This is a genomic window from Sphingomicrobium sediminis (genome assembly GCF_023805295.1).
GTDB classification, from domain to species: Bacteria; Pseudomonadota; Alphaproteobacteria; order Sphingomonadales; family Sphingomonadaceae; genus Sphingomicrobium; species Sphingomicrobium sediminis.
The window spans coordinates 1-57,096 of sequence record NZ_JAMSHT010000001.1 but is presented as its reverse complement, the minus strand read 5'-3'; the positions used below and the strand labels follow the sequence as shown (position 1 = coordinate 57,096).

Below are 57,096 nucleotides of genomic sequence, written 5' to 3'. Positions count from 1 at the left end.
ATGGCGAGGCGCTCGCCAAGGCGACCCGCAAGCGGGCTACCGACCATTGGAAGGATACCGGGTTCGAGCGGATGCTGACGCGCATGCTGTTCAATGCTGCCGATCCGCCGCAGCGCTGGCGTGTGATGCAGCGCTTCTACAGCCTTCCTGCTGGGTTGATTGAGCGCTTCTATGCGGGCAAGTCCACCTTTCGAGACAAATTCCGCACGCTTGCGGGCGTCCCGCCCGTTCGCATCAGCCGCGCCATCAAGGCGATCATGGAGTAATTTCCCTTGAAAACTGCAATCGTCATCGGCTCGGGTTTCGGGGGGCTCGCGCTTGCCATCCGGCTGCAATCGGCAGGCATCCAGACTACCATCGTGGAAGCACGGGACAAGCCCGGCGGCCGCGCTTATTATTGGGAGCGTGACGGGCATGTCTTCGACGGCGGCCCGACGGTCATCACCGATCCCGATTGCCTCAAGGCCCTGTGGAAACTGTCGAACCAGAAGCTGTCCGACGATGTCGACCTGGTGCCGGTCGATCCCTTCTACGCGCTCGATTGGCCCGATGGCGTACGGTTCGACTACACCAATGACGACCAGCGCCTGTTCACGCAGATCAACAAGCTCAACCCCGACGATGTCGAGGGCTACAAGAAGTTTCTCGATTATAGCGCGGGCGTCTTCCACGAAGGCTATGAAAAGCTCGGCACCAAGGCATTCCTGAGCCTTGGCGATATGCTCAAGGCTGCGCCGAGCCTCGCCAAATACCAGGCCTGGCGCAGCGTCTACTCTATTGTGGCGCAATATGTGAAGGAGCCGCACCTTCGCCAGGCGCTGAGCTTCCACACCTTGCTGGTTGGCGGCAATCCGATGACCTGTTCCTCGGTCTATGCGCTGATCCACAAGCTGGAGCGCGATGGCGGCGTCTGGTTCGCCATGGGCGGCACCAATCGCCTGATCGCCGGCATGGTTGCCCTGTTCGAGCGACTGGGTGGGACGATCCGGCTCGGCGATGCGGTGACCAAGATCGAGACGGCGGGCGACAAGGTCACCGGCGTCACCACCGCCAGCGGCTGGACCGGCACTGCCGATGCCATCGCGTCGAATGGCGACGTCGTCGCGACCTACGGCCTTATCGACCACCCACGCGGGCCCAAGATGCACAAAAAGATGGCGAAGAAGCGCTTCAGCCCTTCGCTCTTCGTGCTGCATTTCGGCCTCGAGGGCACCTGCCCCGATGTGCCGCATCACATGATCATGTTCGGGCCGCGCTACAAAGGCCTGCTCAAGGACATTTACAACAAGGGCAACCTGGCGACCGATCCGTCGCTCTACCTGCACCACCCGACCAAGACCGACCCGTCGATGGCGCCCGAGGGCTGCTCGACCTTCTACGCGCTCGCGCCGGTGCCGCACATGGGCAAGGCGGACGTCGATTGGGACAAGTTCGGGGCGGAATATGCCGAGGTGGTCTACGACACGCTCGAAGAGCGGCTGATCCCCGACATCCGCAAGCGGATCCGGACGCAGTTCCACTATACGCCCAAGGATTTCCAGACCGACCTGTTCGCGCACTTGGGCAGCGCCTTCAGCCTTGAGCCGGTCCTCACCCAGTCGGCCTATTTCCGCACCCACAATCGCGACGACAAGTTGTCCAACCTCTATTTCGTCGGCGCGGGAACCCATCCGGGCGCGGGCATTCCCGGCGTCGTCGGCTCGGCCGAAGCAACCGCGGAGCTGATGCTGGGATGAGCGATCGCGCTGCCCTCGTCGCCGCGGCGAGCGCCATGATTTCCGAGGGCTCCAAGAGCTTTCGCTTCGCCAGCCAATTGTTCGACGAAACGACACGCGAGCGTTCCTGGCTGCTCTACAGCTGGTGCCGCGCCTGCGACGACATTACCGACGGCCAGACGCTCGGCCATGACGCCGAAACGCCCGAGGACCCCGAAGTCCGCCTCGCCTTCGTCAAGGAACAGACCGCCAAGGCGCTGGCGGGCGAGGAAACCGGCCTCGTGCCGTTCGACGCGTTGGGCCTCGTCGCGCGCGAATGCGACATCGCCCATGCCGCGACCGAGCATCACTTGGCAGGCTTTGCACGCGACGCCGCAGGCTGGCGTCCCGAGACCGAGGAAGACCTGCTCTCCTATTGCTATCAGGTTGCGGGCGCGGTCGGCGTGATGATGGCGCAGGTCATGGGCGTCTCGCGCGACGACGGCGATACGCTGGACCGCGCCAGCGATCTCGGTCTCGCTTTCCAACTAGCAAACATTGCGCGCGACATTGTCGACGATGCGCGGGTCGACCGCAGCTACATTCCCAAAAGCTGGCTCGCCGAGGAAGGCATTGCCGCAATCGATCCCGACGATCCGGGTCATGCTCCCATCGTCGCGCGCTATCGCAAGCGGCTCGCCGACATGGCGGACCAATATCGCGAAAGTGCACGTGTCGGCGCGGCGCGGCTGCCGCTGCGGTCACGCTGGGCAATCCTGGCGGCCGCCAACATTTACGGCCGCATTGCCGAGGTTGCGCGCGAAGCCGGCGAAGCCCGCTGGAACGAGCGCATTTCAATCGGAAAGCGTGAGAAATTGCGGCAGGTCCGCCGCGCGCTCATGCAATCGGCGGGTCGTCCCGCTGACTTTAACCGCGACGGGCTCTGGACCCGCCCCGCCCTCGACTAGTCCTGCTGGTCGGAGAGATAGCGCATCAGCTGCGCGAGCGTGCTCTCCATCTGGTCCTGCATCTGGCTGATCAATTCATTCTCGCGCATACCTTCATGGTCGAGCGGCTTGGAATAGCTGTCCGAAAAGGCCTGCAGATCGTCCTGGTCGAACACGCCGCGCGCCACCAGCCGGGCTAGGATCACGAGCAGCCCGTTCGTATTGGCGATCGAGCCCGCGACCAACGCTTCGTCGACCATCGTTAGCCGCTGGTTCTCGGCGTCGGTATCGGAAAGTTCGTCGGTCTCTAGATCGGTCTGGTCGGTCATGTCTTGCAGCATGCATGCTCACGCCTGATTCGGCAAAGCCTCATTCGCCTTGCCGTCGCGACCCCGCAACCGCTAAAGCGGGCGAATGAAGCCGCAAGAGATCCGCGTTGCCCTGTTTTCCGGCAACTATAATTACGTACGCGACGGCGCGAACCAAGCCCTCAATCGCCTCGCCGAATATCTGCTGCGCCAGGGCGTCAACCTGCGCGTCTATTCGCCGACGGTGGACGAGCCCGCCTTCGAGCCGACCGGCGATCTCGTTTCGGTGCCAAGCTTTCCGATTCCCGGGCGCGGCGAGTATCGCTTCGCCTTCAACCTGTCCAAGGGCGTGCGCGACGATCTTGAGGCCTTCAAACCCAACATCGTCCATATCTCCTCGCCCGACTTCGTCGCCGCCAAGGCGGTGAGCTGGGCGCGCGATCACGACATTCCGGCGATCGCCTCGGTGCACACGCGCTTCGAGACCTACCTCCAATATTACCACATGGATTTCCTCGAGCCGGTGCTCCAGTCGTGGCTGCGGCGCCTTTACGGGCGCTGCGAGGCGCTTCTCGTGCCCGCCCCCAGCACTGCCGACGTGCTGCGCGAGCAGGGCATGAACGACAAGATTCAGATCTGGGCGCGCGGTGTCGACCGTGGCCAGTTCAATCCCGAACGCCGCGACATGGAATGGCGCCGCGGCCTCGGCATCGGCGATGATGAAATGGCCATCGCCTTCCTTGGCCGCATCGTCATGGAAAAGGGTCTCGACGTCTTTTCGGAGACGATCGAAGTGCTCGAAAAGAAGGGCGTGGCGCACCGCGTTCTCGTCATCGGCGAGGGCCCGGCGCGCGGCTGGTTCGAGGAGCATCTGCCCGACAATGCCGTCTTTGTCGGTCATCAGGAGGGACCGGATCTCGCGCGGGCACTGGCCAGCGCCGACGTCTTCCTCAATCCCTCCATAACCGAGACGTTCGGCAATGTGACGCTGGAGGCCATGGCCTGCGAATTGCCTGTCGTCGCCATTGCTGCGACCGGCACCAACAGCCTCGTGACGCCTGGCCAGACCGGGCTCGTCGCCCCGCCGGGCGAGATCGAGCAGCTCGCCGGCCATCTCATCGCCTATCAGAACGATCCTGCCATGCGCGCGGCCCACGGCGCTGCGGGCCTGGCCAAGGCCAAGACGATGGACTGGGATTCGATCAACAGCGTCGTGCTCGACGCCTATGCCAACGCAATCCGCGCCCGCGAAAAGGTCAATGCCTGACCTGTTCGGCGAGGCGCCGGCTTCTCCCGATGTCCCCAGCGACAATGCCCCGCTCGCGGATCGCCTGCGTCCGCGCGCGCTCGACCAGGTCGTCGGACAGGAGCATCTGACCGGCGCGGACGGCGCCATCGGCCGCATGGTCGCGGCGGGCAAATTATCCTCGATGATCCTGTGGGGACCTCCGGGCACCGGCAAGACCAGCATCGCGCGCCTGCTCGCCGATGCGGTCGGCCTGCGCTTCGTCATGCTGAGCGCGGTCTTTTCGGGCGTCGCCGATCTCAAGAAGGCCTTCGCCGAGGCCAAGAAGATGGCCGGCGCTGGACAGCGCACCTTGCTGTTCGTCGACGAGATCCACCGCTTCAATCGCGCCCAGCAGGACGGCTTCCTGCCGTTCGTCGAGGACGGCACCGTCACCTTGGTCGGCGCGACTACGGAAAATCCGAGTTTCGAACTCAACGCGGCACTGTTGAGCCGCGCGCAAGTACTGATCCTGCACCGTCTCGACGAGGCGGCATTGTCGAGGCTGCTCGACAAGGCAGAGGCGCTCATCGAGGCCGACCTGCCGCTCGATGAGGATGCGCGGGCCGCGCTGATCGCCAGCGCCGATGGCGACGGTCGCTTCCTGCTCAACCAGGCCGAAACCCTGTTCGACCTGAAGCTCGACGAGAAGCTCGATCCGAAGGGCCTCGCCGACCTCCTGCAGCGCCGCGTCGCGGTCTACGACAAGGATCGCGAGGGGCATTACAATCTCATCAGCGCACTGCACAAAGCGGTCCGCGGCTCCGACCCGCAGGCTGCGCTCTACTATTTGGCGCGGATGCTGACGGCGGGCGAGGACCCGCTCTTCCTGTGTCGCCGCATGGTGCGCATGGCGAGCGAGGATATCGGCCTTGCCGACCCGAACGCGCTGACACAGTGCCTTGCGGCCAAGGATGCCTATGATTTCTTGGGCTCGCCCGAGGGCGAACTGGCGCTGGTGCAGGCCTGCCTCTACCTCGCCAGCGCGCCCAAATCGAACGCGACCTACAAGGCGCAAAAGGCAGCCTTCAGAAACGCCAAGGAAACCGGCAGCCTGATGCCGCCGCAGAATATCCTGAACGCCCCGACCAAGCTCATGAAGGAGTTCGGCTACGGCAAGGGCTATACCTACGACCATGATGTCGAGGGCGGATTTTCAGGCGATAATTACTGGCCTGAGGAAATGGACCCGCAAGACTATTACCAACCGACCGGACGCGGCTTCGAAAAGCGGCTCAAGCAGCGGCTGGACTGGTGGGCGGCGCGGCGCGCGGAAATCCAGAAGGAACGTTAGGACGTCGAGCCGTTGGCTTCCATGACCTCGCGCAAGTCGCGCTTGATCTGGGCACCTGACAAATGCGCGTCCACGTTGAAATGACCTTCTTGTTTCAGTTGCTTGCGGATGTCTTCGATATCGGTGGCTGTCTTGGCCAGCACGAAGGCGCGGCCGACGGTTCCCATTCCATGTTGCATCAATTGACCTACTTTCTGATCGTTATGCTAGCACAACAATTGAAAAGGCTCAAAAATCAGCCATTCTGACGCCATGCACGCCTTTCAATCCTGCATCGCGATAGATTGGTCGGGCGCCAAGGGAAGGCGCCACAAGGGGATCGCCGTGGCCGAAGCGCGCGGCGATGAGGCACCGCAGCTCGTACGTCCCGATCATGTCTGGTCGCGCAGCGAAGTGCTCGAATGGCTATTCGAACGCGCCGCGCAGGAGCGTTGCATCTTCGGCTTCGATTTCAGCTTCGCGCCGCCACTCGTCGAGCGCGGAAGCTACCTTCCCGGTGACGATGTTCCACAAGAAGGCAAGCCCTTCTGGGCCTATGTCGACCAAGTGTCGGAGGACGACGATCTCGGCGCCGCTTCCTTTCTCGAGCAGGTCCATCGCGACCATTTTTATTTCGGCAAAGCCGACGGCGAGAAAGCCCGCTACATGTGGTTTCGCGAGGTCGAGAAGAAGCTGAATGCGCAAGGCGGCGGCAAGGCGGCGACCGTGTATGACGCGATCGGCGCTGCGCAGGTGGCCAAGGCGAGCTTCGCCGGAATGCGGCTGCTCCACCGCGCCAACGATCAGGTCGCCGTCTGGCCATTCGATGCCGTTCCGCACGACGGCAGCCTGATTGTCGAGATTTACGGGCGTCTCTACCTGCGCCGCGCTGGCGGCAGCGGGCGAAAACTACGCGACCTCACATCGCTCAACGACGCGCTGGCGAGGCTCGACAGTCCGCCGGTCCGGCTCCCCGGCGACCCCACCGATCACGAGACCGATGCGCTGGTCACTGCGGCGGGCATGCGGCACGTGTTGCGCCACGAAACACCGTTTGATCCCGATGGCCTCACCCCGCGCATCGCGCGCACTGAGGGCTGGACCTTCGGCGTCGTTTAGGACAAAGAGCCGCGCACGCGGATCGCCGGATTAGCTCAGCTGGTAGAGCAGCGGTTTTGTAAACCGAAGGTCGCGGGTTCGACTCCTGCATCCGGCACCGCCGCCTCCCCGCAAAAAAGAAGGGCCCGCCATCTTCACGATGACGAGCCCATCCCCTGTTAGCTTTGAGAGCCTTAAAAGCTCGTGCGCACCGTCGCGCGGATGTCGCGGCCCGCCAGGGGCACGAAATCCTTGGTGAAGCTGGCATGGCGCCGCGCTTCGACATCGAACAGGTTGTTGGCCTGCAGGATGAAGACGGTTTCGCTATCCTCGCCGCCCGGACGCCAGGTGGCGACGGCGTTGACGAGGGTGAAGCTTTCGGTCGGCAGTTCGAACTGCGCGACATCGTCCTGCTCGGCGAAATATTCGACTTCGCCTCGGAGCTCGACATTGCTGTAGCCAACGCTGACACCGCCAAGCAGGCGAAGCGGCGGGATGCGCGGGACGTTCGACCCGTCGCTGAGCTCCGCCTTCACATAGTCGCCGACGAAATCCACGCCGACGCGAACGTCGTTCCCACGGTAGACAATGGCCGAGGCTTCGACTTCGAGGCCCCAGAAATCGGCATCCTGCTGCATGTACTGGAAGACCGGCAGCTCATCCTCTTCCTCGCCCGTTTCCATCTCGTAGATGAAATCGTCGAACCAGCTAGCCCATGCGGTCGCCGAGACGGCAACATCCTGGCCTTCGTAGCGGGCAAACAATTCGCCGCCGAGGCTGCTTTCGATTTCGAGGTCGGGATCACCGATCTCGAACGCCTGCGTGGCGATGTGCGGACCGTTGGAGAAAAGCTCCTCGGCGCTCGGCGCACGCTGCGTGTAGCTGCCGTTGATGCCGACCGTCAGGTCCGGTGTCGCTTCATAATTGGCACCCAGCGCGCCGCTCCAGGCGGTGAAATCGCGGGTCGTACCAAGCGATTCATGCTCGGTAACGTCGACGCGGATCGCGCCTTCGACGCCGAGGCGGTCAGGCTGATATTCCTGCAGCGCGAAGAAGCCGTAGGCATCCGTCTTGTTGGGCGGCAGGAAGGCCTCGGGGCCGATCGCTTCGAAGTCGCGATAATAATATTGCGCGCCGAAGGCACCATGCAGGCCGTCGCGGTCGCGCTGCTTGAGAACCACGCGGCCTTCAATGCCTTCGGAATTGAAGACGGTGCCGACTTCGTCACCTTCAAACTCGATATGATTGTAATCGGCAAAGGCGCCGCGGAAGGTCACGCTTTCGAAAAAGCCGTCGAGATTGAGCTTGAGGCGCGCATCCCAACGCTCCTGGCGAAGGTCGATCGAGACGAGCTCCTCGCCTTCCTCTTCACCCTCTTCCTCGCCTTCTTCCTCACCCTCTTCGCCATGGTGATGACCGGCACCCGGGCGACCCGGAATGCCATAATCGCTGTCGAAAATGCTGTAGCTGAAGCCGACTTCCAAATCGTCGCCGACATAGCCGATGCCGGCCGAGGCCGACCATTGCTGGTAGCCGCTATTGGGCAGTTCGCCGCGCAGGTTGGCGGCTTCTTCCAGCTCTTCGGCTTCCTCGAATTCGCCTTCTTCAAATTCCTCGGCCGCCTCTTCGAGCAACTCGGCCCGCAGCGCCGGGCTGACCAGGAAGCCACCGGTCTGGAGATCGTCGCCGCGCGTCCAGCTGGCGTCGCCATGAAGGACCCAATTGCCGCCGAGATTGAGATCGAGCGCGCCGCCGAGCATGGCGCCTTCATCGGCACTGCGCACACCGGCAAGCGCGTCGAAGTGAACGGGTTCGTCACCTACCGTGCGCGGGATGCGGCGATCGATCACGTTGACCGCGCCGCCGATCGCCTGGCCGCCGAATAGCAGCGAGGCCGGACCGCGGATGATCTCGACACGTTCGGCCGAGAGCGGATCGATCGTGGTCGCGTGGTCGACCGAGGTGTTGGCGACGTCGATCGAACCGATGCCGTCATTGAGCACGCGCACGCGCTCTCCCGAAAAGCCGCGAAGCACAGGACGCGACGCGCCCGGCGCGAAACCGGTTGCCGACACGCCGGCCTGGCGGGTCAGCACGTCACCGATTTGCGGTTCGGCATTGCGCGTGAGTTCGGCGCCTTCGACGACGGTCGAGCCTGCGAGCAGGTCGAGATCCTCGATGACATGGCCGGTGACGAAGATGCGTTCGGCTTCTTCGTCCTGCGACGGAACCGGTTGGACTTCGGCCCCGTCCGTCGTGACGGCGGGTTCGGTGGTGGGCGCCTGGGGCTGCATGGCAGCGGCAAGCGCGGTGCTCGCGAGCAGAAAATGTGTCATGCCGGGCGAAATAGATGTAACTTTGTATCGTATCAAGCACAGCTTCGACGAATTGTTGCGATTCACGACGAATTGACGGCGTGGGGCGACGAAAAAGGGCCCCGGCGCGATGCCGAGGCCCTCTTCTTGCGCGAATAGGGAAGTCAGGTCCGGGGCTTAGGGGTCGATCCCCGCAGCAATGGCTTCCAGCTTACGCACCCGCTCACGCAAATCGGCAATCTCGATCATGCCGCCCGCAGGGGCCAGATCGGCGTCGATCTTGTTGTCGAGTTCTGCGCGCTTATACTCCATCCAGTTGGTGAAGGCGCGCAGCCCTGCATGAGCGGCCAGAGCGGTGACGGCGAGTACCGACAGGCCGGTCAGGGCAATGCTCATCGGATCGGTCATCAGGCATCTCCCTTCTGGTCGGCGCTGCCATTTTCCTCCTTGGCAGCCGCTTTCTTGGCATCGACCTTGGCACGCAATTCTTCGATCTCGCGGGCCAGTTTGTCGCTGTCATGGCTGTTGAGGTGGTGGTCGATCGCCATCATCCGGCGGTCATTGTCATCGAGCTTGGTCCGCATGTCGTGGACCGAACCGCGCACCGGCTTGTACTGGTCGCGGTCGCGCGAGGCGCCGCCTTCCAGCTCCTTGCGACGCATCAGCGTGTAGTAGATGCCGCCGATGATATAGGCGCCGACCGCCAGTTCCCATTCGATGAAAAGGAAGGTGAAGAGGAAGGCGATGCGCAGGAAGGTGGGATCGACCTTCAGCTGTTCGCCGAGCTTGGCGCAGACGCCGGCCAGTTTCCGGTCCTCGCGCGCGAAGCTGTATTTGTAGATCTTCTTCTTGTTGCTCATCCCTGTTCCCCTTTGCCCGACTTGCGGGCCTTCTTCATTTCTTCGAGCGCTTCGAGGGCGCGTTCCTCGGCCTTCAGTTCGGCAAATTCGTCCTCGAGGCTCTTGATGCCCATGCCCATCGCGTCGGCATGACCCTCGGCGACGTCGGCGCGGCGCTCGAGCTGGTCGAAGCGCGCGAAGGCCTCTTCGGTGCGCTCACCATAAAGCAATTCGCGGGCGCGGGCACGGCTCATCGCACTCTCGATGCGGTTGGCAATGCTGGCCTGGCGCGAACGCGCTTCACCGAGCTTGTTCTGCAGCCGCTGGATATCGGCCTCATAGCCCTTGAGCAGTTCCTCGATGCCCGACATTTCTTCGGCAATGCCGCCGATCATGTCGTTCACCTTGGCGCGCTCCATGAGCGCCTGCTTGGCAAGGTCCTCGCGGCCTTTCTCAAGCGCCAGCCCGGCACGCTCTTCCCATTCATTGGAAAGGCGTTCGAGGCGGTGATGCGCCGAGCGCATTTCCTTGAGATCGGCAATGGCGCGGGCAGCAGTGGCGCGGGTCTCGGCCAGCACTTCTTCCATTTCCAGGATGATCATGCGGATCATCTTGGCCGGATCGTCGGCACGCTCGAGCAGGTCGTTCACATTGGCGGCGATGATATCGCGTGCCCGGGTGAAGATCGGCCCGTTGAGCATGGCGCCCACCGGGGCGAGCGGGTTCATCCGCTTGGCCTTGGGCGCGCTGGTCACGCCGACAATCGGCTCCAGCTTGCGCACCCGCTTCTTGGGTTTGGCTTCGATGGGGGTCAGATCAGGCATAGACGCTGGCCTGGATCGGGCTCGCCACCGCATCGGTCGGCGCGACGGTGGCACCGATGGTGATGACGCTCATCGCGATCGCGGCAAAGCCGGCAATCAGATGGCGGTGGAAATTCGTACCGAACATTTTCTGTCTCCCTTTATTCGCATCGTCCATCGCGTTGGACGTGATGCAAAGACAGATGCACAGGGTGTGCCAAATGAAAAAATCCAGTAAAATCAATGTTGCTCTAAGCTTTCGACCCGCCGATGGTGGAAAATCCCACTGGCTGTTGGGAGATTTTCCCACGACGAAATGCGGAGCCGGACGGCGGATCATGCGTTGGTAGGGCAAGACACATATTTAGGAGTACCGACATGCTTGCACGTTCGATTATCACTGCCGTCGCCGGCAAACGCCTTGCTGCCACGCTGGGTGGCGGCGCGCTGGGCGCAGCGGCAACCGCCGCCCTGCCCTTCATCGCCAAGCGCGGTTTCGCCCCGCTCGGCGCCGCGCTCACCGCCGCATGGGCCGCGCGCAAGGGATACGACTATTATCGCGCCCGCAAGGCCAAGCAGACCTATCCGCAGGACGAGGCTGCGGTGGCGACGCCCGCCTAGGCTCTAATATCTATTGAGTAACGAGCGGCGCTCAGTCCCTAGGACTGGGCGTCGTTTTCGTCTTCGAGGTAAGGCTCAACCTTGCCCTTCAGCTTGATCGTCATCGGATTGCCGAAGCGATCGCGGCTCTTGCCCGCAGCGATGCGGATCCAGCCTTCGGACAGGCAATATTCCTCGACGCCGATCTTCTCGACGCCGTTGAACTTGATGCCGACACCGCGGGCCAGCAATTCGCCGTCGAAATACTCGCTCTTGGGGTCCATCGACAGGCGGTCGGGAAGTTCGCTCTTTTTCTCTTCGCTCATGGGCCCTGCCTTTGCCGAGCCGAGCGCCCGGCGTCAATCATGCCGTTTGTCGAAGCGGCAATTGCCGTTCCCAGCCAAGCGGGCCATAACCGCGCGCGAAACACCTATTATCTGGGGGACAAATCCATGAAACTCGCATTCTCGCTGCTCGCCAGCGCAGCCCTTATCGCCACGCCTGCTTATGCCCAGCAGGAGCGCGAGGAAGGCGCTGAACCGATCATCACCGAAGATACGGGCGCGCCCACCGTCGACGAGATTGCCGAGAATGAGGATTGGGACGTCACCGCGACCGAAGGCCCCGGCCGCAATGTGACGATCAACACGTCGAAGGGCACGTGGATGAGCCTCGACGTCTCGCCCGACGGCCGCACCATCGTCTTCGACATGCTCGGCGACATCTACACCATGCCGATCAGCGGCGGCACTGCGCGCAACATTTCGAGCGGCCACCAGTGGGACATGCAGCCCGTCTTCTCCCCCGACGGCAGCGAAATCGCCTTCACCTCCGACCGCGCCGGCGGCGACAATCTGTGGGTCATGAAGGCCGACGGCTCCGAACCGCGCCAGGTTTCTGACGAAAGCTTCCGCCTGCTCAATCAGCCTGAATGGACGCCCGACGGCGAATATGTCGTCGGCCGCAAGCATTTCACCTCGTCGCGTTCGCTGGGCGCGGGCGAAATGTGGCTCTACCACGCCTCGGGCGAAGGCAGCGGGCTGCAGATGACCAAGCGCCGCACCGACCAGAAGGATACGGGCGAACCCGCATTCTCGCCGGATGGCCGCTACCTCTATTATTCGGACGATGCCACGCCCGGCGAAGTGTTCGAATATTCCAAGGACGTGAATGGCCAGATCTACGTGATCCGCCGCCTCGATCGCCAGACCGGCGAGATCGAGACGCTCGTCTCGGGCGCCGGCGGTGCGATCAGCCCGACGCCCTCGCCCGACGGCAAGAGCCTTGCTTTCATCCGCCGCATCCGCGCCAAGTCGGTCATCATGATCATGGACCTCGACAGCGGCGCGATCCGTCCCGTCACCGACGTCCTCGACCGTGACATGCAGGAAACCTGGGCCGTGCACGGCGTCTATCCCAACATGGAATGGACCCCCGACGGCGACAGCATCGTCTTCTGGGCCAAGGGCGGCATCCACCGCGTCGATGTGGGCAGCGGCGCGGTCTCCGAAATCCCCTTCACCGTCAATGATACGCGCTGGGTCGCCGATGCGGTGCGTCACCAGAAGCGCGTAGGCGAACCGACCTTTGAGACCAAGGCACTGCGCTTCGTGAGCGTCAGCCCCGATGGCGACCGCGTCGCCTTCGAAGCGCTCGGCAAGATCCATGTGCGCGACCTCTTGTCGGGCCGCACCCGCGCGATCACCGGTGACACCGACTGGCGCCAGAGCCACCCGACCTGGAGTGCCGACGGCCGCCAGATCGCCTGGGTCGAATGGGACGATACCGAACTCGGCCGTATTCGCGTCGCCCGCGCCGACGGCAGCCGCGCCCGCACCGTCACCACCGTGCCCGGCCACTATTTCGACCCTGCTTTCTCGCCTGACGGCAACCGCATCGTCTATCGCAAGGGCTCGGGCGGCTACATCACCAGCCCGCTCTACAGCCGCGATACCGGCCTCTATGTCGCCAACCTGTCGGGCGGCGATGCGATGAAGGTCGCCGAGTTCGGCGCCTCGCCGAGCTTCAGCGCCGACGGGTCGCGCCTGCTCTACCTGAGCCGCGAAGGCGACAAGACGGCATTGAATTCGATGGACATCATGACGCGCGAGGAGCAGACGCACCTCACCAGCACCAATGCCGGTGACTTCCAGCTATCTCGCGACGGCAAGTTCGTCGCCTGGACCGAGCGCTTCCAGACCTATGTCGTGCCCTTCGTCCAGACCGGCCGCACGCTCGACCTGTCGCCCTCGGGCGGCGGTGTTCCGCAGGTCAAGGTCACGACCGATGTCGGCGAATGGGTGCAATGGGGCAATGACGGCGCGCTCTACTGGACCGAGGGCCCGAACCTCTACAAGCGCTCGATCAATTCTGTCGGCGACGTCACCGAAGCCGATGCCATTGAGGTCGCCAACCTCGCCGTGACCGCCAATGCGGTCGAGGGCGACGAGCGCTACGTCCTCTCGGGCGCCAAGATCATCACCATGAATGGCGACGAAGTGATCGAGAATGGCGCGATCATGATCGAGAATAACCGCATCGCCGCGGTCGGCCCGCTCGCCGCGATTAGCTGGGAAGCCGGCACCCGCGTCATCGATGTCAGCGGCAAAACCATCATCCCCGGCCTCATCGACGCGCATTGGCACGGCCCGATGGCGACCGGCGGGGTCATCCCGCAACAGAATTGGGCGCATGCAGCCAGCCTCGCGCATGGCGTCACGGCGGTGCACGATCCGTCCAACGACACGACCAGCGTGTTTGCAGCGGCCGAGCATCAGAAAGCGGGCCTGATCCTCGCCCCGCGTATCTTCTCGACCGGCACCATCCTCTATGGCGCGACCACGGCCTTCACCGCCGAGATCGACAGCGTCGAGGATGCCCGCTCGCACCTGCGTCGCTTGAAGGCCAAGGGCGCGTGGAGCGTGAAGAGCTATAACCAGCCGCGCCGCGACCAGCGCCAGATGGTGATCCAGGCCGCGCGTGAGCTCGAGATGGACGTGATGCCCGAAGGTGGCAGCCTGTTCATGCACAACATGACCATGGTCGCCGACGGCCACACTACGATCGAGCACGCGCTGCCGGTGCAGAACATCTATGATGACGTCCTGCAGATGTGGGGCGGCCAGGGTGTGAAGACGGCCTACACGCCGACGCTCAACGTCGCTTACGGCGGTCCGTGGGGCGAGATGTGGTGGTACCAGACGACCGACGTCTGGGCCGACCCGATCCTCAACAAGTGGGTCCCGCGCGGCATTCTTGACAGCGCTGCGCGCCGCGGCACCTTCTTCCCTGAAGAGGAAAACAATCTCGAACAGGTCGCCGAAGGCGCGCGCCAGCTCAACGAGCGCGGCGTGATGGCCAATATCGGCCCGCACGGCCAGCGTGAGGGACTGGGCGCGCATTGGGAAATCTGGACCTATGCGGAGCTTGGCGACATGAGCAATCTCGACGCCATCCGCACCGCCACGATGAACCCGGCGATCAGCCTCGGCCTTGCCACCGATCTGGGTTCGATCGAGCCCGGCAAGCTGGCCGACCTCGTCATCCTCGACAGCGATCCGCTCGAGAATATCCGCAACTCGGCCGATGTCGGCATGGTGATGCAGGGCGGCATCCTCTACGACAGCAACCTGCAGGTCGTGGCCGGCGGCCAAGGCGGTCTCGAGCCCTTCTGGTTCCAGGATGGTGCGGGCGAGGGCTATACGGCCAATGCCGAAGTCGTTGGCGCCCACGAGCACTAAGCCTTCATTTTTGCCTGCATTGACGTTACGGGGGCGGCGACAGGATCGCCGCCGCCCGTTCGGGCGTTAGCGGCAGGAGAGGTAAAGAATGGCCCGAGACGAAAAGCGCCCCAATCGGCCGGCGCTGAAATTGCACGTTCCCGAACCGCCTTATCGACCGGGCGACACCCCCGATTATTCCAATATCGAGGTGCCCGCGGCCGGTGAGGCCCCGCGCCCCGACAGTGCGTGCGACGACAAGGAAACGATTCCGCTGACGACCCACCTCGTCCGCGTGCTTGACGACGACCACAAAGCGGTCGGCCCATGGGACCCCAAGCTGAGCGTCGATGTGCTCAAGAAGATTTACCGCGACATGGTCACGGTCCGCGTCTTCGATGACCGCATGTATCGCGCCCAGCGCCAGGGGAAGACCAGCTTCTACATGAAGTGCACCGGCGAAGAGGCGATCGCGATCAGCGCGGCCGCAGCGATGGATAGCGAGGACATCCACTTCCCGACCTATCGCCAGCAGGGCCTGCTCGTGTATCGCGGCTATCCGCTGGTGAAGATGATGTGCCAGATCTATTCGAATGCCGGCGACCACATGAAAGGCCGCCAGCTACCGATCATGTATTCGGACAAGGAGAAGGGTTTCTTCTCCATTTCGGGTAACCTCGCGACGCAATATCCGCAGGCGGTCGGCTGGGCGATGGCCAGCGCGATCAAGGGCGACAGCCGCATCGCGATGGGCTGGATCGGCGACGGCGCGACGGCGGAAGGCGACTTCCACGCGGCCATGACCTTTGCCTCGGTCTACCAGGCCCCGGTCATCCTCGCCTGCGTCAACAATCAGTGGGCGATCTCGAGCTTCTCGGGCATTGCCGGCGCCGAACAGGCGACCTTTGCCAGCCGCGCCGTCGGCTACGGCATGGCGGGGCTGCGCGTCGACGGAAACGACGTGCTCGCCGTTTATGCCGCGACCCGCTGGGCCGCCGAGCGCGCGCGGTCGAACAACGGACCGACCTTCATCGAATTCTTCACCTACCGCGCCGAGGGACATTCGACCTCCGACGATCCGACCGGCTACCGCCCCAAGGAAGAAAGCGAAGCCTGGCCGCTGGGCGATCCGGTCCTGCGGCTCAAGAACCACCTCATCGCGCTCGGCGAATGGGACGAGGATCAGGACAAGGGACAGGAAGAGGAACTCACCGCCATGGTCCGCGCCGCGCAGAAGGAAGCCGAGAAGCTCGGTGTCCTTTCCGACCAGGGCGACGAGGGCAAGGAGACCATGTTCGAAGACGTCTATGCCGATATGCCCTGGCACATTGCAGAACAGCGCGACGCCGCGCTGAAGGAGGGCGAATAATGCCCGCAATGAACATGATCCAGGCGCTGAACGACGCCCACAAGGTCGCGATGCGCGCCGACGAGGATATCGTCGTTTTCGGCGAGGATGCTGGCTATTTCGGCGGCGTCTTCCGCGTGACCGAGGGCCTGCAACAGGAATTTGGCAAGCAACGCGCGTTCGATGCGCCGATTTCGGAAAACGGGATCGCCGCCACCGCGGTCGGCATGGCCGCCTATGGCCTCAAGCCCGTCATCGAAATCCAGTTCGCCGACTATATCTACCCGGCCTACGACCAGATCGTCAGCGAAGTCGCCAAGATGCGCTATCGCACCGCGGGCGAATGGACGATGCCGATGGTCATCCGCTCGCCCTATGGTGGCGGCATTTACGGCGGCCAGACCCATTCGCAGTCGCCCGAAAGCCTGTTCACGCATATTGCGGGCCTGAAGGTCGTCGTGCCCTCGACGCCCTACGACGCCAAGGGCCTGCTGCTCGCCGCGATCGAGGATCCCGATCCCGTCATCTTCTTCGAGCCCAAGCGCATCTATAACGGCCCCTTCGGCGGCCATCATGACCAGCCGGTCGAGGCTTGGGCCAAGCGCCCCGAGGCCGAAGTGCCCGAGGGCCACTATACCGTGCCGCTGGGCAAGGCGAATGTCGTCCGCGAGGGCGAAGCGCTGACCGTGCTCGCCTATGGCACCATGGTCCATGTCGCCAAGACGGCGATGGAAGAGGCCGGCATCGACGCCGAAATCCTCGACCTGCGCACGCTCGTGCCGCTCGACATCGAAGCGATCGAGGCTTCGGTGAAGAAGACCGGCCGCTGCCTCATCGTTCATGAAGCACCGCGCACTTCGGGCTTCGGCGCCGAGCTAAGCGCGCTGGTCACCGAACGCTGCTTTTATCATCTTGAAGCGCCCGTCGAGCGCGTGACGGGTTGGGACACGCCCTACCCGCACAGCTACGAATGGACCTATTTCCCCGGCCCTGCCCGGATCAAGAAAGCTCTTGAGAAAGTGATGGCTCAATAATGGCTATTTTCAACTTCAAGCTCCCCGACATTGGCGAAGGCATTGCCGAGGCCGAGATCGTCGACTGGCACGTCAAGGTCGGCGACATGATCGAGGAAGATGCGCACCTTGCCGACATGATGACCGACAAGGCCACCGTCGAGATGGAAAGCCCGGTCGCGGGCAAGGTCGTGAAGCTGGCCGGTGAAGTCGGCGATATGATCCCCATCGGATCGGTGCTGGTCGAAATCGAGGTCGAGGGCCAAGCGCCCGCGCAGGAAGATGTCGCGCCGGTCGAGAGCCAGGACGAAGCCCCAATGGCCGACGGCGCCGAAGAACCAACCGAAGCGCAGGAAGAAGAAATCCCGACCGTCGACGTCGAGGAAAAGGCCCCCGCGCCCGCGCCGGAGCCCGAACCCGAGCCCGCCCATAGCGGCGAGAAGGTGCTCGCTTCGCCGACCGTGCGTCAGCGTGCGCGCGATCTCGGTATCGACCTGTCGGAGGTGAAAACCACTTCCGACCGCGTCCGTCACGCCGATCTCGACGCCTATCTCCTCTACAATGGCGGCAGCGTCAGCCATGGCGGCGGCGCGCCGCGCAAGGACGAGACCATCAAGGTCGTCGGCATGCGCCGCAAAATTGCCGAGAATATGCAGGCAGCCAAGCGCAAGATCCCGCATTTCACGCTGGTCGACGATTTCGACATGACCGCGCTCGAGGAAACGCGCGCCATGATGAATGCCGATCGCGGCAATCGTCCCAAGCTGACCGTCCTGCCCTTCATCATCACCGCGATGGCCAAGGCGCTGCCCGATTTCCCGATGCTCAATGCGACCTATGACGATGATGCCAATGTCATCACCCGCCACGGCCCGATGCATCTCGGCATGGCCGCGCAGACCGACGCCGGCCTGATGGTGCCGGTCATCAAGGATGCGCACGGAAAGTCCGTGTGGCAGCTCGCAAGCGACATCAACCGCCTCGCCGAGGAAGCGCGTTCGGGCAAGATCGCCCGCGACGACCTTCAGGGCGCGACGATTTCGCTGTCTTCGCTCGGCCCGATGGGCGGCATCACCTCGACCCCTGTCATCACCCCGCCGCAGGTCGCGATCATCGCCGTCAACAAGATGCAGGAACTGCCCGTCATCGAGGATGACGAGCTGGTGGCGAAGAAGAAGATGAACCTGTCGCTGTCGTGCGACCACCGGGTGGTCGACGGCTGGGATGCGGCAAGCTTCCTCCAGCACCTGCGTACCTTCATCGAGAACCCGATCCGGTTGCTTTCGGCCTAGGGCTTGCCAGCCGCCTCCCCGCGGCGCATGCTTAATCCTTGTTAAGTTGCGTATCGCATTGCGACTCAACTGGCAGGGGGACAGCCATATGAAGACTATGCTTTCGCGCCGCCGCATGATTGCGGGCGGCCTCGGCATTGCCGTGGGCGCGCCGCTCTTGGCGCAGGACCAGCAGATCGACGAGATTATCGAATCCATGATGGGCTCGACACCGGCGCAGCAATTGGGACCATTCTATCCGGTGGTCCGCCCGCTCGACCAAGATGCCGACCTCACAATGATCGAAGGTCATAGCGAACGTGCGGCAGGCGACCTGCTAGATATTTTCGGTCGCGTGGTCGATACCAATGGCGATCCGATCGTCGGTGCAAAGCTCGACCTGTGGCAAGCCAATGCGGCGGGTCGCTATGATCATGCCGGCGATACGCGCGAGGACATTCCGCTCGATCCGCACTTCCAGGGATCGGCGGTGCTGATGACCGATGATGAAGGGCGCTACCGCTTCCGCACGATCAAGCCTGCAATCTATGGCATTGGCACATTCCTGCGACCTCGCCACATTCATTTCACGATCGATGGCCAGCAAAGCCGCCTGACGACGCAGATGTACTTCCCAGGCGAAAAGGAAAATGCGCTCGAGGATATTGCCGAAGACTCGCTGCTCGTCGCGAAACGCTCCGACCCGCTCGAGGGCGCGGTCGAAGCGTTGCGCTGGGACGTCGTGCTGCCCTTCGGCTAGACTTTAGGCGTCGACTGGCTCGTCGGCGGCGGCGAGCTGGTCGATGCCGGTCTTGGCCTTGCTGATCGCCTGCAGCTTGCTGTCTGCGCTGATAGCCACGCCATTGGCGACGACGAATTCCGCCTCGAGCCCAAGGAATTGGAAGAAGGCGCGGACATAGCTCTGGTTATGTTCGAAGCTGTGACCTTCCTCGTAGACACCGCCCGAAGCGATAGCGACGATCACGCGCTTGTCCTTGAGGAGGCCTTCCGGGCCATTCTCGGTGTAGCGGAAGGTCTCGCCGGCAATGGCAAGGCGGTCGAACCAGGCCTTGAGCTGCGTCGGAATGGTAAAATTGTACGTGGGCGCGCCGATAATGATGGTGTCGGCAGCCTTCAGCTGGTTGGCAAAACTCTGGTCCTCGGGACGACCCATGAGGTGCGGGATCGGGTCGGCGACGAGATCGAGGCGCTCGACCTTGGCATTGGGATGGTGCGCCTTGAAACGCTCGACCGCATAAGCGGTCAATTCGCGGGTGACGCTGCCTTCACCGAGGGTGGAGCTGTCGACATGAAGAATGGTGGTCATCGGGGGACTCGCTTTCTTGGTTCCTGTTTGATACCAAGACGCATATTGTAACTATAAGTTCCGCCGCAAGACGGCACAAATATGGGGATGAGGCACATGGCTGATACCGATGTGATGGACGAAACGGTCGAGCACCTGCACCTTGCGGGCTGCAAGAATGTCGCGCCGGTGCTCAATCGCGTGGGCGACAAATGGTCGATGCTGATTGTCATGGTGCTGGCGACCGGATCGCGCCGCTTCAACGAACTGAAGCGCGAGATCGATGGCATTTCGCAGCGCATGCTGACGCGGTCCCTGCGCGGGCTCGAGCGCGACGGGCTCGTCAACCGTACGGTGACGCCCTCCATCCCGCCAAGGGTCGATTACAAACTCACCGAACTGGGCGAGAGCATTCGCGAACCGGTCAAGGCGCTGGGCGACTGGGCGATCGAACATATAGACTGCATCCGCGCCGCGCAGGAGCGCTACGACGCGCGCGAAGAGGATTAGGCTGGTCATCGTAACAACGCCGCGCTAGCCCCGCTGCATGACCCTTTGGCTCGCCATTCTCGCCGGGTTCGTGCTGTTGAGCGCGGGCGGCGAATTCCTCGTCCGCGGCACGGTCGGCATCGCCCGCCGTGCTGGCGTATCGCCGCTGCTGGCGGGCCTCGTCATCGTCGGTTTCGGCACGTCGGCGCCCGAATTGGTCACCGGCCTTTCCGCCGCCTTCAAGGGGGCGCCCGACATTGCGGTCGGCAATGTCATCGGCTCCAACATCGCCAATATCCTGCTGATCCTCGGCGTCAGCGCGATCATCATCAACATCCCCATCGACCGCCGCGCCTTCTTCCGCGACGGCTTTTTCATGTCGGTCGGGGCGCTCGTCGTGATGGCAGGCGTGCTGCTGGGCGGCTTCGACCGCCTGTCGGGAATCCTGCTGTTCGTGCTGCTGATCGTTTACATGATCGGTGCCTGGTACACCGACACGCGCAGCCCCGATGCCGAGGCCAAACGCCACGAAAGCGCCGAGACCCAAAAGCCCGACGCCAAGCGTGCGATTCCCTTCCTCGTGCTCGAGACGGTCGGCGGGATAGCGGCAGTAATATATGGCGCGGACCTGCTGGTTGGCGGCGCAATCGAGCTTGCCCGCGGCTGGGGCGTCTCCGAGGCTGTCATCGGCCTCACGATCGTCGCGGTCGGCACCAGCCTGCCCGAACTGGTGGCCTGCGCTGCCGCCGCGCTCAAGAAACAGCCCGACATTGCGCTCGGCAACGTCGTCGGCAGCTGCATTTACAACATTTTCGGAATCCTCGGGCTGACTGCATGGGTCTACCCGCTCGGCATCGCGCCACAGATCGCCAACTTCGACATCTGGGTGCTGGTCGGCACGACGGCCTTCCTGATGGCCTTCCTGCGCACCGGCTGGACGATCCACCGGCACGAGGGCATCGCGCTCGTCTTTGGCTATTGCGCTTACATCGCAGTCTTGGTGTTCCAGAGCATTTGACGCGCATCAATGCGGGGCCAGCGGACAGGCGCCAATGATCTTCACGTCCACCATGAACTGGAGAACGAAATGAAAAAGAATGTCGGATCGCTTGATCGCACGCTTCGCATCATCGTCGGGCTGGTGCTCGTCGCGATGGTTTTCGTAGGCCCTCAGACGCCTTGGGGCTGGCTTGGCCTCATCCTTATCGGCACGGCGCTGGTGAGCTTCTGCCCCGCCTATCGCCTGCTCGGGATCAATAGCTGCCGGGCGAGCTGACGCGACCCTGCTTGGCGGGGGCGGTTCAAGCGACTAGGGCTGCTATCCATGAGCAAGCCCGATATCGACGCCCTCGCCGCCTTGGACGAACGCCTGCGCTGGCTGGCAAGCTGGACCATCCACAATGCCAACCACATCCGACCCAAGGTGGACGGGGTAAAGGTCGGCGGGCACCAGGCGAGCTCGGCCTCGATCAGCGCCATCATGGCAGCGCTCTATTTCCACGCGCTGGGCCCCGAGGACCGCGTCGCGGTGAAGCCGCATGCCGGTCCAATCCTGCATGCAATCCATTATTTGCTGGGCTCGCAAAGCCGCGAGATGCTCGAAAACTTCCGCGGCCTTGGCGGGATGCAAAGCTATCCCAGCCGCACCAAGGACGCGATACCCGTCGACTTCTCGACCGGCAGCGTCGGCCTTGGGGTCGCCATCACCCTCTTCTCGTCGCTCATGCAGGATTATCTCACCGCCAAGGGCAAGATTGGCGCGGACGAACGCGGCCGGTTCGTCGCCCTGATCGGCGATGCGGAACTGGACGAAGGAAACATCTACGAAGCCATCATCGAGGGTGCCAAGCATGACGTGCGCAACCTCTGGTGGATCGTCGATTACAACCGCCAAAGTCTCGATGCGACTAGCGCCGACCGCATGTTCGAGCGCTTCGACGACATTTTCACCGCCTGTGGCTGGAAGACGGTCGAACTGCGCTATGGAAAGAAACTCGAAAATGCGCTGAAGGCGAAGGGCGGCAAGGTCGTGCGCGAATGGCTCGACACGCTCCCCAACGCCGATTTCTCCGCGCTGCATTATCAGGGTGGCGCGGCATGGCGCGAGCGCATGACCGCCGACCTCGGAAAGAAAGCGGATGCCTTCCTCTCAGGCCATGACGACGAACGCCTCGGCGACATCATGACCGACCTTGGCGGCCATTGCATGGAGACGCTGGTCGAAGCATTCGAAGAGGCCAAGAAGGACGACACCCCGACCTTCTTCATCGCCTGGACGGTCAAGGGCTATGGCCTGCCTTTTGCGGGGCACAAGGACAATCATGCCGGCCTCATGAACCCGACGCAGATCGAGGCGTGGCGCGACGATCTCGGTATCGCCAAGGGCGATGAATGGACGGGCCTCGCGGGCCTGTCCGACAATATGGTGCCCAAGGTCGAGGCGGTGCTGGAGGAAACCCGCATCCGCCGCGAGAAGCGCGACCGCAGCTTCGGCAGCGTGCCCATCCCGGCGCTTCCGGCCCCTGAGGGGGAAGAGCAATCGACGCAGGCTGCTTTCGGCCGCATCCTGATGGACCTGTCGAAGGCCGGCGGCGAATTGGCCGACCGCATCGTCACCACCTCGCCCGACGTCACCGTCTCGACCAACCTTGGCGGCTGGGTGAACCAGCGCGGCCTGTTCAAGCGGGCGGCGATGGAAGACGTCTTTGCCAAGGCCAAGATTCCCAGCGCGCAAAAATGGGGCGCCACAGACCAGGGCCAGCATATCGAGCTCGGCATCGCCGAATCCAACCTGTTCCTGATGCTTGCCGCCGCGGGCCTCACCGGCGATCATTGGCAGGAACGGCTCTTCCCCATCGGGACGCTCTACGACCCCTTCATCGCGCGTGGTTTAGATAGCCTCAACTATGGCTGTTATCAGGATGCGCGCTTCCTGCTGGTCGCCACGCCCTCGGGACTGACACTGGGCCCGGAAGGCGGCGCGCACCAGTCGATCAACCCGCCGCTCATCGCGCTCGGCCAGCCGGGGCTGCGCCATTACGAGCCCGCATATGCCGATGAACTGGCGGCGATGATGGAGCATGCCTTCCGCCTGATCGACGACCCCGACGGCGAAAGCACCTATTTGCGCCTCTCGACCCGCCCGGTCGACCAGCCGGTGCGCGAGGATGACGACTGGCAGCAAGCCGCGCTTGAAGGTGGGTACTGGCTCAGGAAGCCCGCCGACGGCGCCGAAGCCGCCATCGTCGCAATGGGCGCACTCATGCCCGAAGCCATCGCCGCGCATGAGGAACTGAGCGCTGATATTCCGGGTCTCGGATTGCTTGCCGTCACGTCGCCCGATCTGCTGCATCGCGGCTGGACTGCGGCGCAGGCTGCCCGTTGGGACGGCAATCGCCAGCCGAGCCATATCGAGAGCCTGCTGGCTCCACTCAGCCCGCGCGCCGGCCTCGTCACCCTGTGCGACGCCGCGCCCGCCTCTCTGTCATGGATTGGCGGCGTCTCCGGCCACCGCGTTGCGCCGCTCGGCGTCGAGCGGTTCGGCCAGACCGGCAACCTTGCCGACCTCTACGCCACCTACCGCCTCGACGGCGCGGCGATCACCGAGGCGATGGCCGAGATATTGCTCACCTGATCTTAACCCTCTCGGCTTACTCCCGATTCTCATGTCCCGGACACCTGACATGCTCGATGCGAGCCTGGCCCACGAAATCGAGGAAGCGCGCAAGCTTCTCGAAGTGATGGGCGATGAGCTTTCGGGCGATATCGACGTTATCACCAAGCATTGCACCAGCCTGCAGACGATCGACATCGTCATGCAGATCCTCGGCCATATCGCCAATGTGGTGCGCGCCGACGACCGCCAGGACGCCGTCGACGGCATCGGCATGCACGACCTCAAGATGAAGCTGCTGCCCGCCGCCATCGAGGCCACACGCGAGAGCAACGCCGCTTGTGACAAGGCCGCCTGAACGCTAAGCCAAGCCCCATGTCAGGACGATTTTTCGATCAATGGTCGATGGGCGATGTCATCGCGCACCCGATCACGCGCACGGTGACCGAGACGGACAATCTCCTCATCACCACCCTCACCCACAATCCGCAGCCCTTGCACCTCGATCATGAGGCCGCTGCCGATACCGAATTCGGCAAGCCGCTGGTCAATAGCTGCTTCACCTTCAGCCTTGCGGTCGGAATCTCGGTCGCCGAAACCACGCTCGGCACGCTCGTCGCCAATCTCGGCTATGACGAAGTGAAGTTTCCCAAGCCCGTTTTCGTCGGCGACACGCTGCGCATCGAGAGCGAGGTCGTTGCCTTACGCGAAAGCAAATCCCGCCCCACGGCCGGCATCGTCACCTGGGAACATCGCGCCATCAACCAGCGCGATGAGACCGTCCTCACCTTCAAGCGCTCGGCGCTGCTCAAAAAGTCCTCCTAAATGTCCGACCTCCCCCCGCCGCGTAGCTGGCTGTTCGTCCCTGCCGACAGCGAGAAGAAGATCGACAAGGCGCTGCAAGGCGATGCCGATGCGATCATTTTCGATCTCGAGGACAGCGTTGCGCCGGCGAACAAGAAATTCGCCCGCGACATCCTCAAAGGCCTGGGCGCGCGCGATGGCGGCCCTCGCTGGTGGGTGCGGGTCAATCCGATGTTTGAGCCCGAGCATCGCGAGGACTTGAAGCTGTTCGGCAATGCCGAATTCGAAGGCATCGTCCTACCCAAGGCAGAGAGCGCGGAGGACCTCGTCCACCTGTCGCACTCGACCGGCTCGATCCCTATCCACGCCATCGTCACCGAGACGCCGGCCAGCCTGTTCAACCTCGGCACCTATGCCGGGACGCAGGCCCCGCTCGCCGCGATGAGCTGGGGCGCCGAAGACCTGTCCTCGGCGCTCGGTGCACGCTCCAAGTATGATCGCGACGGACGCCTCGCTTTCACCTACCAGATGGCGCGCTCGCTCTGCCTTGCTGGCGCGGTCGCCGCCGGGGCCCAGCCGATCGACGGCGTGCATACTGACATCCGCAATCTGGACGGTCTCAAGGAAGAGGCCCGCGCTGCCGCCAGCGAAGGCTTTACCGGCAAACTCGCCATCCATCCGGCGCAAGTCCCGATCATCAACGACGCCTTCACGCCGTCCGACACCGAAGTGGCGCGCGCCAAGGCGATCGTCGACGCTTTCGCCGCTGATCCTGGTGCCGGCGTCCTTGATGTTGGCGGCAAGATGGTCGACCGGCCTCACCTCACTCAGGCCCAGAATTTGCTCGCGCGCGCAAAGCGATAGCTATCGCCTCAATGATCCCCTATGTCGGAGGTCTGACATAGCGGGAGACAAGGCATGCCGAGCAAGGCCCATGGTTGGGGCGTCGAGAACGCCGAAGACACGATCCACGCCCTCCAGTTCGAACGCCGCGACCCGCGTGCGAATGACGTCACTGTTGAAATCAGTCATTGCGGCATCTGCCACAGCGATCTGCATTTCGCCCATAACGACTGGGGCATGAGCCACTATCCCATGGTGCCGGGCCACGAAATCGTCGGCACGGTCACTGCGGTCGGTCCCGATGTGCAGAACTTCAAGGTTGGCGACCGTGTCGGCGTCGGCTGCATGGTCGACAGCTGCCAGAAATGCGAATTCTGCAAGGGCAACCAAGAGCAGTTCTGCGTCGAGGGCGCGACCTTCACTTATGGCGTACCCGATCGGCATGGCGAACTCACGCAGGGCGGCTATTCCGACCATGTCCTCGTGCGCGAGGAATTTGTCTGCAAGATCCCCGACGGCATGGAGATGTCTAAGGCCGCGCCGCTCCTTTGCGCCGGCATCACGACCTATTCGCCGCTGAAACGCTGGGGCGTGAAGCCCGGCACCAAGGTCGCCGTCGCAGGCCTTGGCGGATTGGGCCACATGGCCGTGAAGATTGCCGCGGCAATGGGCGGCGAGGTCACCGTACTGACGACCTCGCCCGAAAAGGCCGAGGCCGCCAAGAAGGTCGGCGCGAGCCACGTGCTCGTCTCCACCGACGAAGCCGCTATGGGCGCTGCTACGGCCTCGTTCGACCTCATCGTCGACACGATCCCCGTCACCCACCCCATCGATCCCTATGCCGCCCTGCTGCGGCCCAACGGGACATTGGTCATTGTCGGTGCGCTCGAGCCGTTGCCCGGCGTGTCCGGCTTCAACCTCATCTTCGGCAACCGTGCCGTTGCCGGCTCCGCAATCGGCGGTGTTGCCGAAACGCAGGAAATGCTGGATTTCTGCGCCGAACACGGCATCGAGCCCGAAATCGAGCTCATCAAGGGCGAACAGATCCCCGATGCCTGGGAGACGCTTACCAAGGGCGACATTCCGCACCGCTTCGTGATCGACGTGGAAAATAGCGCCCGAGGCTAGGGCTTGCCTCCCCCAGACGAGGCGCTAAGCCTGTCCACCAATTGACTATTGGGGGGATTTTCCGTGTCGCAAGCCAAGCCTTGGTCCATGGCGAAAGTGGTCACCGCATCGTCGGCGGGGACTGCGTTCGAATGGTATGACTTTTTCATCTTCGGCGCGCTGGCGAGCGTCATCGGGCAAGTTTTCTTCTCGGGGCTTTCGGATACGGCAGGCGTGATTGCAGCGCTCGGCCTGTTCGCCGCCGGATTCGCCTTCCGACCGCTTGGCGCCATCGTCTTCGGCGCTATGGGCGACCGGATCGGTCGCAAGGCGACCTTCCTCATCACCGTCAGCCTGATGGGCGGCGCGACCTTCGCCATCGGCCTGCTGCCGACCTATGCCAGCGCAGGGCTGATCGCGCCCATCCTGCTCATCATCCTGCGCATCTGCCAGGGTATGGCGATCGGCGGCGAATATGGCGGCGCGGCCATCTATGTCGCCGAGCATGCCGACGACGACAAGCGTGGCGCCGCGACCGGCTGGATCCAGGCTTCGGCGGCTTTCGGCCTCATCGCTGCATTGCTTGTCATCTATTTCACCCGCACCACCATCGGCGAGGAAGCCTTCCTCGACTGGGGCTGGCGCGTGCCCTTCCTCGTCTCGATCTTCCTGCTCGGTATTTCGGTCTGGATGCGCTTCAAATTGAATGAGAGCCCTGCCTACCAGAAGCTGAAGGATGAAGGAGCGGTCACCTCGACCCCGCTGCGCGAAGCCTTTGCCGAGAAAAAGAGCGCCAAGCAGGTGCTCACTGCCTTCTTCGCCTTCATGGCTGCTCAGGGTGCGCTCTGGTATTGCGCCTTCTTCTACACGCAGGTCTTTCTCGAGAAGAATCTCGGCATGCCGGGGGCCGAGGTGAACTGGCTGATCCTCATCGTCACCGTCATCTCCGCGCCGCTCTACGTCTTCTTCGGCTGGCTGTCGGACAAGGTCGGGCGCAAGCCCGTCATGGTCGGCGGCATGCTGATCGGCCTTGTCGCCTTCATGCCCGGCTTTGCCGGTATCGCCGATGCCGTGAACCCGCAGTTGGCGCGCGCGCAAGCCGAAAGCCCGGTCGTCATCGCGACCAATCTCGACAGCTGCACCAGCCAGTTCAACCCGACCGGCACCGCCGAATTCACCGCCGCCTGCGACATCGCCTCAAAGGCCGTGATCGACAGCGGCGTGGGCTATACCCGCGTTGCCAGCGAAGATGGCACGACGATGATCGGGATCGGCAATCGCGTCATCGCAGTCGCCGAAGCCGGGACCGTCGACATGGCCGAGTTGGACACGGCCTTGCGCGAAGCGGGCTACCCGCTCGCCGCCAACATGGACGAGGTCGATTGGACCACGCTCTATTTTTGGATGATCGTCTTCACCATCGCCGCGACCGCGCTGTACGGCCCGATGGCCGCTGCGTTGGTCGAGATGTTCCCGACGCGCATCCGCTATACAGCGATGAGCCTGCCCTACCATGTCGGTACCGGCTGGGTCGGCGGATTCCTCCCCGTCACAGCCTTCACCATCGTGGCAGCGACCGGCGATATCTATGCGGGCCTCTGGTACCCGATCTTCTTCATCGGTCTATCGGTCGTCTGCGCGCTGATTTTCTGGAAGGAAAAGCACGGCCAGCCCCTCCACTAGGAGGGGCAAAGAGCGCCAGGCTTTCAGGGCCAGCCCCTTTACTAGGAGAGGACGTAAACGAGACTCGACCAGGCCGGCACGTGGAGCGTCGCGCCCTTCTCGATGGGTCGCGGGGCCACGCCGCCGAAGACGCTGCGTGACGGATCGGCCATGGGGTCGGCCGTCCAGCGCACCGACCAGCGCCCGGTATGCGGCACATCGCCCAGCTCGATCTCGGCATCCTCGCCCGAATAATTCTGCGCGACGAGTACGCCGTCTTCTTCGGCCAGGCGGGCGAAGGAAAATACCTTGGCCTCGTCGCTATTCTTCACATGCACCATGCGCCCGCCCCAGGGCCGGTTGTGGAGCGCGGGATGCGCCTTGCGAAAGACGAGCCAGTTGCGGATGAAATCACCATCCTCATGCTCGCACCACGCAATCGGATCGCGCTCGAAAAACGCAAGCTGCTTGTCTAGCCCTGCCTCCTGGCCGTTATAGACGAGCGGAATACCCTCGCTCGCAAACATCAGCACCAGCGCATTGCGATAGGCCGGACCCAGCAGCTCCTGCGCCAAGCCATCCCATGTATTCTGGTCGTGGTTGGTGGTGAACAACATGCGCTGCGCATCGGCGGGCCACATCGAGGCATTTTCCGAATAATATTCGTAGAGCGCCGTGGCGTCTGCCTTGCCCGCACCGATACGGCGCAGCGGCTTCTGCCACTCCCACGCATAAGTGGCGTCGAATGCCTCTTCATGCAGGTCGCGCGCATTGCCCTCGGCGAGCATCCAGACGGGCTTCACCGCCTCCAGCGCCTCGCGCACATCCTCCCAGAAATCGCGCGGAACATAATGGGCGACGTCGCAGCGATAGCCGTCAATATCGGCCTCGCGCACCCAATAGAGCATCGCCTCCTTCATCGTCGCTCGAAGCCCCGGCGCCGAATAGTCGAGGTCGATAATATCGGTCCAATCCCAGAAGGGCGTCGAGACGAAGTCGCCCTTCCAGTCCTTCTTGTACCAGTCGGGATGCGCGCTCGCCCACGGATGGTCCCACGCCGTATGGTTGGCGACCCAGTCGATGATAAGTTTGAGGCCAAGGCCGTGGGCCGAATCGACGAAGCGCGTGAGATCGTCGAGCGTCCCCAACTCCTCGCGCACTGCCATGTAATCGGTAATGGCATAGGGGCTACCAAGGCTCCCCTTGCGGTTCTTCTCGCCGATCGGGTGGATCGGCATCAGCCAGACGATATCGACCCCGAGCGAGGCCAGCCGCGGCAAGTGCTCCGCAGCGGCTGCAATCGTGCCTTCGTCGGTGAACTGGCGGGTATTGAGCTGGTAGACGACCGCATCGCGCGACCAATCGACATGGGCGCGCGAGGGATGGGCCATGGATCAGGCGCCCAGGGCAGCGGCGGCGCGGGCCCGTTCGGCGACCTTCTCGAGATCGTTTTCGCCCTTGGGCAGGATCCAGCTGCCGCCGACGCAGAGCACGGCATCATGGGCCAACCATTCGGCCGCCGTATCGGCGCGGACACCACCCGTGGGGCAGAATTTGGCGCCCGCAAGCGGGGCTGAAATCGCCTTGAGGGCAGGTAGACCGCCATTGGCCTCGGCAGGGAAGAATTTGAAATGGTTGAGCCCGAGATCGAGCCCCCGCATGATCTCGCCAGCCGTGGCGACGCCCGGGAGGATCGGCACATTCTTGTCCTGCGCCGCGCGCACGACCCAATCGGTCATGCCCGGCGAGACGATGAATTCGGCGCCATAATCGACGGCTTCGTAGAGCGCGACAGGGTTGAGCACGGTGCCCGCACCCAGGATCGCGCCTTCGACCGCAGCCATTTTCTCCATCGCCTGCAACGCACCCTCGGTGCGCAGCGTCACCTCGATCACTGGGAGGCCCGCCTCGACCAGTGTCTCGGCCAAAGCAACCGGGTCGGGTCCATCCTCGTCGAGCACCAGCACCGGAATGACCGGGGCCATGGTCATGATGTCTTCGATGTTCACGTAAGATGCTCCTTGGCGAAGGCGACAGCGGCGCCATAGAGGCCCGGCTGCGGATGGGTGACGAGCTTGACGGGGATCTTCTGCATGCGCCGCTCGAAGCGGCCCTTGGCAATGAAGCGCCCAGAAAAGCCTGAATTTTCGAAACGGTCGCGGATGCGATAACCGAGCCCGCCGGCCAGCACGACGGCGTTGGAGCCATGCGCAAGCGCAAGATCGCCCGACACTGCGCCCAGCGTCAGGAAGAAGCGGTCGAGCGCGGCGGCGGCGAGCGGGTCGCGGCCCTCCAGCGCTGCGGTCCATAGCTCGATATCGTCCATTTCCTTGATCGGCTTGCCCTCGATCGCCCCCAATGCCTCGTAAATGTTGGCAAGGCCCGAACCGCAGGCGACGCGCTCGATGGAGACGCGCAGATAGCGTTTGCGCAGGCGTTGGAGGATACGGTCCTCGAGGCTGTCCAGCGGCGCGAAATCGACATGCCCACCTTCGGTGGCGATGACATGCATATGCCCCTCGGGCGTCTTCAGCAGCTGCGCGACGCCAAGGCCGGTGCCGGGGCCGACGATGCTGGTCACGCCATGCTTGGGGAAAGGCCCTTCGGGACCGGTGATGTGGAGGAAGTCATCGTCGGGCAGCGCGCCCACGGCATGGCCGATCGCGGCAAAATCGTTAACGATGCAGAAGGCGTCGATGTCGAGCTTTTCCTTGGCCAGCGCGGGGCGGATGACCCAGGGATTGTTGGTGAGCTTCAGCACCTCGCCATCGACCGGCCCGGCAAAGGCGATCGACAGAGCACGCGGCTCCGGTCCCGGATTTTGCTCGCAGAAATCGCGCCATGCGGTCTGGAAGCTGGCATGGTCGTTGGTGCCGAGCGTGACGGGCTCGGACAGGCTGACAACCTGCTGGCCGTCCAGTTCGGCAATGGCGAAACGGGCATGGGTGCCGCCCACATCGGCGACGGCAATTCTCTCGGTCACAGTTCGGCCTCCATGGCGTCGAGCATGGCCGACCCGCCCTTCTCGGCTTCGTCGGCATGGTGGCGGAAGAGCGCGAACAGCTCGCGGCCCGTCCCGATCGGTGGGCGCGGCACGGGCGCGGGTTCACGCGCGGAAAGGTCGGCGTCGGTCGACAGAGTGCCAGTTTCGGCGCAGACGCGAACCATGTCACCATTACGCAGCAGCGAGAGCGGACCGCCGCCCTTGGCTTCGGGCGAGCAGTGGATGGCCGCGGGCACCTTGCCCGAAGCGCCGCTCATGCGCCCATCGGTAACGAGCGCGACCTTGTGGCCACGATCCTGCAGCACGCCCAAAGGCGGCGTCAGCTTGTGCAATTCGGGCATGCCATTGGCGCGCGGGCCCTGGAAGCGCACGACGACGACGACATCCTTGTCGAGCTCGCCATCCTCGAAAGCCCTCACGACGCTCGGCTGGTCCTCGAAAATCCGGCACGGTGCCTCGATGGTCCAGCGTTCCTTCTCGACCGCACTGGTCTTGAAGCAGGCGCGGCCGAGATTTCCAGACAGGAGCCGCATCCCGCCATCGGGCTGGAATGCTTGGCCGACCGGGCGCAGCATCGTGTCGTTCGAGCTCTCGGTGACCTTTTCCCACTTGAGCCCCTCGCCATCCTCGACCGGATTGGTCGCATAAGCGGCAAAGTCGTCATGGCCGGCGGGCTGCAGGTCGTGGACGAGGCCATGCTCGCGCAGCGTATGCGTGACGAACGCCATCCCGCCGGCATGGTGGAAGTCGTTCGTGTCGCCCGACCCGTTGGGATAGACACGCGCGATGAGCGGCACCGCGGCCGACAAATCTGCCAGGTCCTGCCAATCGAAACTGATACCCGCCGCGCGCGCAATGGCGGGCAGGTGGATCATGTGGTTGGTCGAGCCCCCCGTTGCCATCAGTCCCACGGCGGCGTTGACGATGGCGCGCTCGTCGACCGTGTCGCACAGCCGCGCCTTGTTGTTGGCAAGCTCGACGATGCGATGCACTGCGGCGCGGGTGAGGTTCTGGCGCAGCTTGGTCCCGGGATTGGCGAAGGCCGCGCCCGGAATATGCAGCCCCATCATCTCCATCATCATCTGGTTGGAGTTGGCGGTGCCATAGAAGGTGCAGGTGCCCATGCCGTGATAGCTGGCGCTTTCGGCGGCGAGCAATTCCTCCTTGGTCGCCTTGCCCTCGGCGAAAAGCTGGCGGACGCGCTGCTTTTCCTTGTTGGCGAGGCCGGACGGCATCGGGCCGGCGGGCACGAGGATGGCGGGCACATGGCCGAAGCGTAGAGCACCGATCAGCAGGCCCGGCACGATCTTGTCGCAAATGCCGAGCATCGCCACACCCTCGAACATGCCGTGGCTGAGCGCGATGGCGACGCCCATGGCGATATTGTCGCGGCTGAAGAGCGACAGGTCCATGCCGGGCTGGCCCTGCGTCACCCCGTCGCACATGGCGGGCACGCCGCCCGCAACCTGCGCTGTCGCGCCGGCCTCGCGCGCCCAGACCTTCATTTGTTCGGGATAGCGATAGTAAGGCGCGTGCGCGCTCAGCATGTCGTTATAGGCGGTGATGATGCCGATATTGGGCCCGCTGAAGGTGCGGATCGCCTTCTTGTCGTCGCCGCTGGCAGCAAAACCGTGCGCGAAATTGCCGCACGACAGGCGCGTGCGGTCGATCCCCCGTTCGCCCTCCTCGTCCATGAGCTTCAGATAGGCCTCGCGGCCCTTGCGGCTCTTGTCCTTGATGCGGTCGGTAACCGCGGCGATGCGGGGGTCGAGTGTCGCCATTGGCTCTCTTTATGGTGCCCAGTGAATGTCGATCGGGAATTCGCTCTCGGCCAGCACGCGGACGATCGGCAGCTTGGACGAATGGCCGTCTTCCAGCCCCTGTTCGAGGATGTCGCGCTTTTCCTGGCCGGTGATGGTCACGATGATGGTGCGCGCCTGAAGGATGCCGGCGCGGGTCAGCGTCACGCGGTCGACCGGTGCCTCGGGCGGCATCGGGTCGGGATGGACGCCCATGGCAAGGTTCGCCTTGGGCGCATCCATCGCCGCATCGAGATCGGGACCCGGGAAGAGCGAGGCCGTATGCCCGTCCGTGCCCATGCCCAGCCAGACCAGGTCGGGCGGCCATTTGAGGTCCTTGAGCCGCGCATTGGCGGCGTGGCCGGCCATGACATAATCGTCGTTCTCGGTCGCGATCGGATAGATGCGCGCACCGGTCGAGATCATCGCCTGCGCGATGGCGCGGATGTTGGAAAGCTCGTTGTCGACGGGGACCAGCCGGTCGTCGCCCGGGATGATCGTGACCCGCTTCCACGGCAACTGCTTCTGCGCCAGCTTCTCGAAAATAGGCTGGGGCGTACCGCCGCCCGGAAAGGCGAGCAGGCTTTCGCCGCGCGCGTCGATGGCGGATTCGATGATGAAGCCGATATCGCCCGCGACGGCCGCAGCCATCTCTTCGCGATCATCATAATCCCACCACTCGGCCTCAATCATTCCATTCCCTTCCGTCGCTCTTGATGAAGTCGGTGGAGGCCTTAGGCCCCCAACTTCCCGACGTATAGGGGTCGGGGGTCATCTTGGCGGTCAGCCAGCTGGCGCGAAGCCGGTCGATATAGGCCCATTGCGCCTCGACCTCATCGCGCCGCACGAACAAGGTCGGATCGCCCTCGATCAGGTCGAGCATCAACCGTTCATAGGCGATGCGGCGTCGATAGTCGGAAAAAGCCCCTTCCATCGTCACGTCGAGCGGGACTTCGCGCAGGCTCATGCCACCACGGTCGAGACCTGGCGTCTTGGTCATGAGCTTGAGGCGAATATTCTCGGTCGGCTGGATCGAGATAATGAGCTCGTTGGGATCCATGCGCGCATCGACATTCGAGAAGATCGAATGGGGCACGCATTTGAACTGGATGTAGATCTCGGTCTTTCGCGTCTCGAGCTTCTTGCCGTGGCGCAGGTAGAAGGGCACCCCGCCCCAGCGCCAATTGTCGACATGGGCCTTCAGCGCGATGAAGGTCTCGGTGTCGCTTTCCTTGCCAAGCTCGCCCGCATATTCGTCATACTGGCCGAGGATGACGTCCTTTTGCACTGCGTCGGGCATGATCGGGCGGAGGGCCTTCAGCACCTTCACCTTTTCGGCGCGCACGGCCTCGGGCGCATAGTCGGCGGGCGGCTCCATCGCGACCAACGCCAGCATCTGGAGCATGTGGTTTTGGAGCATGTCGCGCGAAGCGCCGCTATCGTCATAATAGCCCGCACGCCCTTCCAGACCGACCGTTTCCGACACGCTGATCTGGACATGGTCGATATGTCCGGCATTCCAGACCGGCTCGAGGATCGAGTTGGCAAAGCGCAGCGCCAAGAGGTTCTGGACGGTTTCCTTGCCGAGATAATGGTCGATGCGGAAGGTCCGCTCTTCGGGGAAGGCGGCCGCCACGGCATCGTTGATCTCGCAGCTCGTCGGCAGGTCCGAACCGATCGGCTTTTCGAGCGCGAGGCGCACCGTTTCGCCGGCAAGGCCGACGCGCTTCAAATTCTGGATCACCGTCGTGAACAGGCTCGGCGCGGTCGACAAGAAGATGCTGACGCCCTTCTCGATCGGGATCGCCTCGGCCAGCTTGTCGTAGCCTTCGGGCGTGGTCGCATCGACCGGGATATAGGACAGGCGCGCTGCGAATTTGCGCGCGGTGATCTCGTTATAAAAATCCTTGGGCAAGCGTTCGCGGAGCGCCTCGATGGCATTTTCGCGAAATTCCTCGTCGGAAAGCTTACTGCGCGCCGTCCCGACGATGCGCACATCTTCGGGCAACAGCTTGTCGGCGAACAGGCCGTAGAGCGAGGGCAGCAGCATGCGCCGCGACAGATCGCCGGTCGCCCCGAACAGCAAGAGTGTCGAAGATCGCATCACTGCCCCTCATTCAGTGCCGCCAGCATTTCGCTATGCGGTCGATAATTCATCGCGCATGCCGACAGGAAATTTGTGAGCGCTCCCATATCGGCTGCCGGCACCTCTACAGGAGGTTCCTTCAATCGCGCAACATCGGGAAAATTGCCATAGCCCGCGAGCAGGCAATGCCAGCTGGCTGCATTGTAATAGGTGGCGATCCCCTGTCGTGCGACTTCCTGCGCCAGGTCCTGGCCCGTGAACCAAGCTGTCATCACCTGCTTCAAACTGTCCGACAGGCGGTCATGTTCCGCAGTTTCCTGCCAATATTGCGTGTCGCGGCGCGGCGCCGTGCGATAGTGGGCGACGATATAGTCGCGAATGCCCTCGTAGCGCGCACCGAGGTCGCTGTTGAATTGTTCGCGGGTGGCGGGATCGAGCCCGCCGCGATCGACCGCAGCAATGAACCCTTCGACGGTGGCCAGCACGATGTGCAGCGCGGTCGCTTCCAGGGGTTCGAGGAAGCCCTGGCTCAATCCCACCGCGAGGCAATTGCCTTTCCAGCTTTCTTCCAGGCGCCCGCAACGCATCTTGAGATGCCGCGCCTCGACATCGTCGCCGAGACCCAAGGCACCGCGAAGCTCGGCTTCGGCATCTTGGGGATCGATGTAGCGCGATGAGAAAACATAGCCGTTGCCGGTGCGGTGCGTGAGCGGGATGGACCAGCGCCAGCCCGCCTTCATCGCGATCGCGCGCGTCGCGCATTCTGGGCCGCCCTCGGCAACGTCGGTCGGCATCACCACCGCGCTATCGTTGAAAAGATTGTCGCCGAAGCCGAGATGCTTTGCACCTAGCGCCTGCTCGATGATCATCGCGCGAAAGCCCGACGCGTCGAAGAAGAAGTCGGCCTCGTACCGCTCGCCATCCTTGGCGACCAAAGCAGCGACGTCCCCGTCCTCGCTGACCTCGACGTCGGCAATTTCATTGTCGATCCACTCGACCCCGCGCTCTGTGGCGATGTCCTTGAGGAATGACCCCACTTCATGCGCGTCGAAATGGTAGCCATAGCTGACCTCGAACGGGAAATTGGCCGACGCTTGGGGCCCCTTCTTCTGGTCGGCGAGCAGGCCGGGCAGCAGGAAACGGTCCGGATGCGCGTCGACCGCAAGGCCACCGCGGCGAAGCTGCGTCTGGTGGAAAAACTCGCCGGCCGTGTGCACGTCCAGTTCGCTCGGGAACGGGTGGAAATAGTGGTCGAAACCGGGTTTTCCCGACCAATCTTCGAAGCGGATCCCGACCTTGTAGGTGGCATGCGCGCGCGGCATCCATTCGGCCTCGGTCACCCCGATCGCATCGAAGAATGCCTTCATCTGCGGGGTTGAGCCCTCCCCCACCCCGATGATCCCGATCTTGGAGCTTTCGATCAGGCGGACCTTACAAGCCGGCCACTGCTTCTGGACGAGACAGGCGGCCATCCAGCCTGCCGTCCCGCCGCCCAAAATCGTGATCGAACCGGGGTGCATGCCCGGTGACTAGCGCAGGAGCGGCTCGATGCGAACCGCGAAACCGCCGCCCGGCGCCATGCGCAGCACTATCTCGCGATCCCCGGGGTTCAACCGCATGGTCCAGCGATCCATCGAGAATCGCGTCTCGCCCTCATAATGCGCGTCCGCGCCGTCGACCCAGCCATGCGCGATATAGGTCATTTCGGGATCGAGAAAGCCGAGCGAGACCGTGACGGTTCGCTCATCCTCGTCGGTGCCGCCTGCGACATACCAGTCTGCCGAATTGCGGTCCTTGCGCGCCATCACGACATAGTCGCCGACCTCGCCTTCGAGCACGTGGCTCTCGTCCCAGTCCACCGCGACCGTGCGGATGAATTCGAACGCATCTTCATGCTCCGCATAATGTTCGGGCAGATCCGCGACCATCTGGATGGGCGAATAGACGAGGATGTACTCGGCAAGGTTGCGCGCCTGCGTCATCTGCAACGGCTGGCCGCGTCCCTCGAGGCTGACGATGCCCGGCGTATAGTCCATCGGGCCCGACAGCATACGCGTGAAGACCATCGTCGGCACATGATCGGGGCCGTTGGGCGGATCGCCCCAGGCATTGAACTCCATGCCCCGCGCCCCCTCGCGGCTGACCCAGTTGGGATAGGTCCGGCGAAGACCCGTATCCTTGACCGGCTCGTGCGGGTTCATGACGATTTGCCGCTTGGCTGCTTCTTCGACGACCCTGAGGTGGTGGCGCTGCATCACCTGGCTCTCAGTGCATTCGCGCGTCTCGCGGCCATCCTCGTGGAAGTAGCGAAGGTTGCAGGCATCGGTGACATAGCCCGACTTGATCGCCTTGACGCCGCGCGCCGCCATCAGGTCGAAACCATCCTCCAGCTGGCTTTCATAATTGCCGACATCGCCCGACGTTTCATGGTGCCCAACGATCGGCACGCCTTTCTCGGCGGCGTAGCGCGCGATTTCCTCAAAGTCGTAATCGTCATAGGCCTCGGTGAAGCTGAACAGCGACCCGTTGAAGAACCAGTTGCCGTCCCAGCCGATATTCCACCCCTCGACCAGCACGCCGTCGAACCCGTTCTCGGCGGCAAAGTCGATGTAGCGTTTCGTGTTTTCAGTGGTCGCGCCATGCGGGGCGGTGGTGAAGCTGCCGTCCGATGCGGAGCCCAGATTGGCGCCCCAGCTTTCCTCGTTGAGGTGCAGGCTCCACCAGATGCCGACATATTTGTGCGGCGTGAACCAGTCGCCAATGTCGGCGATTCTGTTGGGATCGTTCAAGTTCAGGTCGATGTCGCTCTCGTAAAGCCCGCCGGCATCGCGGCTGATGCGCAGTGTGCGCCACGGCGTCGCGAAGGGCAGGTCGCGCACGGCGCGGGCGGCAGTGCTGCCGGTCGGCGCGAGCGTGGCGCGGAAGTTTGTGCCCGTCGTGCGCTTCACCCACATGCCCGCATAGTCGACCAGCTGGGCCTCGTGGATCGCGACATGGGTGCCATTCTCCATCCGCACCGTAAACGGCGTATGGACAAAGGAAACGGCGGAAATCGGGGTTTCCTGATAGAGATATTCGTAGCGATTCCACTCGCCCGCCGGGATCCACCAGGCCGTGCCATCCTCGGCAAAATTGAATTCGGTCAGCTCGTCGGCGACGCGCAGCGTCTCGCCCAGGCTGGTATCGTCGAACTCGTAGCGGAACCCGACCCCGTCATCGAAGACGCGGAAGGTGACGGCGAACTTGCGCGCATCATCGCTTTCCTCGGTGAAGCGGACGGTAAGCTCGTTATGGTGGTCGCGCACGAAGCGACGCTCGCCCCAGGGCTGCTCCCAGGTCTCGTCATGGCTGGCCCGCTCGCTGCCAGTAATCGCCAAACGCCGCTCGAGCTTGTCCTGATCGGTCAGCAGCAAGCCCAGAGCGCTCTGGCTCAGCACCGGCGCACCATCCATCTCGACGCGATAATTGGGGCGCCCCTCGCCATTGACGTCGACCGTGACCACGATGCTGCCATCGGGCGACGAGACGCTCTCCTGGGCAAGCGCGGGGGTGGCCAACAGCATGCTGGCGGCAAGGATCGTGAAGCGCATAATTCCTACTCCGGGAGGCTGGCAATGATGGCGGCGAACGGGCCCAATCGGTCGGCTCCGACTTCACCGCATTCGAGCACGGGGGTCGCACCCTCGGGCAGGGAGAAGGCGGCCTCCCCCTCACCAGTATTGAAGGCGCAGAGCAGCTTCTCGCCGTGCGCGCTGCGGGTGAAGCAGATGATGCTGTCCTGAGCATGGCATTCGCTCATCTCGCCATGGCGAATGGCGGGATGGTCCTTGCGCAGCGCAATCACCTTCTTGGTCCATTCGAGCAGCGAGCCGCGCTTGCCCTCCTGCTGGTCGACCGCCATGGCAGGATGGTCGGGACCGATCGGAAGCCAGGGCTCGACGCCCGAAAAGCCGGCCTGCGTCGCATCTTTTTCCCACGGAATGGGCGTGCGCACGCCGTCGCGCGACAGCGTCTTCGGCCAATTGGCGATCGCCTCGGGGTCCTGCAGTCGCTCGTAGGGGATATCGACCTGCGTCAGGCCGAGCTCCTCGCCCTGGTAGATGATGATATTGCCGCGCAGCGCGCTGAACAGCATCAGCTTCATGCGGTTGAATGCTTCGGCATGTTCGGGCGTGGTCCAGCGCGACACAGCGCGCGGCGCATCATGATTTTCGAACGCCCAGGTCGGCCAGCCTTCGCCATCCGAACCCGGCCAGCGCCCGAGTGCATCGCACACGACCTGGGGCGTCAATTGTTGCGCGTAAAGGAAGTCGAAGCCATAGACGCTGTTCAGCTTTTCCTCGCCCTCGGTCAGCTTGTGCTGGAATTCGTGCGTGTCCTCGCCGCCGATTTCGGCGACCGAGAATATGGCGCCATATTCGTCCATCAGTTCGCGCAGGCGATGCACGAAGCGGAAGGTGCCCGGCCCCGCCTGGTTGTAGATATTGTCCTGGAAGTCGTGGCTGCGCGCCTTGAACTTGTCGGGGTTCTTGGCCGGCGGATTGTCGGTAAGCGCGGCATCGTGGAACATGTGCGTCACCGCATCGATGCGAAAGCCGTCGACGCCCCGCTCCAGCCAGAAACGCGCCACCGCGATGATCTCGTCGCGCACCGCCTCGCTATGCAGGTTGAGGTCGGGCTGCTGTTTCAGGAAATTGTGGAAATAATATTGGCCGCGGCGGCTGTCCCACGTCCAGGCCGGACCACCAAAGATGCTCTGCCAATTATTGGGCGGCGTGCCATCGGGCTTGGGATCGGCCCAGACATACCAGTCGGCCTTCGGATTGTTCCGGCTTTGGCGGCTTTCCTCGAACCAGCGATGCTGGTCCGAGCTGTGCGACCAGACCTGGTCGATGATGACCTTGATACCAAGGCCATGCGCTTTCTCGACCAGCGCGTCGAAATCCTCGAGTGTCCCGAAGATCGGATCGACATTGCGGAATTCAGCCACGTCATAGCCGAAATCGAGCATGGGCGAGGTGAAAAATGGGCTGATCCAGATCGCGTCCGCGCCCAGTCGCGCGACATGGTCGAGCCGCTGCGTGATACCGGGAAGGTCGCCGATCCCGTCATCGTTGGAATCCGCGAAGCTGCGCGGATAGATCTGGTAGATTACCGCGCCCTTCCACCAGGGCTGGCCGTCATCGACGCCCTCGCGCGGCGCGCTCTCGTTTCGCTTGATGAGGTCGGTCAGGCTCATTGTGCCTCGCAAATCGCATAATCGAAGGGTGCCAGTTCGTAAGCCAGGCTGCCGGGCGCAGTGACATTGGTCGCACAATTGCCGGAAAGCGCGCGAAACTCCGTGCTCGCGACATCGACCAGCACATTGCCGCGAATGGCCTCACCCGACGTGTTGAATAGAAGCAGGATCTCCGTCCCGCTGACCGGATCGATGCGCGAAGCGGCAAACAGGCCCGGCTCGGTCCCGTATCCGCGCGTCACCTGCCGGCCCTTGCTTAGAGCGGCATTGGCTTTTCGGATCGCGGCAAGGTTGCGGAGCTCGACATAAAGCGGGTGCTGCTGGTCAAAATTGGCCTCGGCGGTCGTTGCGTCGGTGCCCATCAGGTCATTGTCATTGTACACCTCGACCCGGCTCGGAAATAACGTTTCCCGGGCCAGCTGGTCATTGCCGTCCGACACGAACCCCTGCTCGTCGCCGGAATAAATGACCGGCGAACCGCGCAACGTCATCAGCATAGCATGGGCCAGCCGCGTGCGCGCCAGCAATTCGTCGTTTGAAATGTCCGGATTGGCGGCCTTCACCATCCCAGAGAAGCGGCCGAGATCGTGATTACCGAGGAATGTCGGCAACGTAATCGCCGTGTCGTAGCCGCCCTCATACAGGACATCGTCCTCGAAAAGACGTGCCCACACATCCGTGCCCTCGCCCTTGCCGATCGTCTCCAGCGCGGCCGCGGCAAAGGCGAAATCGAGCAGGGCCGGGAAATCCGCCATATGCGTATAGCGTGCGAGATACCCGGCATCGGGCTTCTCTACGAAGACCTCGCCAAATACATGGAAATTAGGGATGCCGGCTGCTTCGGCACGCGCCTCCATGGCGGGCAGGAATTGCTGCCAGAATTCATTGTTCACATGCCGCGCCGTATCGATACGGAAACCATCGACGCGATAATCCTCTATCCAGTCGCCGAAAATCTCGATCATGCCGTCGACGACGCGCGGATGCTCGGTGAATAAGTCGTCGAGCCCGACGAAATCGCCATAGAGCGAATTCTCGCCCTCGAACGTCGTGTCGCCCCGATTGTGATAGTAAATGGGGTCGTTGAGCCAGCCCGGCACCTTGATGCCCTGCTCGGCCTCCGGGATCATCACATCATAAGCGTAATTGGGGTCGGTCAGCTTGTCGAAATTCTCGGCCGTGCGAACAGTGTCGCCGAGAAAGCCCTCGTTTATCCGCGGACCGTTTGCATCGCCGCGGGTCGAATAGGGATAATCGGCGAGGCTGCGATAGCTATAGTCGCCGCCATTGCTGTACTTGATGACGTCGGCCGTGTGGTTGGTGATGATGTCCATGTAGACCTTCATCCCGCGCGCATGCGCTGCCTCGACGAAGGCCTTGAATTCCTCATTGGTCCCGAAATGCGGGTCGATCGAGGTGAAGTCCGTCACCCAATATCCGTGATACCCCGCGCTTTCGAGGCCCGGGGGGCCCTGCACCGGCTTGTTCTTGAAAATAGGCGCGAACCAGATGGCGGTTATCCCCATCTCCTCGAGATAATCGAGCCGTTCCGTCAGGCCCTTGAGATCGCCGCCGTTGTAAAAACCTTTGTGGGTGGGGTCGAAGCCATGATCGAGCGGACCACCGCTGAGCCCCCCGGTATCATTCGACGGATCGCCATTTTCGAACCGGTCGGGCAGGACGAAATAGACGACTTCTTCCTGCGGCAGTCGGTCGAGATAAGTGGCGGTCGCCGCGGGGGCGGCACGCGATGCGGTCTCGGGCGCAGGCGCGGCATGGCAGGCCGTCGCGGTGCCGAGCGAGAGCACCATCATCAATCGGTTGAACATTACGCAGCCTCCCTTCCGCCCAACGAGGCGATATATTCGTCATGGCCCGGCAACTTGGCCGCGCGCGCATCGAACGCGCCGGCAATCGTGTCGAGCAGTCCGTGCAGGTCGCGATGCGGGACCGCATCGACGGCGGGATGCCAGCTTTGCGGCATTACCCCCTGCCCCAGCAGCAATTGCTGCCAGCCTTCTTCGGTGAACAATTCCTCATGCTCGCGGTGGATCGCGCCGGTTTCCTCGAACAGCGCGATCTTTTCGGCGAGCGTATCGGGAATGGTCATGTCGCGGCAGGCGTCCCAGAAGGGGTCGCCCTCGCGCGCATTTAACTTGTAGTGACCGATCAGGAAGTCGCGGATCCGCGCCCATTCGAAATCGGTCAGCGCATTATATTGCCGACGCGACGCCTCCGCATCGCCGCGCCGCGACGGGAAGAAGTCGAGCAAGCGCTGGATGCCCGACTGGATGAGATGGATCGACGTCGATTCCAGCGGCTCCATGAAGCCGGCCGAAAGGCCGAGCGCGACGACATTGTGCGACCAGGCAGCCCCGCGGCGCCCCGTCTTGAACTTGATGGTACGCGGTTCGTCCAGCGCCTCGCCGTCGAGATTGTCGAGCAGCATTTGCGTCGCTTCGTCTTCGGATAGATGGTCGGACGAAAAGACATGTCCGTTACCGGTGCGGTGCTGCAGCGGGATGCGCCATTGCCAGCCGGCTTTGCGCGCGATCGACTGGGTATAGGGGCGGAAGGCCTCGCTGCGTGCGCAGGGCACGGCAACGGCCCGGTCGCAAGGCAGCCAGCGGGTCCAGTCCTCATACCCGACGCCCAGCGCGCGGCCGAGCAGCAGCGAGCGGAAGCCGGTGCAATCGATGAAGAGATCGCCCTCGATGCGGCGCCCTGCCTCAAGCTCGATCGCAGTGACATCGCCGCTTTCGCCGTTGCGGTCGACCGTCTTGATGGTGCCCTCGACACGCTCGACGCCCAGCCCCTCGGCAAAGCGCCGCAGGAAGGCGGCATAGAGCCCGGCATCGAAATGATAGGCATGAACGAGGCCCGGAATGGCGCCGCCACCGGCCTCCGGATGATATTTGCCGGCGCGGGCAGCGGTCTCGTTGAAGCTGAAGGCGCCGAAATCGCGCGGATAGCCCTCGGACTTGGCGCGGACATAAGCATGGCGGAACGGGGCGATCCCGAAGGCGCGTCCCGAAATGCCGAAAGCGTGCATGTAGGCCGTGCCGGGATCGTGCCAGCCGACAAATTCGATGCCGAGCTTGATCGAGCCCTTGGTTTCGCGAAGGAACTCGGCCTCGTCGAAGCCCAGGAAGCCGTTGAAATTGCGGATTTGCGGGATCGTGGCCTCGCCGACACCGACCGTGCCGATGGCGTCGGATTCGACGAGTGTCACGCGGGCGGCAGGTCCGATGAAGCGCTGCAATGCGGCTGCAGCCATCCATCCGGCCGTTCCACCGCCGGCGATCACGATCTGGATAGGCGCAGCGCCTGCCACCTAGAGCCGCCTCCCTCTTGAAGAAAATAGGCCGCGGGTACGGGCGTCAGGGGACACCCGGACCCGCGGCCTTCTATCGACTATTGGAACTTATAGGTGAAGCCGGCCAGGAAACGGCGCCCATAAATTTGATAGTCGACAACAGTGCGCGGGTCTTCCGACACGGCGATCGAGGCGAAGCGCTCGTCCGTCAGGTTCTGACCCTGAAGGTAGAGAGACAGGCCGCCCAATGCGCTGTTTTCGGGGAAATCATACCCGATCTGCGCATCGACGATCGTTTCGCCCAGCGCCAGGCGGCGCGTCGGCGAACCGCCGAAGCCCACGAAATCGCCAAGGAAGCTCGAACGATAGCGCGCGCTGGCGCGGGCGTTGAAGCCACCCTGCTCGAAGAAGACCGTGCCGTTGGCGACCCATTCCGAATAGCCGGGGATCGAACCGACATTGTCACCGTCGACGATCTCGGTCTTGGTGTAGCCGACACCGCCGGTGACACCAAAGCCCGACAGGACCGGGGTGAAGATGTCGAACGGAATGGTCGCCGCAATTTCGGCACCATAAAGTTCGCCGCCTTCGACATTGGTCGGGGCATCGAGGAAGCCGATCAGGCTCGGCGGCTGGATCGCATTTTCAGGCAGCGGGAAGCCGGTATAGTCGAACAGCTCACGACGACCCTGGATGAACTCCTGGATGTCCTTGTAGTAGAGCTGCAGCGCGACATAGCCGGCACCGTCACCGAAATATTGCTCGACGTTGAAGTCGATCGAGTTGGCTTCATACGGACGCAGGCGCGGATTACCGCCGCCGCCCGAAATGACCGGCGTACCACTCGACACGTCGATGCCGTAACCGATCGCGACGCGCATGTCGTCGAGACGCGGACGCTGCATTTCCTTGCGCACCGCAAGACGAATGATCGTGTCGCTCGGCATGCGGTAGGACAGGTTCATGCTCGGCAGGTAGTGCCAGTAATTGTCGCCTGCGGTGACCGGCGTCGGCACCCCGTTGGGGAAGGCCTGGCCGCTAGACGACTGGTCCGAATTGACGACCTGGATACCGATATTACCGGTAAGGTCGCCCGCACCGATCGTGCTGTCGATATTGGCCATCAGGTAGCCGGTGTAGATCGCCTCGTTGACCTTGAAGGCCTTCTGGAGGACGTCCTGCACATTGTTGGCTTCAAGGACGTAGACACCATCCTCGATGAGGCCACGCGGATCGTAGCTCAGGATCGGGCCGAGACCGAGATAGGTAAGGTCGGTCGAGCCTTCGATATAGCTGGACGGGATCGGGATCGCCGTTTCGCCATCAGGCAGGCGGACCAGAGATTCATCCGGCGTCAGCGTCTTCACGCGGTCGGTGATGTTCACACCCAACTGGACCGAACGGATGAAGCTGTTGTCGAACTCGCGCTCGAGTTCGGCGCGATACTGCTCCAAGTCGTCGACCACGATGCGGTTATTGTAATAACCGGCCTGCGGCACGGTGCCGCCACCCCAGCCGAGCGGGTCGGTGAGGAAGATCTGGTTCGGATCCGAATAGTCGAAATTGGGGCTGAAAACGGTGCCCGTCTCGCCCGACTGGAAGCCGATGTCTACCGAGGCGCCGTCGCCAGTATCGTCACCGTTGAAGCCGGTACCGGCATAGCTTTCGATCGACAGTTCGTTGCGCTCGGTGCGCGAGTGAGAGAGGTCGAGGAAGCCTTTCCAGCCCGTGCCCGGATCCCAGTCGACGTTGAAGCCGAAGCTGTAGAGATCGGCTTCGCGCTGGAAGACGTCGTTACGGATGACGCCGCGCACGTTGGTAAAGGTACCGCTGTCGGCAAAACCGTCCGAGACGTTGCCGATGGTCGTGCCGGTGCCGAACGCGCCAAAGCCGAGCGGAAGCTCGATGCCGCGCTTGGACTGGTCGTCGTCGAATTTCGTGTAGAAGCCGTCGAGGGTCAGCATCACGTCATTGTTGGCGCGCGCTTGCACCGTGCCCATGACGCCGAAGCGCTTGAGCTGGGTCGAGGTCACGAAGCTCTTCGAACCGCCGATGACACGCGGGCTGTCCGCCGTGCCGCCGCCGGCATAGCCCCAGGCGTTGAATTCTTGGTTTTGGTAGGGCTCGTCGACATAGGATGCCGCCAGCGCGACGCCGATCAGGTCGTCTGCAAACTGGTCGACATAGGTCGCGTTGGCGCGATAGCCGGTGTCGGTCGAACCCGCATTGAGCGAACCCAAATCGGCATAGGAAACACGGCCACCGACGGCGAGGACCTGCTCACCATAATCGAGCGGGCGGATCGTGCGGATGTCGATGGTACCGATAAGGCCTTGGCCGACGAGGTTGGCCGAGGGCGATTTGAAGACGACGACCTGGCTGACGATTTCCGAAGGATATTGGTCGAACTCGACGGCGCGGGTGTCGCCCGTCGTGGTCTGCTCGCGGCCATTCAGCGTGGTCTGCGAGAAGTCCGGGCCGATGCCGCGGATCGAGATGACGTTAGCGCGGCCGTTGAGGCGCTGCGAGGTGATACCCGGCAGGCGGGCGATCGATTCACCGATCGAGGCGTCGGGCAGCTTGCCGATATCTTCGGCGGTGACCGATTCGACGATCAGCTCTTCGTTGCGCTTAGTGTCGACAGCGCTTTCGAGCGCGGCGCGGAAGCCGCGAATGATAATGCCTTCGCCTTCATCATCCGGATCGTTCGGATTGGCAGTTGCCTGTTCGTCTTCGTCCTGGCCCGCATCCTGCGCGAAAGCCGGCGCGGCCGTGGCCATGCCGAGCGCAATGAAGCTGCTCGTCGCGACGAGACGCGTCGTAGTCCCCAATTTCTTCATGGATTTTGTCCCCTGAATTTCTCTCCTGCCCGCCCCGCGCTCTCGCGCATGACGGATCGATTACAAGGCTGTCGGGATGTCGGACAAAAGTCGCTATACATACGTATGCAGGGTGCTTAGCATAGGTATGCAAGGCCACATCGTGTCTTGGGTGCAACGGTTTTTGGGGCTTTTGAATGACCGGCCGACGACCGACCAGTTTCGATATCGCCGCTTTGGCCGGCGTGTCCCAACCTACTGTTTCGCGTGCGCTTTCGGGCAACAAGTCGGTTTCCGAGGAAACTCGCCGCAAGGTCGTCGAGGCGGCCGAGAAGCTCAATTACACCGTCGACAAATATGCCAGCGGACTGCGCAAGCGCACGTCGGACACACTGGCATTGCTCTTCTTCGAGGACCCGACGCCCGACGATACGCTGATCAATCCCTTCTACCTGTCGATGCTTGGCGGGATCGCCCGTGCCGCCTCGGCGCGGGGCTACGACCTCCTCATCTCGATCCAGCAGCTCTCCGAAGACTGGCACGTCGATTATGAGGACAGCCACAAGGCCGACGGCATCATGCTGCTCGGCTATGGCGACTATCTGGAAGCCCGCCCACGGCTCGAGCAACTCGTCCAGCAGGGCACGCATTTCGTGCGCTGGGGCGCTGCGGAAGCCGGGCAGATCGGCACCACTGTCGGTTCGGACAATGGCCAGGGCGGTTATCTGGTCGGCAAGCATCTGCTCGACCGTGGTCGCAGCAAGGTCGCCTTTCTCGGACTCAGTGATGAGACCGCCCCGGAATTTCTCGAACGCTATCTCGGCCTCTCGCGCGCGCTCGGAGAAGAAGGTCACGAGGTCGTTGCGGCCGAGGACGCCATCGCGACCGCCGAAAGCGGGCGCAATGCATGCGAGAGATTGCTTGACTCAGGCGTCGAGTTCGATGCCATCTTTTGCGCCGCCGACATCATCGCTATCGGCGCGATGAAGCTGCTTTCCGAACGCGGCCTCAAAATCCCGGACGATGTGTCCGTGGTCGGTTTCGACGACACGATCGCCGCGCGCATGAGCGAACCGGCCCTCACCAGCGTCGTGCAGGACACACGCCGCGCCGCCGAGACGTTGGTCGACACGCTGATCGCCAAGATCCAGGACGCGGCCCCTGAAAGTGTTCTGCTGCCAGTCGAACTCAAGGTGCGCGGCTCCTCCTGAGCCTTCATGTATAGGTATGCAGGCCGCCCGGACTGCGTTGTCATCCATTCGTCACGCTGTAAGCTTCCTCGTCAAAGGGGAGAGGTACATGAGTGACACGGCGCTTCTGACGGAGAAGCCGCGCCAGGACTGGCGTGGTCTCGTCAATATCAGTTTCGGTTTCTTCGGCATCCAGATCGGCTTCGCGCTGCAAAATGCGAATATGAGCCGCATCTTCCAGACATTGGGCTCCTCGCTCGACGACCTTCCGGCGCTCTGGGTCGCCGCGCCGCTGACCGGCCTCCTGGTGCAGCCGATCATCGGCTACATGTCCGACCGGACCTGGCTCGGGCGCTTCGGTCGCCGTCGGCCCTATTTTGTCGCCGGCGCGTTCCTCGCTGCCCTGTCGCTCCTTCTTATGCCATTGGCGCCCGTACTCCTCGCCGCAGCGGTGTTGCTCTGGGTGCTCGATGCCAGCCTGAACGTCTCGATGGAGCCGTTCCGCGCCTTTGTCGGGGACATGCTCAACAAGGACCAACATACGGCCGGCTATGCCGTACAAACCGCCTTCATCGGCGTCGGCGCGGTCGTCGGCTCGCTCTTCCCGACGCTGCTGGACGCCTGGGGCGTCAGCAATGTCGCGCCCGAGGGCAGCATTCCCGACACGGTTCGCTACAGCTTCTGGTTCGGCGGTGCGGCGCTCTTCCTCGCGGTGATGTGGACCGTCGTCTCGACCAAGGAATATGACCCCGAGCAGATGGCCGTGTTCAACCGCGAGCATGGAGATAGCGAAGCAACCGGCGCCACCATCCGCGCGCTCGCCTCCAAGAACCAGGCCACCGCCTTGGGGTGGATTGGTGCGGGAGCGCTCGTTGCGCTGCTCGTCATGAATTTCGGGTTCGAGAAGGAAGTCTACCTACTCGCCGCGCTGCTTGCCGCCTACGGCGTCGCCTCGATCATCGCCATCAATCTCGCCAAAAAGGGCGAGAAATCGAACATGCTGAGCCAGATCGTCGGCGACTTTTCCGGCATGCCCGACCTTATGAAAAAGCTCGCGCTTGCGCAGTTCTTCAGCTGGTCGGCGCTTTTCATCATGTGGATCTACACGACCCCCGTCGTCGCGCAGAAATTCTACAACACTACCGACAGTTCCAGCGCCGCCTTCCAGGATGCGGGCAATTTCGTCGGCAACCTCTTCGCCGTCTATAATGGCGTCGCAGCCGTTGCCGCGCTTGTCCTACTGCCTTGGCTCGCCAAGCGGATCGGCAAGGTGAAGACCCATATGGTCGGCCTGCTTTGCGGCGCCGCGGGCTATCTGTCCTTCCTCGTCTTCACCGACCGCGAGATGCTCTATCTGTCGGAGATCGGCGTCGGCATCGCCTGGGCCTCGATCCTCGCCATGCCTTACGCCATCCTCGCCAGCAGCCTGCCGCAGCGGAAACTCGGCATCTATATGGGTCTGTTCAACGTCTTCATCGTCGTGCCGCAGCTCATCGTCGCGACGTTGATGGGCACCGTGCTCAAGGAATTTTTCCCGACCGAGCCCATCTGGACAATGCTGTTCGCGGCGGGCGTGATGGCTGCGGCCGCGCTGTCCATGCTGCGGATCCGCGAACCGGCCTAGCGGCGCGCGCTGATCTGGTAGCCGTAGCGATAGGAAATTGGTTCGCCGACCGCATTGCGCGCCGGCTGCCATCGCACCTTGCGTTCGATCAGGCGGCATGCCTCGGCATCGAATTCGGGAATGCCGCTCGACCGGCCGACCGAGCAATTCGATGTCGATCCATCGACATTCACCGTCACGTTGTAGATCGCGACGGTCCCGTCTTCCCACTGCCGCCGCAATTCGCGCGGGAAGTCGGCCACTACGACCTGCGTTCGGGTGACGAGCTGGGGCTTGGTACCCCCACCGCCACCCAATCCGTCGCCGCCACGACCCGAACCGGTGCCTTCGCCGACGCCGCCTGACCCGGTACCGCCTTCATCGCGGTCGGAGGCACCCTGGTCGGTCGCATTACCGTCATTGGGGCGCGGCGCGGCGCGGGGCGGTTCGCGAACCGGCGGGACAGGGCTTTCGGTCGATTGCACTTCGGATGCCGTCTGCTCGACATTGCGCGCCGAGGCCTCGCCTTCTTCGCGCGGTGTGGCCTGGTCGGGATCGTCGATGTCCTCGATTGGCGGCGGCGGTTCGATCACGACATCGAACGTCTCGACCACCGACTCCGGTACTTCCTCGAACACCGGCCCCTTGGCGAGGATCAGCCCGGCGATGCCGACGCCGTGCAGCGCGACAATCACGCCGAGTACGCCAACCTTGCGCCACGGATTTCGCTCTTCCCGATACATGTGACTGCTAACGCGGGCCGTGCGACCTTCGTTCAACGCGGACCGGCAAAACCCATATCGTCGAGGAAACGCAGCGTCTCGATCATGTAGCGCGGCTCGACCGTATCATGCTTGAAATAGGTGGCCCCAGAGGGCAGCTCGACCATCTGGTCCCCGTGCTCGAGCCCATGACCCTGTCCCGTTACGACATAGATGCGGGCGCGGTCATTCCCCGCAGTCAGTGCCTTGAAGGCAGCGCGGTTGCTGGCCAGCGGGACGATGGGATCGACTTCGCCGAACATGGCGAGATAGGCAATGTCGCCGAGAGCCTCGGCATCCTCGGCAGGGTCGTAGCGATAACGCTGGAGGAAGATGCCCGGGCCATCGGCGGCCGTTTCGGGTAGGTCGTCGGGGGCGTAAAGGCTGTCCTTCCAGCCCTCCTCGTTCGCCTGCGCGTAAATGGCCGCCAATTCGGCGAACGCATCGTCCCCGCCGTTCGCAGCCAGCGTCACCGACCGGCGCACCAGCGTGGTGCGCTCCTCATCCAGGTCGGCCATCGCGGCAAATGTGTCCGCACTTTCATATTGCTGTTGCAGGATCGAGGTTGCGGGGCCGACCCAGGTTACGAGGAAGGAAGGCGCGGTTTCTTCACCTGCAAGGTCGCCAGCGACAGCTTGCGCCACCCAACCGCCTAGTGAGGTACCGACCAGACCGACCCGGTCGGGGTCGACCTGTTCCTGTTCGGCAAGAAAGGTGAAGGCTGCATTGCTTTCGATCGCCAATCCCTCGAACCGGGAAGTGGCGCAATCGCCCTCGCTTTTCCCTGCCCCGCCACGATCCATGGTCAAGACGACATAGCCTTGGCGCGCGAAGGCCTCGGCCGTACCTAGTGAGCGCGTGGTGCAGCCTCGCCCTTGAATAAGCAGCAGGGCGGGAAATACCCCCTCGCCCATCGGAGACACCAGACTGCCCCTAAGAGCGCGGCCATCAGCCTCCAACTCGATCTCCCGCGCCTCAGTCTGCCAGCGCCCGGGCGGCGCGACCTTTTTGAGATGAAGCCTGCGCTCATCCCCCACCGAGCCCACCATCTGCGCGAATTTGGGGTCGAGTTCGAGCACGGCGTCGTCGCCGTAAAAGTCTTCGATGATGACGCGCTCGTCGATCCGCACCGCATCCATGCTCGACTGGTAGGTCAGCCATTCGGGAAACCGCGTTTCGGCAACCAGCCCATCATCGCCGCGCGAAATCTCCATTTCGACGAGGAGTGGGGCACCGTCACGCATCAGCGCTCCCTGCCAATGACCGGTCAGCAAGTCTTCGTCCGCCTGAGCCAATGCCGGGGTTGCGATCGCGAGGGAGACGAGCAGGCCAAACAGCTTCACGAAACCGACAAGACCCATGCTCACTCTCCCGTACGACGACCAGGAGGGAGCAAAGCCTAGTTTTCGAGGCGCCGCAACAGCGCGTCCACGACCGCGTCGGCCGCTTCCTCGGCAGAAAGCTGCGTCGTGTCGATTTGCACGTCGGGTTCGAGCGGCGGCTCGTAGGGACTGTCGATGCCGGTGAAGTTCTTGATCTTGCCCGCGCGGGCCTTGGCGTAGAGCCCCTTCACGTCTCGCTGTTCGGCGACTTCGATCGGCGTATCGACGAAGATTTCGATGAAGGTCCCTTCATCACACATGTCGCGGACCATCTGCCGCTCGGCGCGGAAGGGCGAGATGAAGGCGGTGAGCACGATGAGGCCGGCATCGGTCATCAGCCTGGCGACCTCGCCGATGCGCCGGATATTTTCGATGCGGTCGGCATCCTCGAAGCCCAGATCCTTGTTGAGCCCATGACGCACATTGTCGCCGTCCAACAGGAAGGTGTGCCGCCCACGCGCAACGAGCTTTTTCTCGACAAGGTTCGCGACCGTCGACTTGCCCGCACCCGAAAGGCCGGTGAACCACAATACGGCAGGGCGCTGGCCCATCTGCAGCGCGCGCGTCTCGCGATCGATGTCGAGCGCCTGCGGATGGATATTTTGTGCCCGGCGCAGCGCGAAATTGATCATCCCCGCCCCGACCGTGGCATTGGTCATCTTGTCGATGAGGATGAACCCGCCAAGCGTCCGGTTGGCACTGCCGCCCGCTTCGTCGACATAGGGCTCGAACACGAGATCGCGGTCGGTGGTGATCTCCGACACGCCGATCGCATTGAGGTCGAGCGTCTTGGCCGCGAGCCGATCGAGCGTGTTGACGTCGACCTGATATTTCGGCGGCTGGATGGTCACCGACACGGTCTGCGTGCCGAGCTTGAGCAAGTAGGCGCGACCGGGCAGCAAGGCCTCGTCGGCCATCCACACAATAGTCGCCTCGAACTGGTCGGCAGCCTGCGGCGGATCGTCCGATGCCGCAATCACATCCCCGCGTGAGCAATCCACCTCGTCGGCGAAGGTCAGCGTAACCGACTGGCCCGCAACTGCCTCATCGAGATCGCCGCCCATGGTGACGATCCGCTCGACCGTCGTCGTCTTGCCCGACGGAATGACCCGCACCGGATCGCCTGCGCGTACGCAGCCCGCCGCAATCTGTCCCGAAAAACCGCGGAAGCTCTGGTCGGGACGATTGACCCACTGGACCGGCATCCGCATCGGCTTCTGCTGGTTCTCGACGCTCGCCACCGGCACGCTCTCGAGATGCGCGATCAGGCTCGGCCCGTCATACCAGGGCGCCCGCTCGCTGGCCGCGACGATATTGTCGCCTTCGAGGCCCGACACGGGAATGGCAGTCCACTCCTCGACGTCGAGCTTCTCGGCAAATTCGGCATAATCGGCGACGATCTTGTCGAAGACGGCCTGGTCGTAATTGACCAGATCCATCTTGTTGACCGCCAGCACGAAGCGGCGAATGCCGACGAGCGAGGCGAGATAGCTGTGCCGCCTCGTTTGCTGCAAAATTCCCTTGCGCGCGTCGACGAGCAGCACCGCAAGGTCCGCGGTCGAGGCACCCGTTACCATATTGCGCGTATATTGTTCGTGCCCCGGCGTGTCGGCGACGATGAACTTGCGCTTGTCGGTCGTGAAGAAACGATAGGCGACATCGATGGTGATGCCCTGCTCGCGTTCGGCCGAAAGCCCGTCGACCAGCAGCGCGAAGTCGATCTTCCCGCCTTGCGTGCCGACCTTCTTGGAGTCTGCCTCCAGGCTCGCCATCTGGTCTTCGAAAATCTGCTGGCTGTCGTAGAGCAAGCGCCCGATCAGGGTCGACTTGCCGTCATCCACGCTGCCGCAAGTGATAAAGCGCAGCATTTCCTTCTTCTGCTGCTGGTCGAGAAAGGCGCCAATATCGTCGATGATGAGTGCGCGTTCGCGCGAGCCGGGACGGGCCATCAGAAATAGCCCTCCTGCTTCTTCTCTTCCATTGAGGCCGACTGCCCCCTGTCGATGGCCCGGCCCTGTCGCTCGGATCCCGTCGCCAACAGCATTTCCTGGATGATGCCGTTCAAATCGTCGGCGTCGCTCAGGCTCGCACCGGTCAAGGGATAGCAGCCCAGCGTCCGGAAGCGGACCTTGCGCATCACCGGCTTCTCGCCCGCCTCGAGCCGGAACCGCTCGTCGTCCACGACAAGGATGAGACCGTCCCTTTCCACGGTCGGTCGCTCCTTGGCGAAGTAGAGCGGGACGATATCGATCTTCTCGGCCTGGATATATTGCCAGATGTCGAGCTCGGTCCAGTTGCTGAGCGGGAATACCCGGATGCTCTCCTTCTCCGCCTTGCGCGCATTGTAGAGGTTCCACAATTCGGGGCGCTGGTTCTTGGGATCCCAGCGATGCTTGGCATTACGGAATGAAAAGATGCGTTCCTTGGCACGCGCCTTTTCCTCGTCCCTTCTGCCGCCGCCAAAGGCCGCATCGAAACCATGTTCAGACAATGCTTTCTTGAGCGGTTCGGTCAGCATGGCCTGCGAATAGAGGGCCGATCCGGTATCGAACGGATTGACTCCGTCGCGCTCCGCAAGTTCGTTCTCGGCGACAATCAGCTCGAGGCCATATTCCGCAACCGTCCGGTCGCGATGCGCCAGCAAGTCGGCAAAGTCCCACCCTGACGCCACTTGCAGGACGGGAAAGGGCACGGGCCCGGGATAGAAAGCCTTGCGCGCCAGGTGCAACATGACCGCGCTGTCCTTGCCCACGGAATAGAGCAGGACCGGTCGCTGCGTCTCGGCAACGACCTCGCGGAAAATATGGATGCTCTCGGCCTCGAGCCGCTCGAGGTGGGTCAGCGAACGCATGGTCTCAATTCAATTCCAAGATGCCCGGCGCCGCACGTTTGCGTGACGCCGAGCATGATCCTGTCCCTCGCCTCAGCTTGCCGGTTTGGCGTTGATTGCGTCGACGAGCGGCTGCAGGCCATCGCCATAACGCTTCCAGCGCTTGACCGAGCTCTTGTAGATGGGCTTGCGAACCTGCGCGACCGAAGCGGTCTTCACCGGACGCTTGCTCTCGTAGAATTTGAGGCAGTTGGGATCCCAGTCGAGCCCGATAAAGTCGATGAGCTTCTTGGCCTCGGTATCGATATCGTCGACGACCTTCTCATACTGGCTGGTGTGGAGCACCCCCTTGGGCAACACCTTGTTCCAGTGATCCATGAGCTGCTGGTACTTGGCATAATAGCGGCCCAGCTCATTAAGATCGTAGCTGTGGGGCATGTCGTCCTTGAACAGCTTGGTGAAGCCCGACAGGCAGGTATCCACCGGATCGCGCTGCGTGTTGATGATCTTCGCATTCGGATAGAGCAGGTGGATGAGACCGACGAAGAAGAAATTGGTCAGCAGCTTGTCGGTGACGCGCTTGGCATCGCCCGACCCGGCCGTCATCAGCTTGAGATAGGTGTTGCCGAGGATCTCCATCTGCTTCGGCGTGATCTTCTCCATCATCATCGGGAATTTCGGCAGGCTGGGGAAACGATCCCGCAGGCGGCCGAGCGACTGCGAGAAGAATTTCACCTCGCCCGCGCCATAGACGTCCTTGTGGGTCGAGATGATCTGCTCGGTGAGCGTCGAGCCCGAGCGCGGCATGCCGACGATGAAGACCAGGCGATCATCGCTCAGCCCCTCGAACTTGCGGTTCTTGAAGACGTCGGCCGGGAAGGCCTCGCGGATCTGGTCGAAGAAGCCGTGCGTCTCTTCCTCGACATAATCGAGCTGCGCGCGCTTCATCTTGCCGCCGATGATATAATGTTCGAGCGCCTTTTCATGCTCGCCGCGATCCGCCAGCGCTTTTCCGTAGGCGAAGTGCAGCGGAAGCATGCCGGGGGCCTGCTTGTTCTTCGCATTTTTCATGATGTGGTCCATCTTCTGGAAAAGTTCGTCCTCTTCCTTGAAGTTCACCAGATCGTTGAGGTTGGCATAGGCCCCGACAAGGTTGGGGTTCTTGGCAAGCGCCCCCAAGATATGTTCGCGCGCTTCGTCGAGACGGCCGACCGACTTCAGCGCGATCCCGTAGAAGTTGCGTGCCTCGGGATGGTCGGCATTGATGCTCAGCGCCTTTTCCAGCACCTCGATCGCCTCGTCATAACGGTCGGTCTCGTGGAGCAGCTGGCCAAGCATGGTCAGCGCCTCGACATGTTCGGGCTCCTTGCCCACCACGAAGCGCAGCGCCTGTTCGGCGGCCTGGTGCGCGTTGCGACGCATCTGGATACGCGCGGTCAGCACCAGGGTCGGGACCGACTGCGGCGCGAACTTCAGCGTTTCCGAAAGGATACGCAGCGCGTCGACATCCTTGTTCTGCGCTGCATAAAGGCCGGCAAGATTGTTGCGCGCCTCGATGTATTGCGGCGACTGCTGGATCGCCTTGCGCATCGCATGCTCGGCTTCTTCCTGCTGGCCCTTGGCCTGCAGCAGCGTGCCGAGATTGTTGTAGGCTTCGGGGTAGATTTCCCGATAGGTCAGCGCGTCCTGATAAGCCTCGATCGCCTCGTCATTCTTGCCGAGGATGCGCAGCGCATTGCCCTTGTTGTTGAGCGCCTCGGCCATCTCCGGCCGGATCTCGAGCGCCTTGCCATAATGCTTCACCGCTTCCTTGAAGCGGCGCTGGTCGTAGGCGATGATTCCGAGATTGTTGTGGGCCTGCGCATTGTTGGCATCGAGCTCGATCGATTTTTCAAGCGCGGCCTTGGCCTCGTCCAGCTCGCCGCGCTGGCGCAATAGCTCGCCGAGATTGGCGTGGAAGGTCGCGGCCTTGGGCTGGATCTTGATTGCCTTGCGAACGCTCTCGAGACCCCCGTCCTGCTTGCCGGCGGCGTGGAGCGTGACGCCAAGAATATTATGGGCGTCGGCCATGCCGGGACGCGCGGCGAGGATCTGGCGACAGACGCGCTCCGCCTGGTCCAGCTTGCCCTGCGCATAGAGCGTGCCCGCCATCTCGACGGCCTTCAGCGGCGTGACATTGACCTTGCCCTGCTGCGCGCCGTCAATCGCCTGGCCGACATCCTCGACCGGTGCGGCCTCGGCCTGCTTTTTGGCGGCAGCCTGCTTGGCAGCGGCGGCCTTGGCGGCGGCGGCCTTCGAGCCGGGCGCTTTCTTGGACTTGGTCGTCGTCTTGTTCATGTTCCCACTTTCAACTCGAAATACATATTTCAGGCGGGGAATGGCCTTGCGCCTCCCCCGATGCGCATCCTGATACTAAAGGCGCTTTTCGCTTCTGTTGCAACCGACGCCATGCGCGAAAAAGGGCGTCGGACCAGATATTTCTTCGCGGCGGGACGTCCGTATCGCCAGCCACCCAACAAAAAAGGGGCCCAGCAATGCCAGGCCCCGATTTGCAGGGAAGTGAAGACGGGTCCGAGGACCCGTCCCCCTTGATCCCTTAGTTCCCGCCGAGCGGGAGGCGGATACGGAAGGTACCGGCGTGGTTTTCGCGCTGTCCGTTGAACAGGGCCTGGTAGCCGACGCGGACGTCGACCTTGCCGGCCTTGCCGCCGAGGCTCACGCCGACCAGCG

At 63.0% G+C, this 57,096-nt stretch carries 49 protein-coding genes and 1 tRNA gene (1 of these 50 only partly in view); 24 read left to right on the top strand and 26 right to left on the bottom strand.

All coding sequences use genetic code 11. The annotated features are described in order from the left end of the window. The 3 genes in view from crtY to NDO55_RS00235 are tightly spaced (at most 6 nt apart) and all read left to right on the top strand, a layout consistent with a single transcriptional unit that may run on beyond the window. A protein-coding gene (gene crtY, locus NDO55_RS00245) for a lycopene beta-cyclase CrtY (protein WP_252111279.1) crosses the window boundary here: on the top strand, positions 1-266 show its end. The gene continues 877 nt to the left of window position 1, outside the view; 266 of the gene's 1,143 nt are visible here — the last part of the coding sequence; its start codon lies beyond the left edge, outside the window; it ends in the stop codon at positions 264-266. Between the two features lie 6 nt (positions 267-272). Further along, on the top strand, positions 273-1,736 hold the full coding sequence (locus tag NDO55_RS00240; protein WP_252111277.1) for a phytoene desaturase: 1,464 nt from the start codon (positions 273-275) through the stop codon (positions 1,734-1,736). Further along, positions 1,733-2,662 carry a phytoene/squalene synthase family protein gene (locus NDO55_RS00235; RefSeq protein WP_252111275.1) on the top strand — a complete coding sequence of 310 codons (930 nt, stop codon included), beginning with the start codon at positions 1,733-1,735 and terminating at the stop codon, positions 2,660-2,662. Before NDO55_RS00240 ends, NDO55_RS00235 begins: the two co-directional genes overlap by 4 nt. Here NDO55_RS00235 and NDO55_RS00230 read toward each other — a convergent pair. Next, positions 2,659-2,970: a hypothetical protein gene (locus NDO55_RS00230; RefSeq protein WP_252111273.1), complete on the bottom strand. Its 312-nt coding sequence runs from the start codon at positions 2,968-2,970 to the stop codon at positions 2,659-2,661. The two genes, NDO55_RS00235 and NDO55_RS00230, sit on opposite strands and share 4 nt — an antisense overlap. Positions 2,971-3,055: 85 nt before the next feature. Between NDO55_RS00230 and NDO55_RS00225 the strand changes: the two genes are divergently transcribed. Both NDO55_RS00225 and NDO55_RS00220 read left to right on the top strand, forming a co-directional pair. After that, positions 3,056-4,216, top strand: coding sequence for a glycosyltransferase family 4 protein (locus tag NDO55_RS00225; RefSeq protein WP_252111272.1), 1,161 nt, complete (start codon positions 3,056-3,058; stop codon positions 4,214-4,216). Beyond that, positions 4,209-5,528 carry a replication-associated recombination protein A gene (locus tag NDO55_RS00220; RefSeq protein WP_252111270.1) on the top strand — a complete coding sequence of 440 codons (1,320 nt, stop codon included), beginning with the start codon at positions 4,209-4,211 and terminating at the stop codon, positions 5,526-5,528. Before NDO55_RS00225 ends, NDO55_RS00220 begins: the two co-directional genes overlap by 8 nt. On the opposite strand, the gene NDO55_RS00215 is transcribed toward NDO55_RS00220, so the two are convergent. Next, positions 5,525-5,707 carry a hypothetical protein gene (locus NDO55_RS00215; protein ID WP_252111268.1) on the bottom strand — a complete coding sequence of 61 codons (183 nt, stop codon included), beginning with the start codon at positions 5,705-5,707 and terminating at the stop codon, positions 5,525-5,527. The two genes, NDO55_RS00220 and NDO55_RS00215, sit on opposite strands and share 4 nt — an antisense overlap. A 73-nt stretch (positions 5,708-5,780) precedes the next feature. On the opposite strand from NDO55_RS00215, the gene NDO55_RS00210 reads away from it, so the two are divergent. After that, positions 5,781-6,626, top strand: coding sequence for a hypothetical protein (locus NDO55_RS00210; protein ID WP_252111266.1), 846 nt, complete (start codon positions 5,781-5,783; stop codon positions 6,624-6,626). Between the two features lie 24 nt (positions 6,627-6,650). Then, positions 6,651-6,723 (top strand) — tRNA-Thr (locus NDO55_RS00205). Between the two features lie 76 nt (positions 6,724-6,799). Here the strand turns inward: NDO55_RS00205 and NDO55_RS00200 are convergent. The 5 genes from NDO55_RS00200 to NDO55_RS11925 all read right to left on the bottom strand — a co-directional run bounded on the left by NDO55_RS00200 (position 6,800) and on the right by NDO55_RS11925 (position 10,710). Then, complete coding sequence (locus tag NDO55_RS00200; protein WP_252111264.1) at positions 6,800-8,941, bottom strand: TonB-dependent receptor; 2,142 nt, start codon at positions 8,939-8,941, stop codon at positions 6,800-6,802. A gap of 156 nt (positions 8,942-9,097) precedes the next feature. Then, positions 9,098-9,328 (bottom strand): light-harvesting protein, encoded by a 231-nt coding sequence (locus NDO55_RS00195; RefSeq protein WP_252111262.1) that lies wholly within the window; start codon positions 9,326-9,328, stop codon positions 9,098-9,100. Next, positions 9,328-9,780, bottom strand: a complete 453-nt coding sequence (locus NDO55_RS00190) for a PspC domain-containing protein (protein ID WP_252111260.1) — start codon at positions 9,778-9,780, stop codon at positions 9,328-9,330. Before NDO55_RS00190 ends, NDO55_RS00195 begins: the two co-directional genes overlap by 1 nt. Beyond that, a complete protein-coding gene (locus NDO55_RS00185) occupies positions 9,777-10,583 on the bottom strand; it encodes a PspA/IM30 family protein (protein ID WP_341869953.1) in 807 nt (268 codons plus the stop codon). Before NDO55_RS00185 ends, NDO55_RS00190 begins: the two co-directional genes overlap by 4 nt. Then, entirely contained in the window at positions 10,576-10,710 is a 135-nt protein-coding gene (locus NDO55_RS11925) for a hypothetical protein (protein ID WP_279639070.1), read from the bottom strand. The genes NDO55_RS00185 and NDO55_RS11925 overlap by 8 nt, the downstream gene beginning before the upstream one ends. A gap of 230 nt (positions 10,711-10,940) precedes the next feature. Between NDO55_RS11925 and NDO55_RS00180 the strand changes: the two genes are divergently transcribed. Continuing rightward, the gene (locus tag NDO55_RS00180) at positions 10,941-11,183 is read left to right on the top strand and encodes a hypothetical protein (protein ID WP_252111258.1); all 243 of its coding nucleotides are present in this window, start codon (positions 10,941-10,943) and stop codon (positions 11,181-11,183) included. Between the two features lie 38 nt (positions 11,184-11,221). Here NDO55_RS00180 and NDO55_RS00175 read toward each other — a convergent pair whose 3' ends face one another. Then, positions 11,222-11,488, bottom strand: coding sequence for a DUF3297 family protein (locus NDO55_RS00175; RefSeq protein ID WP_252111256.1), 267 nt, complete (start codon positions 11,486-11,488; stop codon positions 11,222-11,224). Between the two features lie 126 nt (positions 11,489-11,614). Here NDO55_RS00175 and NDO55_RS00170 point away from each other — a divergent pair, with 126 nt between their 5' ends. The 5 genes from NDO55_RS00170 (at position 11,615) to NDO55_RS00150 (ending at position 19,273) form a co-directional block, all read left to right on the top strand. After that, positions 11,615-14,902 (top strand): amidohydrolase family protein, encoded by a 3,288-nt coding sequence (locus NDO55_RS00170; protein ID WP_252111254.1) that lies wholly within the window; start codon positions 11,615-11,617, stop codon positions 14,900-14,902. An 88-nt stretch (positions 14,903-14,990) separates the two neighbouring features. After that, positions 14,991-16,250, top strand: a complete 1,260-nt coding sequence (locus NDO55_RS00165; RefSeq protein ID WP_252111253.1) for a 3-methyl-2-oxobutanoate dehydrogenase (2-methylpropanoyl-transferring) subunit alpha — start codon at positions 14,991-14,993, stop codon at positions 16,248-16,250. 8 nt (positions 16,251-16,258) lie between these two features. Next, positions 16,259-17,263, top strand: a complete 1,005-nt coding sequence (locus NDO55_RS00160) for an alpha-ketoacid dehydrogenase subunit beta (RefSeq protein ID WP_252115472.1) — start codon at positions 16,259-16,261, stop codon at positions 17,261-17,263. Further along, positions 17,263-18,534, top strand: a complete 1,272-nt coding sequence (locus NDO55_RS00155; RefSeq protein ID WP_252111251.1) for a dihydrolipoamide acetyltransferase family protein — start codon at positions 17,263-17,265, stop codon at positions 18,532-18,534. Before NDO55_RS00160 ends, NDO55_RS00155 begins: the two co-directional genes overlap by 1 nt. Before the next feature lie 88 nt (positions 18,535-18,622). Further along, entirely contained in the window at positions 18,623-19,273 is a 651-nt protein-coding gene (locus NDO55_RS00150; RefSeq protein ID WP_252111249.1) for a dioxygenase family protein, read from the top strand. Between the two features lie 3 nt (positions 19,274-19,276). On the opposite strand, the gene NDO55_RS00145 is transcribed toward NDO55_RS00150, so the two are convergent. Next, a complete protein-coding gene (locus NDO55_RS00145; protein ID WP_252111247.1) occupies positions 19,277-19,840 on the bottom strand; it encodes an FMN-dependent NADH-azoreductase in 564 nt (187 codons plus the stop codon). Positions 19,841-19,936: 96 nt separating this feature from the next. Between NDO55_RS00145 and NDO55_RS00140 the strand changes: the two genes are divergently transcribed. The 9 genes from NDO55_RS00140 to NDO55_RS00100 all read left to right on the top strand — a co-directional run bounded on the left by NDO55_RS00140 (position 19,937) and on the right by NDO55_RS00100 (position 28,358). Then, positions 19,937-20,329, top strand: coding sequence for a winged helix-turn-helix transcriptional regulator (locus NDO55_RS00140; RefSeq protein ID WP_252111245.1), 393 nt, complete (start codon positions 19,937-19,939; stop codon positions 20,327-20,329). Between the two features lie 37 nt (positions 20,330-20,366). Next, a complete protein-coding gene (locus NDO55_RS00135) occupies positions 20,367-21,326 on the top strand; it encodes a calcium/sodium antiporter (protein ID WP_252111243.1) in 960 nt (319 codons plus the stop codon). 69 nt (positions 21,327-21,395) lie between these two features. Then, complete coding sequence (locus NDO55_RS00130; protein ID WP_252111241.1) at positions 21,396-21,584, top strand: YgaP family membrane protein; 189 nt, start codon at positions 21,396-21,398, stop codon at positions 21,582-21,584. 48 nt (positions 21,585-21,632) lie between these two features. Then, positions 21,633-23,942 carry a transketolase gene (locus tag NDO55_RS00125; RefSeq protein WP_252111239.1) on the top strand — a complete coding sequence of 770 codons (2,310 nt, stop codon included), beginning with the start codon at positions 21,633-21,635 and terminating at the stop codon, positions 23,940-23,942. A 31-nt stretch (positions 23,943-23,973) separates the two neighbouring features. Next, on the top strand, positions 23,974-24,279 hold the full coding sequence (locus NDO55_RS00120) for a hypothetical protein (RefSeq protein ID WP_252111237.1): 306 nt from the start codon (positions 23,974-23,976) through the stop codon (positions 24,277-24,279). Positions 24,280-24,296: 17 nt separating this feature from the next. Next, positions 24,297-24,746: a MaoC family dehydratase gene (locus NDO55_RS00115; protein WP_252111235.1), complete on the top strand. Its 450-nt coding sequence runs from the start codon at positions 24,297-24,299 to the stop codon at positions 24,744-24,746. After that, positions 24,747-25,589, top strand: coding sequence for an HpcH/HpaI aldolase/citrate lyase family protein (locus NDO55_RS00110; RefSeq protein WP_252111234.1), 843 nt, complete (start codon positions 24,747-24,749; stop codon positions 25,587-25,589). It abuts the gene before it with no gap. 54 nt (positions 25,590-25,643) lie between these two features. Then, positions 25,644-26,696, top strand: a complete 1,053-nt coding sequence (locus NDO55_RS00105) for an NAD(P)-dependent alcohol dehydrogenase (protein ID WP_252111232.1) — start codon at positions 25,644-25,646, stop codon at positions 26,694-26,696. Positions 26,697-26,783: 87 nt separating this feature from the next. Further along, the gene (locus NDO55_RS00100) at positions 26,784-28,358 is read left to right on the top strand and encodes an MFS transporter (protein WP_252111230.1); all 1,575 of its coding nucleotides are present in this window, start codon (positions 26,784-26,786) and stop codon (positions 28,356-28,358) included. A gap of 41 nt (positions 28,359-28,399) precedes the next feature. On the opposite strand, the gene NDO55_RS00095 is transcribed toward NDO55_RS00100, so the two are convergent. The 12 genes from NDO55_RS00095 to NDO55_RS00040 all read right to left on the bottom strand — a co-directional run bounded on the left by NDO55_RS00095 (position 28,400) and on the right by NDO55_RS00040 (position 46,621). Beyond that, positions 28,400-29,728 carry an alpha-amylase family glycosyl hydrolase gene (locus tag NDO55_RS00095; RefSeq protein WP_252111228.1) on the bottom strand — a complete coding sequence of 443 codons (1,329 nt, stop codon included), beginning with the start codon at positions 29,726-29,728 and terminating at the stop codon, positions 28,400-28,402. 3 nt (positions 29,729-29,731) lie between these two features. Then, positions 29,732-30,328, bottom strand: coding sequence for a bifunctional 4-hydroxy-2-oxoglutarate aldolase/2-dehydro-3-deoxy-phosphogluconate aldolase (gene eda / locus NDO55_RS00090; RefSeq protein WP_252115470.1), 597 nt, complete (start codon positions 30,326-30,328; stop codon positions 29,732-29,734). Between the two features lie 14 nt (positions 30,329-30,342). Continuing rightward, complete coding sequence (locus NDO55_RS00085; RefSeq protein ID WP_252111226.1) at positions 30,343-31,320, bottom strand: glucokinase; 978 nt, start codon at positions 31,318-31,320, stop codon at positions 30,343-30,345. Beyond that, positions 31,317-33,122 carry a phosphogluconate dehydratase gene (gene edd, locus NDO55_RS00080; RefSeq protein ID WP_252111224.1) on the bottom strand — a complete coding sequence of 602 codons (1,806 nt, stop codon included), beginning with the start codon at positions 33,120-33,122 and terminating at the stop codon, positions 31,317-31,319. The genes NDO55_RS00085 and edd overlap by 4 nt, the downstream gene beginning before the upstream one ends. Positions 33,123-33,131: 9 nt before the next feature. Next, positions 33,132-33,833, bottom strand: coding sequence for a 6-phosphogluconolactonase (gene pgl / locus NDO55_RS00075; RefSeq protein ID WP_252111222.1), 702 nt, complete (start codon positions 33,831-33,833; stop codon positions 33,132-33,134). Beyond that, a complete protein-coding gene (gene zwf / locus NDO55_RS00070) occupies positions 33,826-35,244 on the bottom strand; it encodes a glucose-6-phosphate dehydrogenase (RefSeq protein ID WP_252111220.1) in 1,419 nt (472 codons plus the stop codon). Before zwf ends, pgl begins: the two co-directional genes overlap by 8 nt. Then, positions 35,244-36,746, bottom strand: coding sequence for a tryptophan halogenase family protein (locus NDO55_RS00065; protein WP_252111219.1), 1,503 nt, complete (start codon positions 36,744-36,746; stop codon positions 35,244-35,246). Before NDO55_RS00065 ends, zwf begins: the two co-directional genes overlap by 1 nt. A gap of 9 nt (positions 36,747-36,755) precedes the next feature. Further along, a complete protein-coding gene (locus tag NDO55_RS00060; RefSeq protein WP_252111217.1) occupies positions 36,756-38,816 on the bottom strand; it encodes a glycoside hydrolase family 97 protein in 2,061 nt (686 codons plus the stop codon). A 5-nt stretch (positions 38,817-38,821) separates the two neighbouring features. After that, entirely contained in the window at positions 38,822-40,465 is a 1,644-nt protein-coding gene (locus NDO55_RS00055; RefSeq protein WP_252111215.1) for an alpha-amylase family glycosyl hydrolase, read from the bottom strand. Continuing rightward, positions 40,462-42,276: an alpha-amylase family glycosyl hydrolase gene (locus NDO55_RS00050; RefSeq protein ID WP_425276893.1), complete on the bottom strand. Its 1,815-nt coding sequence runs from the start codon at positions 42,274-42,276 to the stop codon at positions 40,462-40,464. Before NDO55_RS00050 ends, NDO55_RS00055 begins: the two co-directional genes overlap by 4 nt. 17 nt (positions 42,277-42,293) lie before the next feature. Further along, positions 42,294-43,799 carry a tryptophan halogenase family protein gene (locus NDO55_RS00045; protein WP_341869952.1) on the bottom strand — a complete coding sequence of 502 codons (1,506 nt, stop codon included), beginning with the start codon at positions 43,797-43,799 and terminating at the stop codon, positions 42,294-42,296. Between the two features lie 80 nt (positions 43,800-43,879). Beyond that, positions 43,880-46,621 carry a TonB-dependent receptor gene (locus tag NDO55_RS00040; protein WP_252111211.1) on the bottom strand — a complete coding sequence of 914 codons (2,742 nt, stop codon included), beginning with the start codon at positions 46,619-46,621 and terminating at the stop codon, positions 43,880-43,882. Between the two features lie 176 nt (positions 46,622-46,797). Here NDO55_RS00040 and NDO55_RS00035 point away from each other — a divergent pair, with 176 nt between their 5' ends. Together NDO55_RS00035 and NDO55_RS00030 are read left to right on the top strand one after the other, a co-directional pair. After that, the gene (locus tag NDO55_RS00035) at positions 46,798-47,811 is read left to right on the top strand and encodes a LacI family DNA-binding transcriptional regulator (protein ID WP_252111209.1); all 1,014 of its coding nucleotides are present in this window, start codon (positions 46,798-46,800) and stop codon (positions 47,809-47,811) included. An 88-nt stretch (positions 47,812-47,899) separates the two neighbouring features. Continuing rightward, complete coding sequence (locus tag NDO55_RS00030; protein ID WP_252111207.1) at positions 47,900-49,414, top strand: MFS transporter; 1,515 nt, start codon at positions 47,900-47,902, stop codon at positions 49,412-49,414. On the opposite strand, the gene NDO55_RS00025 is transcribed toward NDO55_RS00030, so the two are convergent. The 5 genes from NDO55_RS00025 to NDO55_RS00005 form a co-directional block, all read right to left on the bottom strand. Next, positions 49,411-50,136 (bottom strand): energy transducer TonB, encoded by a 726-nt coding sequence (locus NDO55_RS00025; RefSeq protein WP_252111205.1) that lies wholly within the window; start codon positions 50,134-50,136, stop codon positions 49,411-49,413. The genes NDO55_RS00030 and NDO55_RS00025 overlap by 4 nt on opposite strands. Positions 50,137-50,168: 32 nt before the next feature. Further along, on the bottom strand, positions 50,169-51,515 hold the full coding sequence (locus NDO55_RS00020) for an alpha/beta hydrolase family protein (protein ID WP_252111203.1): 1,347 nt from the start codon (positions 51,513-51,515) through the stop codon (positions 50,169-50,171). Positions 51,516-51,553: 38 nt separating this feature from the next. Continuing rightward, on the bottom strand, positions 51,554-53,485 hold the full coding sequence (gene cysN, locus NDO55_RS00015) for a sulfate adenylyltransferase subunit CysN (RefSeq protein ID WP_252111201.1): 1,932 nt from the start codon (positions 53,483-53,485) through the stop codon (positions 51,554-51,556). Beyond that, positions 53,485-54,387, bottom strand: coding sequence for a sulfate adenylyltransferase subunit CysD (cysD, locus tag NDO55_RS00010; RefSeq protein ID WP_252111199.1), 903 nt, complete (start codon positions 54,385-54,387; stop codon positions 53,485-53,487). Before cysD ends, cysN begins: the two co-directional genes overlap by 1 nt. Before the next feature lie 72 nt (positions 54,388-54,459). Then, a complete protein-coding gene (locus tag NDO55_RS00005) occupies positions 54,460-56,703 on the bottom strand; it encodes a tetratricopeptide repeat-containing sulfotransferase family protein (RefSeq protein ID WP_252111197.1) in 2,244 nt (747 codons plus the stop codon). Positions 56,704-57,096 lie beyond the last annotated feature (393 nt).

What these genes read in the sequence shown, in the direction of transcription:
- NDO55_RS00200 (WP_252111264.1), bottom strand. Translation starts at nt 8,941, where the DNA reads ATGACACATTTTCTGCTCGCGAGCACCGCGCTTGCCGCTGCCATGCAG.
- NDO55_RS00135 (WP_252111243.1), top strand. Translation starts at nt 20,367, where the DNA reads ATGACCCTTTGGCTCGCCATTCTCGCCGGGTTCGTGCTGTTGAGCGCG.
- NDO55_RS00235 (WP_252111275.1), top strand. Translation starts at nt 1,733, where the DNA reads ATGAGCGATCGCGCTGCCCTCGTCGCCGCGGCGAGCGCCATGATTTCC.
- NDO55_RS00120 (WP_252111237.1), top strand. Translation starts at nt 23,974, where the DNA reads ATGTCCCGGACACCTGACATGCTCGATGCGAGCCTGGCCCACGAAATC.
- NDO55_RS00230 (WP_252111273.1), bottom strand. Translation starts at nt 2,970, where the DNA reads ATGACCGACCAGACCGATCTAGAGACCGACGAACTTTCCGATACCGAC.
- pgl (WP_252111222.1), bottom strand. Translation starts at nt 33,833, where the DNA reads ATGATTGAGGCCGAGTGGTGGGATTATGATGATCGCGAAGAGATGGCT.
- NDO55_RS00185 (WP_341869953.1), bottom strand. Translation starts at nt 10,583, where the DNA reads ATGCCTGATCTGACCCCCATCGAAGCCAAACCCAAGAAGCGGGTGCGC.
- NDO55_RS00155 (WP_252111251.1), top strand. Translation starts at nt 17,263, where the DNA reads ATGGCTATTTTCAACTTCAAGCTCCCCGACATTGGCGAAGGCATTGCC.
- NDO55_RS00165 (WP_252111253.1), top strand. Translation starts at nt 14,991, where the DNA reads ATGGCCCGAGACGAAAAGCGCCCCAATCGGCCGGCGCTGAAATTGCAC.
- NDO55_RS00030 (WP_252111207.1), top strand. Translation starts at nt 47,900, where the DNA reads ATGAGTGACACGGCGCTTCTGACGGAGAAGCCGCGCCAGGACTGGCGT.
- NDO55_RS00220 (WP_252111270.1), top strand. Translation starts at nt 4,209, where the DNA reads ATGCCTGACCTGTTCGGCGAGGCGCCGGCTTCTCCCGATGTCCCCAGC.
- NDO55_RS00065 (WP_252111219.1), bottom strand. Translation starts at nt 36,746, where the DNA reads ATGCACCCCGGTTCGATCACGATTTTGGGCGGCGGGACGGCAGGCTGG.
- NDO55_RS00025 (WP_252111205.1), bottom strand. Translation starts at nt 50,136, where the DNA reads ATGTATCGGGAAGAGCGAAATCCGTGGCGCAAGGTTGGCGTACTCGGC.
- NDO55_RS00215 (WP_252111268.1), bottom strand. Translation starts at nt 5,707, where the DNA reads ATGCAACATGGAATGGGAACCGTCGGCCGCGCCTTCGTGCTGGCCAAG.
- NDO55_RS00125 (WP_252111239.1), top strand. Translation starts at nt 21,633, where the DNA reads ATGAGCAAGCCCGATATCGACGCCCTCGCCGCCTTGGACGAACGCCTG.
- cysN (WP_252111201.1), bottom strand. Translation starts at nt 53,485, where the DNA reads ATGGCCCGTCCCGGCTCGCGCGAACGCGCACTCATCATCGACGATATT.
- NDO55_RS00050 (WP_425276893.1), bottom strand. Translation starts at nt 42,276, where the DNA reads ATGGTGCTCTCGCTCGGCACCGCGACGGCCTGCCATGCCGCGCCTGCG.
- NDO55_RS00160 (WP_252115472.1), top strand. Translation starts at nt 16,259, where the DNA reads ATGAACATGATCCAGGCGCTGAACGACGCCCACAAGGTCGCGATGCGC.
- NDO55_RS00060 (WP_252111217.1), bottom strand. Translation starts at nt 38,816, where the DNA reads ATGCGCTTCACGATCCTTGCCGCCAGCATGCTGTTGGCCACCCCCGCG.
- NDO55_RS00095 (WP_252111228.1), bottom strand. Translation starts at nt 29,728, where the DNA reads ATGGCCCATCCCTCGCGCGCCCATGTCGATTGGTCGCGCGATGCGGTC.
- NDO55_RS00145 (WP_252111247.1), bottom strand. Translation starts at nt 19,840, where the DNA reads ATGACCACCATTCTTCATGTCGACAGCTCCACCCTCGGTGAAGGCAGC.
- NDO55_RS00110 (WP_252111234.1), top strand. Translation starts at nt 24,747, where the DNA reads ATGTCCGACCTCCCCCCGCCGCGTAGCTGGCTGTTCGTCCCTGCCGAC.
- NDO55_RS11925 (WP_279639070.1), bottom strand. Translation starts at nt 10,710, where the DNA reads ATGTTCGGTACGAATTTCCACCGCCATCTGATTGCCGGCTTTGCCGCG.
- NDO55_RS00040 (WP_252111211.1), bottom strand. Translation starts at nt 46,621, where the DNA reads ATGAAGAAATTGGGGACTACGACGCGTCTCGTCGCGACGAGCAGCTTC.
- edd (WP_252111224.1), bottom strand. Translation starts at nt 33,122, where the DNA reads ATGGCGACACTCGACCCCCGCATCGCCGCGGTTACCGACCGCATCAAG.
- NDO55_RS00020 (WP_252111203.1), bottom strand. Translation starts at nt 51,515, where the DNA reads ATGGGTCTTGTCGGTTTCGTGAAGCTGTTTGGCCTGCTCGTCTCCCTC.
- NDO55_RS00140 (WP_252111245.1), top strand. Translation starts at nt 19,937, where the DNA reads ATGGCTGATACCGATGTGATGGACGAAACGGTCGAGCACCTGCACCTT.
- NDO55_RS00175 (WP_252111256.1), bottom strand. Translation starts at nt 11,488, where the DNA reads ATGAGCGAAGAGAAAAAGAGCGAACTTCCCGACCGCCTGTCGATGGAC.
- NDO55_RS00180 (WP_252111258.1), top strand. Translation starts at nt 10,941, where the DNA reads ATGCTTGCACGTTCGATTATCACTGCCGTCGCCGGCAAACGCCTTGCT.
- NDO55_RS00100 (WP_252111230.1), top strand. Translation starts at nt 26,784, where the DNA reads ATGGCGAAAGTGGTCACCGCATCGTCGGCGGGGACTGCGTTCGAATGG.
- NDO55_RS00130 (WP_252111241.1), top strand. Translation starts at nt 21,396, where the DNA reads ATGAAAAAGAATGTCGGATCGCTTGATCGCACGCTTCGCATCATCGTC.
- NDO55_RS00150 (WP_252111249.1), top strand. Translation starts at nt 18,623, where the DNA reads ATGAAGACTATGCTTTCGCGCCGCCGCATGATTGCGGGCGGCCTCGGC.
- cysD (WP_252111199.1), bottom strand. Translation starts at nt 54,387, where the DNA reads ATGCGTTCGCTGACCCACCTCGAGCGGCTCGAGGCCGAGAGCATCCAT.
- zwf (WP_252111220.1), bottom strand. Translation starts at nt 35,244, where the DNA reads ATGCGATCTTCGACACTCTTGCTGTTCGGGGCGACCGGCGATCTGTCG.
- NDO55_RS00190 (WP_252111260.1), bottom strand. Translation starts at nt 9,780, where the DNA reads ATGAGCAACAAGAAGAAGATCTACAAATACAGCTTCGCGCGCGAGGAC.
- NDO55_RS00170 (WP_252111254.1), top strand. Translation starts at nt 11,615, where the DNA reads ATGAAACTCGCATTCTCGCTGCTCGCCAGCGCAGCCCTTATCGCCACG.
- NDO55_RS00225 (WP_252111272.1), top strand. Translation starts at nt 3,056, where the DNA reads ATGAAGCCGCAAGAGATCCGCGTTGCCCTGTTTTCCGGCAACTATAAT.
- NDO55_RS00115 (WP_252111235.1), top strand. Translation starts at nt 24,297, where the DNA reads ATGTCAGGACGATTTTTCGATCAATGGTCGATGGGCGATGTCATCGCG.
- NDO55_RS00055 (WP_252111215.1), bottom strand. Translation starts at nt 40,465, where the DNA reads ATGAGCCTGACCGACCTCATCAAGCGAAACGAGAGCGCGCCGCGCGAG.
- eda (WP_252115470.1), bottom strand. Translation starts at nt 30,328, where the DNA reads ATGACCATGGCCCCGGTCATTCCGGTGCTGGTGCTCGACGAGGATGGA.
- NDO55_RS00005 (WP_252111197.1), bottom strand. Translation starts at nt 56,703, where the DNA reads ATGAACAAGACGACGACCAAGTCCAAGAAAGCGCCCGGCTCGAAGGCC.
- NDO55_RS00195 (WP_252111262.1), bottom strand. Translation starts at nt 9,328, where the DNA reads ATGACCGATCCGATGAGCATTGCCCTGACCGGCCTGTCGGTACTCGCC.
- NDO55_RS00035 (WP_252111209.1), top strand. Translation starts at nt 46,798, where the DNA reads ATGACCGGCCGACGACCGACCAGTTTCGATATCGCCGCTTTGGCCGGC.
- NDO55_RS00210 (WP_252111266.1), top strand. Translation starts at nt 5,781, where the DNA reads ATGCACGCCTTTCAATCCTGCATCGCGATAGATTGGTCGGGCGCCAAG.
- NDO55_RS00105 (WP_252111232.1), top strand. Translation starts at nt 25,644, where the DNA reads ATGCCGAGCAAGGCCCATGGTTGGGGCGTCGAGAACGCCGAAGACACG.